The sequence below is a fragment of the Methylobacterium gossipiicola genome (assembly GCF_900113485.1).
Lineage (GTDB): Bacteria > Pseudomonadota > Alphaproteobacteria > Rhizobiales > Beijerinckiaceae > Methylobacterium > Methylobacterium gossipiicola.
Window position 1 is genome coordinate 54373 of the sequence record NZ_FOPM01000010.1, and the last position, 57119, is coordinate 111491.

A 57119-nucleotide genomic window follows, 5' to 3' on the forward strand; every position below is an offset into this window, starting at 1 on the left:
GAGCCTCGGGATGACCGGGGCGGAGGACCCGACGCGGCTGTCGGGCGGCGAGGGGCGGCGCGTGGCCCTCGCCCAGGCGCTCGCGCCCGAGCCCGACGTGCTGCTCCTCGACGAGCCCACCAACCACCTCGACCTGCCGGCCATCGAGTGGCTGGAATCCGAGCTGAAGAGCGTGCGCGGCGCCCTCGTGCTCATCTCCCACGACCGGCGCTTCCTCTCGGCCCTGTCGAAGACGACCGTGTGGCTCGACCGCGGCATCACCCGGCGGATCGAGCAGGGGTTCTCCACCTTCGAGGCGTGGCGCGACGCGTTCTTCGAGGAGGAGGAGCGCGACCGGCACAAGCTGGAGCGCAAGATCGCCGACGAGGAGCATTGGCTGCGCTACGGCGTGACGGCGCGGCGCAAGCGCAACGTCCGGCGCCTCGGCAATCTCCAGCAATTGCGCAAGGACCGGCGCGAGGACCGCCGGCCCGTGGGCACCGCCACCATGAGCTCGACGGAGGCCGACCCGTCCGGCGCCCTCGTGGTTGAGGCCAAGGGCGCCACGAAGGCCTACGGGACCCGCACCATCGTGGACGACCTGTCGATCCGGGTGATGCGCGGCGACCGCCTCGGCATCGTCGGGCCGAACGGCGCGGGCAAGACCACCCTCATCAACCTCCTGACCGGCCAGCAGCCACCGGATGCCGGCACCATCGCGCTCGGCACCAACCTCAAGATGATGCTCCTCGATCAGACCCGCGCGGTGCTGGAACCGTCGATGACCGTGCGGGACGTGCTCACGGGCGGCAGCGGCGATTCCGTGATCGTGGGCGGCGTGAGCCGCCACGTCATCGGCTACATGAAGGACTTCCTGTTCACGCCCGAGCAGGCCCGCACCCCCGTGAGCGTGCTCTCGGGCGGCGAGCGCAACCGCCTGCTCATCGCTCGGGCGCTCGCGCAGCCCGCCAACCTCCTCGTCCTCGACGAGCCGACCAACGACCTCGACCTCGAGACCCTCGACCTGCTGCAGGAGATGCTCACCGACTATTCCGGCACCCTGATCCTCGTGAGCCACGACCGCGACTTCCTCGACCGGGTGGTGGGCAGCGTGCTGGTGAGCGAGGGCGAGGGCGTCTGGGTCGAGTATGCGGGCGGCTACACCGACATGATCGCCCAGCGCGGCCAGGGCGTTCAGGCCCGCACCGTCGCGTCCGCCTCCCGCGCCGCGCCGCGCAAGGCCGAGGGGGCAAAGGAGGCGGCCAGGCCCGAGGCGAGCAAGCCCGAGCCCGCAAAGGGCAAGCTCGGGTTCAAGGACCAGCACGAGCTCAAAACCTTGCCGGATCGGATGAAGAAGCTCGAATCCGACATCGCCAAGCTGCGCGAGGTGCTCGCCGACCCGCAGCTCTACGCCCGTGACCCGGCCCGCTTCGCCAAGGCCTCGGCCCTCCTGGGCGAAGCCGAGACCCAGCTCGCCGCCGCCGAGGACCGCTGGCTCGAACTCGAGATGCTGCGCGACGCCTGACGCCTTCATGATGCCGTGATGGCCGTGTGCTGTCCTTCGGATCACACGATCGGGGACGCGGCGACCGCTGGGGCGCCGGGCTCCCTCTCCTGAAGCGGGAGGGGGCCCGCGCTCACCATGAGAACGGTCAGTCGGGGTGCCTGCGAGGCGCGGTGATCCACGTCGGGTGCCGCCCCCTCATCCACAACCTCCACCACCGGGAGCCGATCTGCCCTTGATCCACGCGCTCTCCTCCGCCCTCCGCCGCTTCGGCTGGATCGTCGGCCTGCCGGGCGTCGCCGTGCTGGTCGGCGTTGCCGTGCCCCTCGTCACGCCGCCCCTCGAAGCGCATCTCGACGCCGAGGCCGACCGGGTGGCGCGGGAGACGGCGCCGGCGGGGGCCGAGCCCTGGCTGCGGGCGACGGCGCGGGGCCGCGACCTTGCGGTCTCGGGCGAGGCGCCCGATGCCGCCGCGCGGGACGCCGCCCTCGCGCGCCTCGCCGCCCTGCCGGGCCTGCGCCGGATCGACGGCACCCTAAGCCTCGTCGAGACCGCCGCGCCCTTCGTCTGGACGGCGACGCGCACACGGGCCGACCGCATCGACCTCACGGGCCACCGTCCGGCCGAGATCGGCCCGCGCGCCCTGACGCAAGCCCTGACCGCGATCCTCCCCCCCGGCACCCGCATCGTCGATGGCACCCATGCCGCCTACGGCGCCCCGGCGGACTTCAAGGAGGCCGCGACGGACGCGGTCCTGGCGCTCCGTGCCCTTCAGCCGGGGGCGCGGGCCGAGCTCGCCGACACGAAGCTGTCCGTCCGGGGCGAGGCGGCCTCGACGGCGGAGGAAGCGGCCCTGCGCACGGCGCTCGCGACGCCGCCGACGGGGTTCACCCTCGGCACCATCGAGATCCTGCCGGCACGGGTCCCGGATTTCAGCTTCGCCATCCTGCGGGCGCCCGGCGGCGGCATCGGCCTCACCGGCTACGTCGCGTCGGAAAGCGCCCGCGCGGCGCTCAAGGCCGGTGCCACCGAGATCGCCGAGGGCGCCGGGTTCCTCGACGAGACCCGCACGGCGCGGGGCCTCGACCCGCGGATCGATCCGGCCGGGCTCGGCGCCTTCATGCTTCGTCTCGCCGCCCTGATCCAGGACGGGCGGGTCGCCTTCGCGCAGGGCGCCGTGACGGTGATGGGCGTCGCCCTCGACGGACAGGCGCCGGGGGAGATCGCCGCCCTTCTGCGGGACGCCCGTCCCGCCGGGGTCGAGGCCGGTCCGGTGCGGATCGAGACACGGCCGCTCTCGCCCTACCGCGTCCAGCTGCGGCGCGAGGCCGACAGCGTCACCCTCGGCGGACACCTGCCCGACGCCGCCACCCGCGACCGCATCCTCGCGACCCTGCGGCCCAGATTCTTCCACGAGCGGATCGTCGACCGCACGCGTCTCGCCGAGGGCGCGCCCGCCGGCCTGACGGAGGCCCTGGAGGCGGGCGCCGAGGCCCTGTCGGTGATGGCGCGCGGCGAGGTCAGGGTCGCCGACCGCAGCCTCACGCTGACCGGCGACAGCCTCTATCCGGAAGCCGCGCGGCGTCTGGAAGGAAGCCTGCCCCGCGCGCTGCCGGCCGGCTGGCAGGCCACGGCGGCCGTCGCCGTGCCGGGCGTCGCCGTGCCTCCGAGCGAGGCGGAATGCCGGGCGCGGTTCGCCGCCCTCGAACCGCCGAAAGCCCTGGCGTTTTCCCCCGGCAGCGCCACGGTGACGGCCCCGCTCTATCCGCTCCTCGACGGTGTGGCGGCCTGGGCCAAGGCGTGCCCTTTGGGCCGCGTCGCCGTGGCGGGGCACCTTGACCCGGCCGCGACCGCCCCCGCCCCGAAACCCACCGTCGACACCGCCGTGGACAGCACGGCCTCCGTCGAGAAGGCGCCCGAAGCCAAGGCGACCGCGACGAAGCCCTCGGAGGCCAAGGCCAAGCCAGGTCAAACGAAGCCCGGCCCGACAAAGCCAAGTCAAGGGAAGCCCGGCCCCGCCGCCAAGCCCGAGAAGCCGGCGGCCGAAGCACCACCCGAACCCGAGCCCGATCTGCCGCGCCAACGTGCCCTGGCCCTGGCCGAGTACCTGCTCGAGGCCGGCCTCCCGCCCGACCGGATCGCCACCGATCCGGCCGCCCGCGCCCCCGCCGAGGGCATCGGTCTGGCGCTCCGCCCATGAGGAACGCCGCGTGATCGCCTTGCTGACGCTGATCGGGTCGGCCCTGGTGCTCGGCCTCCTGCTGGGGGTGGCGGTGGGTCGCCTCGCCGGCCTTCCACGAACGCGTCTGGCGGCCGCGTCCGCCTTCGCCCTGGTCCTCGCGGTGGCCGTCGCCGGCGGGCTGAGTGTCGCCGGTCTCGTGCCGGGCCAGCCGGGCCTGTGGATCGAGATCACCGCCCTGGTGCTGGGCGCCTACCTCATCGGCGCCGGCTTTGGGGCCATGTCCGTCCGGTGACGGACGTCGGGGGAAAGGTCCGTCCGGTGACGGACAGGCGCCCGAAGGCGAGACGCCTGCTCCCGTCCGACACCGAGCCACACCCGTTGCGATTCCATGCGGATCGGTCCGATCCCCGCGACCGATCGTGTCACCGAAGAGAAATTATACATCATTCGAACGAAACGATGGGACGAAGGCCCTGCTCCCGGTCGTGATGGCTTCCGGGGATCGGCGACGAAAGATAATCCACACCCATGCCAATCCGGTCGTCCAGCCGCCGTCATCGAACAGAATCGACAGGACGTTCCGTTGGCTTTTTCCGCGCGCGGGGCGGCGCCACGGCCGTCGAATTCGCCCTCGTGGTCTTTCCGTTCCTGATTCTCGTAACGGGCATCCTCGACACGGCGATGCTGTTCTGGGCAAGCCAGACTCTGGACGACGCCCTCGCGGACGCCGCGCGGACGGTCCAGACCGGGCAATTCCAGGGGGCGAATGCGGGCGAGACCGATCCCGCGCGCGCCCTGACCAATCTGCGCAACGAACTGTGCCGGTCCAACGGCGCCGAGCGCTGGACGCTGTTCACCTGCTCGGACGTCAAGCTGGAGCTGCGGGTCTACGACAGCATCGCGGCCGGCAAGACGATGACGCCCCTCGATCCGCAGACAAGGAACTGGTCGCCAGATTTCGGCAAAAGCTACACCAATGCCCAGGCCAGCACCATCGTGGTCATTCAGGCAGCGGTGAAGTATCCGAGTTTCAGCTTCACCTTTCCGATGACGACGTCCTTCGCGGACGGATCGCGCCTGCTCCAATCCGTCCAAGTCTTTCGCACCGAGCCGTTCTGATAAGGGCTGGAGGTCACACGACCCATGCGTTCTGTTGCAGCCCCCCCGTCGCCGCGCCGTCTCGGGCGGTTCAGACGGGCGCAAGGCGGCGTCGCCGCCGTCGAGTTCGCCCTCATCGCCCCAGTGCTCGTGCTCATCTACGTGGGCGGTTCGGAACTGGCGCGGGCGGCGATGGCGCAGCGGCGCACCACCTTGTTGAGCCGAACCGTGGCCGACCTGACCTCCCGCGGCGACACCGTCTCGCCGATGGCGCAGGCGACCATGACGGATATCCTGGCGGCGGCGAAGCTCGTCTACCAGCCGTTCGACGCGACAAACGCCGTGATCCGCGTCGCCGCCATCGGCATCTACATGCGGGGCAATTCCCGCACCGTGCGCGTCTGCTCCAGCGACGGCACGGCCGGCGCCGCGAAATGGGCCGTCGGCCCGGCTCCGGCGGATCTTCCCATTCCGGCTGTCTACAACCGGCATGGCATGCGCCTCATCGTCGCCGACGTGACGATGCCCTACGCCCCGATTTTCGGCACCACCTACGCGACCCTCCTGGGCGTGGGGACGGGAGCGTTCCCGCTCTCCAGGACCACGATCTGGCCGACCCGCCAGGGAAAGGGGTTCACCGCCGACGCCGACGACGAGGTCGTGCTGCCGGCCGGAAAAGCCTGCCCGGCGACGGCGGATTAGGCTTCGGGAGAGGTCGGACCTGCGTCCGGCCGCGACGGCGTTCCGTCGGGTCCCCGGATCACGAATGCCGCGTCATTGCCTCGTGCTGTGACGCAATCACTTCGTTCATGCGCCAGAGCACGAGGCTTTTGTCTTTGCATCAAGTTTCCCAGACACGGCTGAAGCCTCCGTCTGGATCGATGCACTAGAGCATCGGCCCGAAAGCTGGGAACCGGCTTTCGGACAAAAGCCGATGCGGTCCAATAGGTTTAGAGCGTCGTCCTGGATCTGATATCCAGGACGACGCTCTAGGTAAAGCGCCCCTTCTTCCACCGAACCGGCCCCCCCCTTCGGCGGCATGGGTCGAAGCGTCAGTGAATGATCCGCAGCTTGCCGATGCTCTGGGCGATGTCGTCGAAGGCCGCGATGAGCGCCGTCGATGAGTTCGCCACATAGGCTTGGCTCGGCGTCGACGCGCAGTCCCGCAGGAGGGCGATCCCGTCCTGATCGATGGGATCGTTCGGAACGTTGAAGCCGATGGTGAAGACGGTGATGTTGCGGGCCTTGGCATTGATGCAAGCCTCGCGGGTCAGGGCATCGAGGGCGGCACGGGCCTTGGCGTCGGACGTGGGCTGGGCCGTGCCGCTCACGAGTCGGCCGGCGAGCGCCGGCGTGCCCGCAACCTTGGTGCCGTCGCCATTGGTGAGGTAGCCCATGGCCCCGAACAGCGAGTCGTTGATGTTCATGCCGGCGTTGGTGTTCCACGAATTGAAGCCATCCGTCATCAGAACGATGACTTTGCGCACGGAGGTGTCGCGATAGGGCACGCCCTGCGCGAAGACGCTCAGGGGCGAGATCGTCCTCCACGCCCACATGAAGCCGTCGAAGATGTTGGTGCTGCCCGAGGGCGAGAGACTATCGATCAGGGATTTGAGTCGCGCGGTGTCTTTCGTCAGGGTCTGCAGCGGCTTGCTCGTGCAGCCGAAATTCGGCCCGTTGGGAACTCCGAGATCCATCGACGACTGATACTCCACTGGCTTGAAGTACTTGCACGCGCGCGTCTCCGCCTCCGGCGCCGTCATGTACTTCGTACCACAATCCGGAAGGGGCGTATGATCCGTCAAGTAGCTGTTGTAGTACGCCTGCCTCGAGGGACTGAGATTCTTATAAGCGTCACCTGTTTGGACATCATTTGGCCTGCTCTCATAAATGTACCCACCACTTCTTCTTGCGATTCCAGGCTCATCCGGCGCGAACATGGGAACGAAGTAGCTGTTGGGGTTCTCCTGGGTCGGGGCGGCGTCCTGCACATTCAGAGGATAGGGCAGGGTCTCGAGGCAGCCGGCCCAACTCCAGGCTGGATCGAGCCACTTGAGCTGATCGAAGATATCGAACCGGCTCTTGATCGTTTTCTTGACGAGCTCGCTGGCCGCGGAAAAATCGACGTTGTTCCAGTGGTAGGCAGATCTCGCACTTCCATCGATCCAGCTCGTGGACGGGCCATAGGCTTTCGGGTCGACGGCGACGCCGCTGGCGAAGGGCACGACGGAGATCCGTGTCTGCGGGCTGAAGATCGGCTTCGAAGCGACGTAATCGATGAACTTCTTCGCGGCGTCCTGAGCGGCGGCCATCTTCGTGCCCGAGCCGCCGGCATTCTTCATGGAGCCCGTGGTATCGAGGGCGAGGGCGATCTCGAAGGTCTGGGCCATGGGCGTCGCGCATTGCGAGGACGCGCCGACTTCGACGGTGTTGATCCGCATGATGCTGACGAACGCGGTCTGGTAGACCGCGCTTCCCTTCACGGTGATCGTGCGCGGATCGGTGCCGATGTTCAAAGGTCTCTCGAGGGTCGCCCCCTCGGGCATGTACGATGTCAGAAGCTTCGCGGCCTGGGCTTCGAGATCGGCGTTGGAGGTTTGCGGGCTCATCTGACAGAGGCTCAGGGCGATTCCATCGACGCTGTTTTGCAGTTGAGCCCGCAAGGTCGACGCCCGCCCATAATCGACGGTGGCGCCAAGCAAGAAGATCAGCGGCATCAACACAAGGGCAAACAGTATCGCGATGTTTCCCCGCCGATCGTCCCGAAAACGGCGCAGCATCTTCATCACCTACTCCCGGCACCAAGGAGCGAGCCTAGCCCAGCTTCGTTAACGCCCCCTCTTGCAAGAGGCGGAACAACTCAGGCATGCCGGGTTCGACGATCAAGTTTTCGTGTTGGGACAACGACAGGCCCGGAAGCTGGCAGTGCCCCGATGGTCGCGATCCAGCGCGTGTTCGACGCCGAGAGCGGCTGTAAACACTGGCGGAACCTTGGGCGGGATCGCGCGGCCCGCCCCCTGGACGGCCGAACGCTTCGGTGGCGGGAAGACCCGCGCGATCCGGTGGCCTGGATGCTTCGGGCGCGCGGCGCTCTCGTGTCCAATGTCCGCCGATGGGGATGGCCTCTCGAACCCCGGGCACCGGGGCCGACGCGCATCTGGCCGTCCTGTCCCGAGCAGGGATCGGCGTCCGCCCCCACACCGGCCGCGACGCCCGTTCAGCGCGCCCCGCGTTGAAGATCGCCCTCGATGAGCAGCGCGCTCTTGGTGTCGAGGCGGGTGCGGTAGATCTGGAGGTTCTCCATCACCCGCTGGACGTAGTTGCGCGTCTCCGTGAACGGGATGCGCTCGACCCAATCGATGGGGTCGACACCGGGCTTGCGCGGATCGCCGTAGGCGTCGATCCATTTCTTCACGTTGCCGCCGCCGGCATTGTAGGACGCGAAGGCGAGGATGTAGGAGCCGCGCCAATCGTCCATGAGCTCGCCGAGATGGGCTTGGCCGAGGCGGGCATTGTAGGCGGGGTCGCTGGTGAGGCGGTCCTGGTCGAAGGCGGCGCTCACCCGGCGGGCCGTGCGCTGGGCGGTGGCCGGCATCATCTGCATGAGGCCCCGCGCGCCGACGCTCGATTGGGCGAGGGGATCGAACTGGCTCTCCTGCCGGGCGATGGCGAACACCATGGCCTTCTCGACGAGGGGCACGGCGGCCGAGGCTTCGTAGGCCGGGATGCCGATGGTCGGGTAGGCGTGGAGGTCGAGCGGCAGGCCGCGCTGCACGGCGATCTTGCCGATGGCCACCAAGGCGCGCGCGTTGCGGACCTCCGTGGCGATGGTGCCCAGCGCATCGAGTTCGGCCGGGTCGGTGAGCTTCGTCGCCGCGTCGATATAGAGCGGCAGGGCGAGGTCGCGGAGCGAAGCGGCTTCCAGGAGGCGCAGGGCCCGCATGGGCAGGCGCTCCATGAAGGCGGCGCGGGCGGGGGCGTCGAGTTCGGGCAGGGCCCGAAGCGCCAGGCTGGCGCGGCCGAGCTTCGCCCGGGCGAGTTGGCCGTAATACGCGATGGGCTGGAGGGCGGCGCGCTCGTAGGCCGCCTTTGCGTCCTCGGTCTTGCCCAAAGCCTCGGCGGCCCGGCCCTGCCAATAGGCGGCCCGCGCCAGGGAAATCGGCGTCTCGGCGATGGCGGCGGCGGCCTCGAAATGGCGCGCCGCGGTGCCGGCATCGTCGAGGAAGCGCAGGGCGATCCAGCCGGCGTGGAACTCCGCCTCGATGCGTTTCTCCACCGTGCGGGCGCTGTGCCGGCCGGCGACCACGTAGGCGGTGCGGGCATCGCCGAGATCCACGAGCTTGCGCGCGACGATGCGGCGCTCGACCCACCATTCGTCGCCGTCGACGAGGACGTCCGGATTGGTCGGGGCCACGGACAGGAGGGCGGCGGCCTCCGCGTACCGGTCCGTGCGGCGCAGGTACTGCGCCCGCGACAGGATGTAGGAAGAATCACCCCGGAGCGACGGCGGCACGGCGTTGAGGGCGGCGGGCGCCGACGCACTCTTGTCCTCCACGGCGCGGCGCGCCCGGACCAGGGTGGCGTAGCTCGCCCCCGCATAGGAAGCCGCGCGGCCGGCGGTGTCGTAGTCTTCCTTCAGGAGGGCCCGCTCCATGCGGAAGCGGTGGTCGATCCGGGTCAGCACGCCCGGAAACGCATCCATCACCCGGGTTTCGAGGCCGCGCCCGAAGCTGTCGGAGCGCCACAGGTCCCGCACCAGGGCGGCGGCGTCGCCGTCGAGGCCCTCTGAGCGGAAGGCCAGGGCCAGGGCGAACTTGCCGGGCGGGCTCGCGGGTTTCGTGGTGGCGAAATAGGCCCGCACGATCGCGGGAGATTTCCGCTCGATGAGCAGAGCCTCTTCCGCGCGGCGACGCAGCAGCGGTCCCGCGGGCCAATCGGGATAATTGCGCGTGAACGCGACGGTGCGCTCGAAGCCGATGCCGGCCCCGGCCCGGATGGCGACCCATTCGAGGAGCGCCCGGGCGGCGGGGTCCGAGAACGCCTCGCGCAGGCGGTCACCCTCCGCCACCTTGCCCTTGCGATAGGTGTCGATGGCCGCGCGCAGGGCGGGCAAGTCGATGTCCGGCGCCACCAGCACGGCGCGGCGCGGATCGGGCACATCCGGCACCGGGGCCACGGGCGACACCGCCGCGTCGGGCAGAGGAAAGGCGATGCCGGCTTCGGGGTCGGCCGAGGCATAGGCTTTCGCGGTGGCGGGGAGGGCGGAAGCCGGAGGCGCGACGGCCGGCGTCTCGGCGGTGCGACCCTCGATCTTCAGGGCATCGGCCGCCACGGGATCGGGGGTCCTGGTGTCCGTGAGGGCGCTCGAAGGCGCGGCGGCGTCGCTCGCCGGAACGGCCTCGCCCGTGGATGCGGACAGCGGCGCCGGCAGCGTATCGGGCGAAGGCCCCGTCTCGGCTCCCGCCGCGAACACGCGGGACCCCGGCCCCGTGACGGCGATGAGCGATCCGGCCAGCAAGGTCCCGGACACGGCCAGCGCCAGCGTGGCGCGATGCGAACACCTCCGGAACACCATGATTTCGCGAATCCCTGTGTGTACGGGCGACGTTCAAGCTCACTCAGAGGGCATTAAGAAGGCATTAACCGCGCGAACACGGCGTTTGCGCCCGTGCGGCCAAGGCTTTATGTCTCGCCGCCTGACGCGGGGCCGGTCCTGGCTCCGCCGCGAGACGAGCCCCGAAGGGCCGGGAACGCCAGGATGACCGACACCTCCACCCGGCGCCTCAAGGGCGCGATGACCGCCCTGGTGACGCCGTTCCGCGACGGCGCCCTCGACGAGGACGCCTTCCGCAAGCTCGTGACCTGGCAGATCGAAGAGGGCATTCACGGTCTCGTTCCCGTCGGCACCACGGGCGAGACCCCGACGGTGACGCCGGCCGAGCACGACCGCGTGGTGGCGATCTGCGTCGAAATGGCCGGGGGCCGCGTGCCGGTGATCGCCGGCGCCGGCTCGAACTCCACGGCCGAGGCGGTGGAGCGGGCGCGCCACGCGGAAAAGGCCGGCGCCGACGCCGTGCTGGTGGTGACGCCGTACTACAACAAGCCGTCGCAGGATGGGCTCTACGCCCACTTCAAGGCGATCAACGACGCCATCGGCATCCCGATCATCCTCTACAACATTCCCGGCCGCTCCATCGTCGACATGAGCGTCGAGACCATGGCGCGCCTGTACGCGCTCAAGAACATCGTCGGGGTGAAGGACGCCACGGCGAAGCTCGACCGTGTCAGCCTCCAGCGCCAGGCCATGGGGCCGGACTTCATCCAGCTCTCCGGCGAGGACGCGACGGCGCTCGGCTTCAACGCCCATGGCGGTCGCGGCTGCATCTCCGTGGTGTCGAACGTCGCCCCGCGCCTCTGCGCCGAGCTGCAGGAGGCGACGCTCGCCGGCGACTACGCCAAGGCGCTCGCCCTGCAGGACCGTCTGCTGCCGCTGCACACGGCGATGTTCGTGGAGCCGAACCCGGCACCGGCGAAGTACGCCCTCGCGCGCCTCGGCCACATCCGCGAGGAGCTGCGCCTGCCGCTGCTCCCCGTCACCGAGGCCGGGCGGGCGACCATCGACGCCGCCCTGCGCCATGCCGGCCTGCTCGACTGATTTCGACTGGCGGACCCGCCTCGAACCGACCATATCTCCAGAAAACCCGGCCGCATTCCGGCGGCCGGCCTGAACCGACGATGTGATGGCACCCAAACCCGCTTCCGACCGCCGCGTCGTCGCCGACAACCGCGCCGCCCGCTACCATTACGAGATCACCGACACCATCGAGGCCGGGCTCGCGCTCACGGGCACCGAGGTCAAATCCCTGCGCAAGGGCAAGGCCACCATCGGCGAGGCCTATGCCGGGCCGTCGGGCACCGACCTGATGCTGTTCAACGCCTACATCCCCGAATACGTCGAGGCGAACCGCTTCAACCACGAGACCAAGCGGCCGCGGCAGCTGCTGCTGCACCGCAAGCAGATCAACAAGCTCATCGGCGCCACCCAGCGCGAGGGCTTCACCGTGGTGCCCTTGAAGATCTACTTCAACGAGCGCGGCCGGGCGAAGATCGAACTGGGGCTCGGCCGGGGCAAGAAGCTCCACGACAAGCGCGAGGCTTCGAAGGAGCGCGACTGGCAGCGCGACCGCGCCCGGATCATGCGCGACAAGGGCTGATTTTTTGAGGGCGGGTCTTCGTGCGCGGGCTTAGGCTGGCGGTCCGTGCCCCCCGGAGCGCCGCGCATGACCCCCGATTTCAACGCACTCCCCACCGACCTGCCCGTGCCGGAGGACGACGGCGCCGCGCGCCACCTCGCCGGAACCCGCGTGCCCGACATCTCCCTGGAGGCGACCGACGGGTCGCGGGTGTCCCTGGCCCGCCTCGCGGGCCGCAGCGTGGTCTATGCCTATCCCCGCACGGGCGAGCCGGGCCAGCCCAACCTCGTGGACGACTGGGACGCGATTCCGGGCGCGCGTGGCTGTACCCCGCAGGCCTGCGAATTTCGCGATCACCACGCGGAACTCGTCCGGCGCGGCGTCGCCCATGTCCACGGGCTCTCGACGCAGACGAGCGCGTATCAGCGCGGGGTGGCGACGCGCCTGCACCTGCCGTTCAGCCTCATCGCCGATCCGCACGGGGCGCTGACGCAGGCGATGCGGCTGCCCACCTTCGCGGCCGGGGGCCTCACGCTGCTGCGCCGCCTCACCCTCGTGCTCGACGACCGGCGGGTGACCCAGGTGTTCTATCCGGTCTTCCCGCCCGACCAGAGCGCCCGGCAGGTTCTGGATTGGCTCGACGGGACGGGGTGAGGGGACCCGCGTCAACCGTCAATCGCGTGGATGAGTCGCACGCTTACCCCTCGGGGGTCTCGTCACCCTGGCGGATGCCGTAGCGGGTCTCGAGGGCCGGGCTCGGGCGCGCGGAACGCTCGGGGGTCTCGCCGCGCGAGCGGGTGCCGGTGTCGCCCGCCATCGAGCGGTCGGGCAGGGAGCGGACGTTGCGCTCGCCGGGGTCGCGCCCGATGCGGGGGATGAGGTGCACGAGATCGAGGAACTCGTCGGCCTGCCGGCGCAGGTCGTCGGCCACCATGGCGGGCTGGGTCTGGATCGTCGAGACCACGGTCACGCGCACGCCCTTGCGCTGCATCGCTTCCACGAGGGAGCGCAAATCTCCGTCGCCGGAGAACAGTACCATGTGGTCGATGCGGGGGGCGAGTTCGAGGGCATCGATGGCGAGTTCGATGTCCATGTTGCCTTTGATCTTCCGGCGGCCCGCCGAATCGACGAATTCCTTGGCTGGCTTGGTCACGACCCGGTAGCCGTTATAGTCGAGCCAATCGATCAACGGGCGGATCGAGGAGTATTCCTGATCCTCGACCATGGCGGTGTAGTAGAACGCCCGGAGGAGATTGTCCCGCCCCTGAAACTCCTTCAGCAGCCGACGATAGTCGATGTCGAAGCCGAGGGCCTTGGTGGCGGCATAGAGGTTGGCGCCATCGATGAAGATGGCACTGCGCTGTTGTGCGCTCATGAAACGATCCGTTGTTCGATACAATGAGAAAAAGCCTACGCCAATTCCCTCGTCATCCACCCAATCCTTGGGAGATACTGGATTCAGAGGCAATTTCCATCGAGATCGAGGTCGATGACGTCCACGAAAAGCCGGCGGCGTGACGATGTGCGAAGGAATATACAAAAAAATACGTCGTCGTGGCAACCGATGTCAAGCGGAACAAGTATTGCGTGCAGATTCCCCAGGCATTCTAGGTCCAGTTTCGCGGTCAAATCGGAAACAAAGTTCAGACTTTCCGGACACGATGTGCCATTTCGGGACGCGGGCGGCGATTACACGTCCCGCGCCCATGGGTGCTTCACGCCTTCATCACCCGGCTGCCGGGCTTGACCGCCGGCAGGGCCGCGAGTTCGGGCGGCAGGGCATCGGCGGGGTAGGCCGGGATGTCGAGGGTCACGAGGGTCACGAGCGGCAGGCCGATCTCGCCGCGCCCGCCAGAGCGGTCGATGAGGCAGGCCGCGCCCACGATCTCGCCGGCCTCGCCCGACAGGGACGCGAGGCATTCGCGGGCCGAAAGCCCGGTTGTGACGATGTCCTCGACGATGACGGCGCGGGTGCCGGCCGGAATGCTGAAGCCGCGCCGCAGGGTGAACGGCCCGCCGGGCTCGCGCTCCACGAAGATCGCCCGGGCGCCGAGGTGGCGGGCCGTCTCGTAGCCCGGCACGATGCCGCCGATGGCGGGGGAGACCACGATGTCGATGGGGCCGAACCGCTCGGTGATCGTCGCCGCCAGCGCCTTGCACAGGCGCTCCGTGCGCACGGGATCGGAGAAGATCGCCATCTTCTGGAGGAACACTCCGGAATGCAGGCCGGAACTGAGGACGAAATGGCCTTCGAGGAGGGCCTGCGCGTCGCGGAATTCGGCGAGCACCTGCTCAGGGGTCATGATCGGCTCCGGTTCGTAGGGGTCCGATCGTGTGTAGGCAGGGGCGGGGCACGGGTGCAAGCATTCCCGACGCCCCCCGTCGTTCTCGGCGCGATGCCCCTCAGAACTGGAAGTAGATGAAGGCGTAGTTCGCATCCTCGCCGAGGCGCAGGAGGAGCACGACGAACAGGAGGCCGAGCCCCACGGCGACGGATGGGCGTGGGCCGACCCGGCCCGCGATGACGAGGGCGGTTGGGCCGAGGCAGGCGATGGCGGCGGCCGGCGCCAGGGTCCGCCAGGAAAAGCCGGTCCCGAGGGGTGCCCCGCCCGCCAGGGCCTCGCCGAGGCGCAGGGCCGTGGACAGGTCGGGGGCCCGGAACAGCACCCAGGTCGCGACCACGAAGGCGAAGGTGAGGAGCCAGCCGACGGCGGCGGGCAGGACGAAGCCGGCCCGGCGCCACACCAGGCCGAGACCGAGGCCAAGGCCGTGGGCGAGCCCCCAGGCGACGAAGGTGAAACCGGCTCCGTGCCAGAGGCCGCCGAGGGTCATGGTGGCGAGGAGCGCCAAGACCTGGCGGCGCGGCCCGTGGCGGTTGCCCCCCAAGGGAACGTAGAGATAATCGCGCAGGAAGCGCGACAGGGTCATGTGCCAACGCCGCCAGAAGTCCTGGAGCGATGTCGCCCGGTAGGGCACGTCGAAGTTCGGGGGCAGGACGACGCCGAGCATCAGGCCGAGGCCGAGCGCCATGTCGGTGTAGCCGGAAAAGTCGAAGTAGATCTGAAACGTGAAGCCGAGGGCCGCCTGCCATGCCTGCGCCACGGTCACGGTCCCGCCCGCGGCCGCGAGGTCGAACACCGGATTGACGAGGACCGCCAGGGGATCGCCGAGGAAGACTTTCTTCGACAGGCCGAGGCCGAGGAGGATCAATCCCCGGCCGAAGGCGGCAGGGGCCACCGGCGCGGTCTCGGCGAACTGGTGCATCACCTCGCGCCAGCGCACGAGGGGGCCGGCGAGCACCTGTGGGAAGAAGGCGATGTAGAGGGCGTAGTCCCGCAGGCCGAAGGCCGGCGCCCGCCCGGCCCGGAGGTCGGCGAGGTACATGCAGTGGTGGAAGGTGAAGAACGAGATACCGAGCGGCAGGGCGAGGCCGACGGGGCCGATCTCGAGGCCGGGAATCCAGGCGACGAGGCCGGCGAGGAAATCGAGGTACTTGAACAGCCCCAGGGTCGCGAGGTTGCCCGCGATGGCAAGCGGGATCAGCCAGCGCGCCCCGGTGGCGCGGTGGGCCCGGGCGACGCACCAGTTCGCCCCGATGGAGAGGCCGAGCAGCGGCACGAAGCGCGGGTCCCACCAGCCGTAGAACACGAAGGAGAGGAGGAGGAGGGCTTCGCGGCGCCGGGCCGGATACAGGCGCAGCACCAGGCCGTGGAGCCCGAGGGCGACGGGCAGGAAGCCCAGCAGGAAGGCAAGCGAATTAAAGAGCATGACGCCCACGGATGCGGCGGAGCGCGGCCCGTCCGAAGTCCGGGGGCGTGAACGCCCCGGTTTGTCGGGGATCGCCGCGGGGGCGTCAATGCCGGTTTCCTCGGCCGGACCGATCCCCAGGCGGTGACCTCATCGAGGTCCGGCATGGCCGGGCGAGGCCCCTCAGGCGGCGGCGCGCACCTCGATCTCGCGGGCCTGGAGCTTGGCCAGCTCCACGGCCGCGCGCAGTTCGATCTCGGCCATCAGGGCGTCGAGGCGAGGATCGCCGCTCTCGCAACGCTGGGCGAGGCGCGAAGCGATGGCCTTGAGGTCAGAGGCCGAGACCCGGCCCATCAGGAGGGAGACCTTGAGCCGATCGAGGCTGTCGAGGAGGTCGTAGCCTCGGCGCGTCGTGCGCCGGCGGCGCTCCTCCGGCGAGTCCGGTCGGGCCTGGAGTGCCAGGATCGCGTCGAGGCCGGCCAGCGACGCGGCCGGGGTGGCGGCGGCACTCGCATTCAGGGTTGGAGCCCGGTCGAGGGTGAACAACGCGCCACCGTCGAGGCGGCGGGAGGTCACGCTCCCCGGGGCGGAGGCGGCGTAATGGGTATCGATACGCATGTGCGACGCTGTTCCGGCTCCGCGCGGTCCTCGTCCACCACCCCGAACCCGCGCGGTTCCGGGATGTGGCCGATTCGGTTCCCCGACGGGGCACCAAATCGGCTGCGAGGCGGCAGAATCCGTCCTGTATGGTTAAGTGCCGGTAAACACCCCGGCAGAACCTGCCGGGTCGCGCCGGCGGGAGGGGGCGAAAACCATGCGCCGGACGGGGACACCCAGAAAAAGTACCTCTGTATCAACCACTTGAGAAAACGCGGCCGCTTGGCACGCTCCTGGCAGATCGAAGGGCGAAGAGTGCCTCACGTGGGCCCCCAAACGCCGATCCTCCTCATCGGAGCCATCCGGCGCCCCGGGTCTCACCGAAGGACGCTCCGCCCTCCATCGAAGCGCGCCATGCGAATGCAGACGTCCCGTCAGACCCTCGGGTCCACCCGCCGCTCCTCCTGGAGCCTCGCCCGGCGCCTCACGGCCCTGGCCTTCCTCGTCCTCGCAGCCGCGCCGGGCGGCGCCTTCGCCATGTCGCGGGTGAAGGACATGGCGAGCATCGAGGGCGTTCGCTCGAACCAGCTCGTCGGCTACGGCATCGTGGTGGGCCTCAACGGCACCGGCGACACCCTCAACAACATCCCGTTCACGAAGCAGTCGCTCCAGGCCATGCTGGAACGCCTCGGCGTCAACACCCGCGGCGCCACCATGCGCACCCAGAACCTCGCCGCCGTGATGGTGACGGCGAACCTGCCGGCCTTCGCCACGCAGGGCAACCGCATGGACATCACCGTGTCGTCGCTCGGTGACGCCAAGTCGCTCCAGGGCGGCACCCTGCTGGTGACACCGCTGCTCGGCGCCGACGGCGAGGTCTACGCCCTGGCCCAAGGGTCGGTGGCCATCGCGGGCTTCTCGGCCGAGGGCGACGCCGCCAAGATCACCCGGGGCGTGCCCACCAACGGACGGGTGCCGAACGGCGCGATGATCGAGCGCGAGATGGCGTTCAAGATGAACGACATGCGGTCCCTGCGCCTCTCCCTGCGCAACCCCGACTTCACCACCTCGAAGCGCATCGCCGCCGCCATCAACGACTTCATGGGGGCCGACACCGCCGAGCCCACGGACCCCGCCACCGTCACCCTCCAGATCCCGCCGAAATACAACGGCAACATGATCCGCCTCGTCACGGAGATCGAACAGCTCAAGGTCGAGCCCGATCAGACGGCACGGGTGATCGTCGACGAGCGCTCCGGCATCATCGTCATGGGCCGCGACGTCCGGGTGTCCACCGTCGCCATCGCGCAGGGCAACCTCACGGTCAGCATCACCGAGACCCCGCAGGTGAGCCAGCCCGCGCCCTTCTCCAACGGCGAGACCGTGGTGGTGCCGCGCACCGGGGTGAAGGTCGATACCGGCGAAGGCAACAAGCTCGCCCTCGTCAAGGAAGGCGTGACCCTGCGCGAACTCGTCGACGGCCTCAACGCCCTCGGTGTCGGCCCCCGCGACCTCATCTCGATCCTGCAGGCCATCAAGGCCGCCGGCGCCCTCCAGGCCGACATCGACGTGATGTGACGGCGCCCCCTCAAGCCCCTCCAGCCCGAAAGGTCGACCCATGTTGCTCGCTCCCCTCGCCATGAACGCCGCCATGGGCGTCGGCAAAGCCATCCTCGGCGATATCGCCCAGTCGGTGTCGGGGGTCTCCCGGACCGCCGAGGAGGCCGCCAAGGCCGCCTCGAAGACCGCGGCCGGTGCCGTCAGGGGCGCGACGGCGGGGACGCCCAGGACCGACGCGGAGATCAGGGCCCGCAAGGCTTCGACGGAGTTCGAAACGATGTTCCTCGAACAGACCCTCGACCGGCTGACCCAGTCGGAGGGCACCGACGGGCCGCTCGGCGACAACGGCACGGGCGGCGGCATCTACCGCTCGATGCTCGCCAAGGAATATGCCGGCCAGATCGTGAAGAGCGGCGGCGTCGGCATCAGCGATCAGGTCTACCGCGAGATGATGAAGATGCAGGAGGGCTCCCATGTCGGCGTCAACTGAGTCGCCGCTTCGAATCGTCGACGAGGCCGGCGCCGTCGCCCTCGTCGGCCGGGTGATGGAGACCCTGCGGGCCCTGGAGGACGTGCTCGCCCGGGAGAGCGACCATATCCGGGTCGGGCGCCTCCATCAGGGATTGGCGGAAACGCCGGGGAAGACCGGCCTGTCGGCGGCCTACCTCCAGGGGCTGGAGACGATCAAGGCCAACGCCACCGCCCTCATGCGGTTCGCGCCCGAGGGCCTCGCCGCCCTGAGGGACGCGCACCAGCGCTTCACCGAGGCCGCCGCCTCCAATCAGGCGGTGCTCGCCACGGCCCACACCGTCGCCGAAGGGTTGGTGAAGTCCCTGTCGCAGGAGTTGAACCGCACCCGCACGGCGACGGTCTACGGCCAGTCGGCGCGCGGCCCGTCGCCCTATCTCCGGCCCGGCATGGAGGGCAGCCAGCCCCTGGTGCTCTCGGTCAATCTCTGATCCGGCGCGCCATCCGGGCAAAGCCGAACGCCGCCCCACCGCCGGAATCGAACGGCGTTCGTCCGAGCCGGATTCCGGGCACAGCCCTCAGTCGAACGGCCCGCTCCGGCGCTGCCCCGCGCCCAGGCGCACGAAGGCGCGGACCGGGCCGGCCTCGGTGGCGGTCCGCGCATCGATGGACAGGCGGCCCTCGGCGCCGGTTCCGGCGCCGGATCCGGCCGGCTGGTGCCGGCCCACCGTCGCGCCGGCGGCGACCCGCCCCGACAGTCGCAGGCAGGTATCGCTGCCCGGCACCGCGACGAAGCCTGGCCCGGAGGGACACGCCGCCTTCGCGCTCCCCATGGCGGTCAGAACGCCGAGGCACACGAAGCCGGCGATCACGCTGCCCCGTCTTAGAAAACTCTGCATCGACCGTTCCCCACAGGCATGTGCGTCCGCTCCAGCGTGTCTTTACACTCCGTTATCGCTCGGGTGGCTAGCGTGTCATGCTAGTTGAACGAGTCAAAACGATGCGCCCGAACAAGCGGACGAGCCTCCTCCATCTCATCTACTTTTCGCGGCTGAACCTCCCGGCCGAGATTCCCGCGCGCAACCGCGCCATCGAGGATATCGCCCGTCACGCCCAGAAGAAGAACGAATTCTCGGTCATCACCAGCTTCCTCATGGTGGATCAGAATTTCGCCGTTCAGATCCTCGAGGGCGAGCGGACGTCGGTGACCGATACGTTCAACCGCATCGTGCGCGATTCCCGCCATCGCGACGTTCACATCGTCGAGTGGCGGGAGATCGCCAAGCGGGACTTCGTTCATTCCTTCACCACGAGCGTGCGCGGACCGGCCAGCGAAGCGGTGTTCGCGAAGGCGAACCTCCTGCCGAGCTTCCAGCGCGGCACGCCGAAGGGCAGCGCCATCCTCGCCCTCGCCCAACAGTTGCAAGCCGAATCGATGACGAAGCAGGGCATCGAACACTTGTTCGTCTGAGAGCCCCCGGATCCACCCCACCGAGTCCAAGGTTTCGAGTTGCAAAAACCATGAACGAGACCCCGCCTATCCTCATTGTCGACGATCAGGACAAACTCCTGCGGTTGATCATCTTGCTGATGAACCGGCTCGGTTTCCCCGAGGTCGAAGGCGTGAACGATGCCGCCACGGCCCTGCAGCGTCTCCGGTCGCGCAAATACGCTCTGGTGATCTCCGATCTCGATATGACACCCATGGACGGCATCGCGCTCCTGCGCGAGATCCGCTCGGACGAAGATCTGATGAACATCCCGTTCATCCTCACGGAATCGTCGTTCGATTTCGACGACATCAACATCGCTCACCATGCCGGGGCGGATGCGTTCATCCTCAAGCCGTTCGACATGTCGGTGCTGAACACGAAGCTGAAGCAGGTCATCAACCGCAAGCCGCGCAGGCGCGAGGCACCGATGCCCCTCGATTCGGCGTTCAACATCAACTTCCCCATGCTGGGGAAATACTGACCCGAGACAGGGTCGCCCTCGGGCTTGAACGCCTGTCGGTTCCAAGCCCGTCGCCCGTCAAGGCGGCGGGCCTTTCGTCGTTGGGCTGGCCGCGACGGTTCGACACCGCCTCGCCCGCGCTCCGGAACCGACGCCCCTCCGCGATCGGGAGGTCCGCGCGGCGCCCATCCTTTTCGCGTCGGATCGGACGAACTCCGTGCGGTTGTCCTCGGGCGCCGCGCGGGCGCGCCGATCCGGCGACCGCTCTCATCGAGCGGACGCCGGATCAGCCGTTCACGCGATTCACGCGGGCCACGGTGCGCTTGCCGCGCAGCTCCGCCACGATGGCGTTGAGGTGCTTCAGGTCCCACACGGCGAGGTCGATGACGATCTCGGTGAAGTCCTGGGTCTTCCGCTTCATCGACAGGTTGTCGATGTTGCCGTCGTGGTCGGCGATCACCTGGGCGATGGAGGCGAGGACGCCCGGCTCGTTGATGGATTGCAGGGCCAGCCGCGCCGGGAAACGCTCGCTCGCCCCCGCTTCCACGTCCCAGCGCACGTCGAGCCAGCGGTCGGGCTCGTTGTCGAAGGCGGCGAGCGCCGCCGACTGGATCGGATAGATGGTGACGCCGATGCCGGGGGTGAGGATGCCGACGATGCGGTCGCCCGGCACGGCGCCGCCGTTGGGCGCGAAGCTCACGGGCAGGTCGGTGTCGAGGCCCCGGATGGGAATGGCGTCGGGCCGCCCGGCCTCGGCCGATCCTTCGGGGAAGGTCAGCCGCATGGTCTGATCCTTGGAGAGGCTCAGGCGCCCGGCGCCGCCGGCGGCCGGCTGCTGCAGGGGCGCGGCGCCCGTGCGGCGCTCGTCCTTGTGGTCGGGATAGACCGCCCGCACCACGTCGCCCGAAAACATCTCGCCCCGGCCCACGGCCGCGAACACGTCCTCCGTCGAGGTGCGGGCGAGGCGGGGCAGGGCGCCGCGCAGCTTGTCCTCCGAGAAGCTGCGCGCCGCGCGCTCGAAGGCCCGGTCGAGGATCTGGCGCCCGAGGCCGGCATATTGCCGGCGCACGGCCGAGCGCGTCGCCCGGCGGATCGCCGAGCGGGCCTTGCCGGTGACCACGAGGGATTCCCACGCCGCCGGGGGCGATTGCCCGTCGGCACGGGCGATCTCGACCTCGTCGCCGTTGACGAGTTCGTGCAGGAGCGGCGCCATGCGGCCGTTGATCTTGGCGCCGACGGCGGAATTGCCGACATCGGTGTGCACCGCGTAGGCGAAATCGATGGGGGTGGCGCCCCGGGGCAGGGCGATGAGCCGCCCCTTGGGGGTGAAGCAGAACACCTGATCCTGGAACAGTTCGAGCTTCGTGTGCTCCAGGAACTCTTCCGGGCTGTCGCCCTCGGCCAGGAGTTCGATGGTGCGGCGCAGCCATTGGTAGGCGCCGCTCTCGGTGGCGAGGTGGGGCGGAACGCCGGTCTCCTCACGCCCACGCGCGTCCCTGCCGGCCTTGTCCTTGTAGAGCGCGTGGGCCGCGATGCCGTATTCGGCGATCTCGTCCATGGCGGCGGTGCGGATCTGCAGCTCGACGCGCTGGCTCTTCGGACCGATCACCGTGGTGTGGATCGAACGGTAATCGTTCTGCTTCGGGGTCGAGATGTAGTCCTTGTAGCGCCCCGGCACCATCGGCCAGGTGGTGTGGACGACCCCGAGGGTGGCGTAGCAATCGGCCAGGGTCTGGACGATGACGCGAAAGCCGAAGATGTCCGACAATTGCTCGAAGGCGACGGACTTGCGCTCCATCTTGGCCGAGATCGAGTAGGGCCGCTTCTGCCGCCCCGTCACCTCGGCGACGATGCCCTGGGCGGCGAGGCGGGTGGTGAGATCCCGTTCGATGCTCTCGACGAGGCGCTCGGACTTCGCCGTGAGGTCGGCGAGGCGCTGCTCGATGGTGGCGTAGATCTCGGGCTTGAGGTTGCGCAGGGCCAGGTCTTCGAGCTCCTCGCGCAACTCCTGCATCCCCATGCGGCCGGCGAGCGGCGCGTAGATGTCCAGGGTCTCCTGGGCGATGCGCTCGCGCTTGTCGACGCGCATGTGGTGGAGGGTGCGCATGTTGTGCAGGCGGTCGGCGAGCTTGACCAGCAGCACCCGCACGTCGGCGGCCACCGCCAGGAGCAACTTGCGGAAGTTCTCGCCCTGCGCCGCGCGCTTGGAGACGAGGTCGAGGCGCTTCAGCTTGGTCAGGCCGTCGACCAGGGCCCCGATCTCAGGACCGAACAGCTCGGAGATCTCGTCGAGGGTCGCGGTGGTGTCCTCCACCGTGTCGTGCAGCACGGCGGCCACGATGGTGGCGTCGTCGAGGCGCAGATCCGTGAGGATGCCCGCCACCTCCAGGGGGTGGGCGAAGAACGGGTCGCCCGACGCCCGTTTCTGGGTGCCGTGGGCGCGCATGGCATAGACGTAGGCGCGGTTGAGCAGGTTCTCGTCCGTCGCGGGATTGTAGCGTCGCACCCGCTCGACAAGCTCGTATTGACGCATCATCCGCGCGACAGACCCTTTTCGGACCGGACATCCCGCACCGCGCGGGTTTGAGAAGAGATGTGTCCCGCATCGCACGCGGCCACGCTAGTCCCCAAGCGCCGCAGGTCGAGTGAAAGGCGCCTCGGGCGCGCAAAGAAAAACCCGGCCGTGGGGCCGGGTTCTCGAAACGTCCGCCGCGGCGGGGCCGATCACTCGGCCTCTTCGTCCGTCTCGGTCGGGGGGGCCAGATTCTCGAGGCCGCGCAGGAGGTCTTCCTCGCTCATGCGGTCGAACTGCACGTCGTCGCTGGTGGATTGCGGCGCGACGGCGGCGGCGGCCGGCGAGCTCGACAGCAGCGGCACGGTCTCGGCCTCGGGCTCGTCGACCTCGACATACTTCTGCATCGAGTGGATGAGCTGTTCCTTGAGGTCGTCGGCCGTGATGGTCTCGTCACCGATCTCGCGCAGGGCGCAGACGGGGTTCTTGTCGCGGTCGCGGTCGATGGTCAGGGGCGCGCCGGCGGCCAGAAGCCGCGCGCGGTGGCTGGCCAGCAGCACGAGCTCGAACCGGTTCTCGACCTTGTCGATGCAGTCTTCAACGGTGACGCGAGCCATGGGGGCGGCTCCTTCCTCGGACGAAGTGTTTCGGAATTGAACCGGCCTCTTACACCCCTTGACGTTTTGCAACAAGGCGGGGTGGGCGCATCCGACGGGGACGGCCACGGAACGCGGCGTCCGGGTGATGCGGCGACAGTGCGCCACGGCGCCGTGATCGGGCCGCGACTGAGGCCCGTTCCATGCCCAGATCAAATACTTGATTAATAAGACCATTATTATACCAAATAGTAAGCTTCTTTAATAAACTCAGAGCAATCGAGAGGAGAAAGTCCAGACCAAGAGGCGATACCGTTATGTTTAAATTCAGCCGTCTGACGGTGCGTCTGCCCGCCATGACGATCGGCCTCGCGCTGTTCAGTGCCGTGGCGATGGGCGGGTTCAGCTGGAATGCGGCGCGCGACAGCCTGATGGAGGCGGCGAGGGCGAGGCTGCAGCTCACCGCCGCCGCCGAACGCAACGGCATCGGGCTCATCGCCGAGCGCCTGCAAGCGGATTTCATGTCGATCGCCGCCCATCCGGTCCTGTCGGCGAACGGGCCCGAGATGATGGACATGCTCGATCTCAGCCGGCCCGACATCCGGGCCATGGTGGCGGCCTTCCAGGCGCCCAAGACCGTCGGGGAGCGCGTCGCCTTCGACGGCCTCTCGACCGGCACCCTGTACGGGCGCCGCAACGCCAAGGTGCAGGAGCTCGCCCGCAAGCTCGTGGCCGAGCCGGGCTATGCCGACCTCCTGATCCTCGATCAGGAGGGGCGCGTGATCTATACGGCGACGAAGGGCAGCGACTTCGCCACGTCCGTCACCGACGACGCCCTGCGCAAGACCGGCCTCGCGCGGATCTACGAGCGCCTGCGCTACGGCGACGACGAAACCACCCACTTCGAGGATTACGCGCCCTATCCCGTGGGGGAAGGTCCCTCGGCCTTCATCGGCCGCGTCCTGACGAAATCCACCAGCATCGCCATGGGCACGGACGACGTGCAGGAGCGGGCGGGCTTCGTCGTCATGCGGGTCGATTCGAAATTGTTCGACCGCACGCTCACGCAGCGCACGGGCCTGGGAGAGACCGGCCAGGCCTTCGCCATCGGCGGCGACGGCGCCCTGCGCAGCAATCCGGCCCTGTCGACCCAGGCCAGGGCGGGCGCCCCGGCGACGCAGCTCGACATCGACCCGAAGAGCCTGACCGACGGCGAGACCATCACGGTCGCGGGCCGGGACGGTCCGCGCCTCGCCGCCGCCGTCGCCGCCACGGTCCTGGGGGCGCCCTGGATGATCGTCGCCGAGCAGAGCGAGGCGGAGGCCGTGGGGCCGGTGCAATCCCTGTCGCGGACCCTCGGCCTGATCGCCCTCGCGGTGCTGGCCGCGACCACCCTGCTGGGCCTCGGCCTCGCCCGCTCCATCGTGCGCCCCCTCGAAGCCCTGACCCGCGCCCTGAAGGCCCTGGCCGGGCGCGAGCCCCTCACGGAGGTTCCGGGCAGCGCCCGCCGCGACGAGATCGGCGATATCGCCCGCGCCGTGGGCACGATCCGCGACATTTCCCTGGAGGAAGCAGCCCAGCAGCTCAAGACCACGGAGGCCGCACGCCTCGTCGAGGAACGGAACCGGCGCGCCCTCCTGCGCGACCTCGCCGGACAGTTCGAGGCCTCCGTCGGCGGCATCGTCGATCAGGTGTCGCGGTCGGTGGACGCCCTCAACGCCGCCTCGGTCGGCATGCAGCGCGCCGTGGCGGACACGTCGCAGCGTTCCGGCAGCGCCGCCGCCGCCGCGCACCAGACCGCCGGCAGCGTCAACGCCGTCGCGGCGGCGGCGGAGGAACTCGGTGCCACCGTGGCGGAGATCGGCCGGCAGATCGAGCAGGCGAGCGACCTGTCCGCCGCGACGGTGGAGGAGGCGACCCGCGCCGAGGCGACGATGGAGAGCCTGACCACCGCCGCCGCCCGCATCGACGATGTGGTCAACCTCGTCTCGACCATCGCGGGCCAGACCAACCTTCTGGCCCTCAACGCCACCATCGAGGCCGCCAGGGCGGGCGAGGCCGGCCGGGGCTTCGCCGTCGTGGCCATGGAGGTGAAGGAGTTGGCGAAGCAGACGACGCAGGCCACGGGCGAGATCGGTCAGCAGGTCGCCTCGATCCAGGCGGCGACGAACGCGGCCCTGCACGTGATCCAGGGCATCCTCAGCCGCATCCGCTCCATGAACGCCGTGACGACGAACATCGCCTCGGCCGTGGAGGAACAGGGCGTCACCACGCAGGAAATCGTGCGCAACATGAACCAGGCCTCGGCCGGCACCGGCGCCGTCACCAGCGACATCACGGAGGTCGCCCGCGCCGCCGACGGGGCGGGCCTCGTCGCCGGATCGGTCCTCACGGCCTCGGAGGATCTCGCCGCCCAGTCCGAACACCTGCGCGCCGAGATCGGCAAGTTCCTCGACAACGTCCGCGCCGCCTGAGCCCGTCCCGCACCAAGCCCCTCATGCGACGCGCGGGACCGTCGCGGACCTCCGCGAAGGGACGACGGGCGGCTCCGGCCCGTCGTCCCTCGAACATATGACCCGACCCCGCGGATAGGCGCGGTCACGCCACGGCGGGCGGGTCGGCGAGGCGCCGGACGAGTTCGTGTTTCGGCATTGGCCGACCGAGGTGGTAGCCCTGGAACAGATCGACGCCGAAGGAGGCGACGAGCTCGACCTGAGCGGCCTCCTCGACGCCTTCCACGATGGTCCGCTGGGCGCAGCTGCCCACCAGATCGATGATGTTCTTCAAGAGCTTCGCGCCCCGCGGCGTATCGCAGCTCTGCACGAAGAACCGATCGATCTTCACCATGTCGAAGCGCAGTTCGCTGAGGCAGGTCAGGCCGGCGAACCCCGTTCCGAAATCGTCGAGCCAGACCCGGATCCCGAGGGCCGACAGCCGCTCAATCAGTCGGGCGACCCGGGGGTTGCCGCTGATCTGGCCGCCCTCGGTGATCTCGAGGGCGAGGCGGGCGGGCGCGATCCCGGCGGCCCGCACGATGGCCTCAATGGTGCCCATGAAGTTCGGGTCGTCGATCTGGCGCGAGGAAATGTTGACGCTCACGATCGGAAGGGCCGGTTCGGCGGCCAGCAGGCCGCAGGCCTCGCGCAGCATCCATTCGCCGAGTTCGACGATGACGCCCGTCCGCTCGGCCACGGGGATGAAGGTTTCCGGCGACACGGGCCGTCCCTCCGCATCCTTGAGGCGCATCAGGGCCTCGGCGCCCCAGATGAGCCCCGTGGTCACGTCGACGATGGGCTGGAACACCGCCGAGATGCGCCGGTCCGCGACGGCCGAACGCAGCATCTTGGCCGTGAGGGTGTCGCCCACGTCGGATTCGAGCATCCGCCGGTCGAACGCCCGGACGCAATTGCGCCCCTCTTCCTTGGCGGCATAGAGGGCGATATCGGCGGCCGTGACCGTCCGCTCGGGCTTGTCCCCGGCGACATCCCCGGAAAACGCCGCGCCGATGCTGACGGTGATGCCGGAGAGGTGATCGCGGCGCGCCGTATGGGCGATCTGCAGCCCCTCGACGGTTTGGCGGATCTCCTCGGCGAACGCGACGACCTGCGCCCGCGAGGCGGCCGGGAAGAGGGCGGCGAACTCCTCGCCCCCGAAGCGACCGAGGGCGTAGCCCCGGATTCCGGCCGCGCCCGCCATGGCGCGGCTGATCGCGGCGAGGCAGTGGTCCCCCTGCTGGTGCCCGTAACGATCGTTGTAGAACTTGAAGTAATCGACATCGATCAGGACGACACCGAACGGCCGGTCCGATCCAGTGGCGTCGAGCCAGAGCTTGCGCAAAACCTCGTCGATGGCCCGGCGGTTCGCCAGCCCGGTCAGGGCATCGGTGGTCGAGAGCCGGATCAGCTCCTCGCCGCGCTTGACGATCTCCCGCTGGCGCAGATCCGCCCGGCTGGCATTGAGATGAACGCGATAGCGTTCACGGTTGTACTTGAAGTTCAGGAACGCCGTCAGCATGAAGCTGAACAGATACAGCGAGCCGAAGCAGATCAGGTAGGTCGTCTCGCCGACGACGACGGCCGCCCAGACCAGGAACGTCGCGGCGATCAACCCCGAGGCCATCAGGGCGAAGGCAAAGCTCAGGTTGAAGAACAGGTTCGCGACCAGCATGAAGATCAGCCCGTACCCGGCATAATACAGCGTCGCCGTCGCCTCTGTGCTCTGCGCCGAGAGGAGGAGCCACGCCACGAAACCGAACACGACCCCGATCGCGCATTGGAATTCGAGACTGCGCGTCCCCACACCCCGGCGAACCTGTATCCCGATCGCCACGGCGTAGCTCACGCCGACGGCCAGCCGGAGCGGCAGGAGGTAGGGCAGCATGTCGGGAATCAGCAGCGCGTCCATGGCTCCGAACGCGACGTAGAGCAGGCCGACGAACTGGCACGCCCGGGCGAGTTCGCTGCGCAGGGCCTTGGCGTGCTGAACCGCGAACGCCGCATCGAGCTGGGGCGAGCGGCGCTCGAACCACCGCTTGCCGAGTTCCCGGTCGAGCAGACTGAGCGTTGCGGTGGTCATCGTTCCGGCGCCTCCCACCTCATGGTAGGCAACGTAGTTCCCGAAAACATGAATGGAATGATTAAAGCGCGCTCGCCGTACCGGATAAGATCGGACATCGGGTAAACCGCAGGACTTCCCTCCGCGCCAACGCGTCCCGCAGCGCGAGAACTGGACGAACCCGGATCTGATCTCCGGCCTGGAGCGAAAAGTCGAAACCGCCCCGCGAAACAACATAGATTTCTTTTGGCCGACTGCTCCACGGCCCCCGCTCGTTCGGACGGCCCCCATCGGAATCGTCCGGGACACCGGAACCTTGGGAAACCTTGCCCATGCCCCTGGACAGGAATTAACGCCTCGTTAACTATAATTTCCGCACCCAGGACTTTTCAGAGCATCGGTGCGTGAGGCGTAAAAGACATGGCCAGCGGCGGACTCTCGCTGTTTCGCGAACACGATCGCCTGAGCAGATTCAAATCACTCGAAGACAGACCGCCACTCCCGATCGGCACCCAAGCCCCGGTTTCGATACCTGACACACTCTATCCCGTCGTCGCCGAAGACGTTCGACGGGCTTTGACCGACATCGCGAACCTCGCGTCGCCCGGAAATTACACCGCCCTGGCAGATACGCTCATCGACCTGCTGGCCCTCCTCAAGGAGACGTTCAGCGACCGGACCTGGCACGGGGCCGTCCTTCCCGCCGCTCGCGCCCATACGGTCGCGCAGCTTGTGCACGAATGCCCGTTTACCTCGCATTCCTTCACCAAACCGCGCGGATACCCTGGAGATGCCGGGCTGATCGACTTTGTCTATCGCCATCCGGCCGCGCGGCCGGCCCAGGAAGCGGCCACGGCGGCCGGGCGCACGGTCATGGCCTTCACCGTCGACGTCACGGCCTGTGAAGCGGTCCGTCGGCGCCGCTCCGTTCTCGCGGCGGCCATCGACGCGGCGGCCGCGCGCCGCGAGCAGCCCGCGATCCTGTCGGTGGCCTGCGGGCACCTGCGCGAGGCCGAATTGAGCCTCGCCCTCACGGCGGGACGGGTCGGACGGCTGCTCGCCGTCGATCAGGATGCGACGAGTCTGGCCGCCGTCGAGGGCTATCGCGGGTCGGTCTCGCCCGCCATCGAGACGCGGCAGGCGACGGTCCGCCAGATCCTGGCGCATCGGACCGACCTCGGGCGGTTCGACCTCGTCTATGCCGCCGGGCTGTACGATTACCTCGATGCCCGGGTGGCGGCGCGCCTGACGCGGGTGCTGTTCGACCACCTTCACCCGGGCGGCCGACTCCTGATCCCGAATTTCCTCTGGGGCGTCCGCGAGGAAGCCTACATGGAAGTCTTCATGGATTGGTACCTGCTCTACCGCACCCGCTCCGAGATCGAGGATTTCGCGCGGGAGATCGACCCGGCCGCGATCCGAAGCACGCTCTATACGGAGGATGCCGCGGGCACGATCGGCTACCTGGAGATCGAGCGGATCTGAGGCGTCGCCCGGGATTCCCGGACCAAAGGGGACCGCCATCCGCTTTCGGGGCGGGCGGGGCCGTTCGCCGAACCGGACGCCCCGAAGGCGGAGGCGGCGCGCCTCGTCGGACCGTCCGGATCGGGCTTCGGGGCGCGGCGGGAGCGCCGCGCGCGGACCGAAATCGGGCCCGCCACGGGCACGGACGGGTAAACATCCGATTGACTTCACCCGCCCGCGATGCGAGTGGCCCGCCCTTTCCGACCTTGCGACGAACGGTAGGGCCATGGCGCGCGCACTCATCTTCCCCGGCCAAGGAAGTCAGGCCGTCGGCATGGGGCGGGCCCTGGCCGAAACCTTTCCGCAGGCCCGCGCCGTGTTCGACGAGGTCGACGCGGCCCTGGGTCAGAACCTCTCGCGCCTGATGTTCGAGGGGCCGGTGGAGGAGCTCACCCTCACGGCCAACGCCCAGCCGGCCCTCATGGCCGCGTCGCTCGCCGCCCTGCGGGTGCTCGAAGCCGAGCGCGGCCTCGACCTCAAGCGCGACATCGCCTGCGTCGCCGGGCATTCGCTGGGCGAATACACGGCGCTCGCCGCCGCCGGCACCTTCTCCATCGCGGATGCGGCGCGCCTCCTGCGGATTCGCGGCGAGGCGATGCAGGCGGCCGTGGCCCCGGGGGCGGGCGCCATGGCGGCCCTCATCGGGGCCGAGATCGAGGTGGCGCACGCCATCGCGGAAGAGGCGGCCGAGGGGGACGTCTGCGACGTCGCCAACGACAATGGCGGCGCCCAGGTGGTGCTGTCCGGCGACAAGGCCGCCGTGGAGCGGGCCGTGGCCCTGGCTCAGGCGAAGGGGATCAAGCGCGCCGTGATGCTCAACGTCTCGGCGCCGTTCCATTGCCGCCTCATGGCGCCGGCGGCCGAGGCCATGCGGACGGCCCTGGCGCAAGTGGCCATGCACACCCCCGTGGTGCCGGTCTTCGCCAACGTGCTCGCCGCTCCCATCACCGACCGCGACGCCATCCGGGACGCCCTGGTGGCGCAGGTCACCGGCACCGTGCGCTGGCGCGAGAGCGTCGCGGCCATGGCGCGTTCCGGCATCGATTTCTTCACCGAGGTCGGCACCGGCAAGGTTCTCACCGGCCTCGTCAAGCGCATCGCGGCGGGGGCTTCGGCCGGCGCCGTCGGCACCCCCGACGACGTCGCCGCGTTCCCCGCGTTTCCAGGATAGGGTCTCCCATGTTCGATCTCACCGGCCGCAAGGCCCTCGTCACCGGCGCCACGGGCGGCCTCGGGGGCGCCATCGCCAGGACGCTGCACGCGCGGGGCGCCACCGTCACGGTCTCGGGCACCCGGCGCCCGGCCCTCGAAGCCCTGGTCGCCGAACTCGGGGGCGAGCGCCTCCACGTCGCCGAATGCGACCTCTCCGACAAGGCCGCCGTCGAGGCCCTGGTGCCGGCGGCGGAAGCCGCGATGGGCGGCCTCGACATCCTCGTGAACAATGCCGGCATCACCCGCGACAACCTTCTCCTGCGGATGAAGGACGACGAGTGGGACGCAGTGATCGCGGTCAACCTCACGGCGGCCTTCCGCCTGTCGCGGGCCGCCGTGAAGGGCATGATGAAGCGCCGCCACGGCCGCATCGTCAACATCGGCTCGGTGGTGGGCACCACGGGCAATCCGGGGCAGGTGAACTACGCCGCCGCCAAGGCCGGGTTGGTGGGCATGACCAAGGCCATGGCGGCCGAGGTGGCCACCCGCAACCTCACGGTCAACTGCATCGCGCCGGGCTTCATCACCTCGCCGATGACGGATGCGCTCAACGACAAGCAGCGCGAGGGCATCCTCACCCGCGTGCCCATGAATCGCCTGGGCACCGGCGAGGAGATCGCGGCCGCCGCCCTCTACCTCGCCTCCGACGAGGCCGGCTACGTCACCGGGCAAACGCTCCACGTCAACGGCGGCATGGCGATGGTCTGACGGGGGCCGGTGCCCGGCGGCCTTGCTGCACCGCACACCCGAAATCATCCCCGGCGGCGCGAAAAAGCCACGGCGATGAATGGGTTGTGAACCGGCCCTCGCCAGCACCGGAACCCTGTGTTAACACCCCGCCTGCCGTGCGAGGGGGGTTGACGGTTCGGCGTGTTGCGGAGATTCCCAAGAACGACGCGGACCCGATGTCACGGACCGCCCGAAACGCGCGCGAGCGATCACACCGGCCGCATCCGGGACCAGGGGTCCCGGACCGGCGGCCACGGCGACACCATCACGACTCTTGAAGAGCTAAGGACCAAGACCGATGAGCGATATCGCTGAGCGCGTGAAGAAGATCGTTGTCGAACACCTCGGCGTCGAGCCGGAGAAGGTGGTCGAGGGCGCGAACTTCATCGATGATCTCGGCGCCGACAGCCTCGACACCGTCGAGCTCGTGATGGCGTTCGAGGAGGAATTCAACGTCGAGATTCCCGACGACGCCGCCGAGACCATCCAGACGGTCGGCGACGCGGTGAAGTTCCTCGAGAAGAACTCCGCTTAATTTCGACGAAACGGGGCGCCGGAAGCGGGGTCGTACGCGACTCCGCCGCGCCCTTCGTTTCAGGACGGGACCGGTTCGGGATAGCGCGATGCGGCGGGTAGTGGTGACGGGTCTGGGTATGGTGACGCCGCTTGCGAGCGGGGTCGAGGCCACCTGGAGCCGGTTGATCGCGGGAGAGTCGGCGGCCAAAGCCGTGACGGCGTTCCCCGTCGACGACCTCGCCTGCCGCATCGCCTGTTCCGTTCCGTTCGGCGACGGCAGCAACGGCACCTTCGATCCCGACGCCTGGATGGAATCGAAGGAGCAGCGCAAGGTCGATCCGTTCATCGTCTACGCCATGGCGGCCGCCGGGCAGGCCCTGGACGACGCCGACTGGCACCCGACCTCCCACGCGGATCAATGCGCCACGGGCGTGATGATCGGATCGGGCATCGGCGGCATCGGCGGCATCTACGACGCGTCCGTGACCCTGCACGACAAGGGTCCGCGCCGGATCTCGCCGTTCTTCATCCCCGGGCGGATCATCAACCTCGCCTCCGGCCAGGTCTCCATCGCGCACGGCCTGAAAGGCCCGAACCATTCCGTGGTCACCGCCTGCTCCACGGGGGCGCATGCCATCGGCGACGCCGCCCGGCTCATCCAGTTCGGCGATGCCGACGTGATGGTGGCGGGCGGGGCCGAATCCCCCGTGAACCGCCTGGCGCTGGCGGGCTTCGCCGCCTGCCGGGCGCTCTCCACCGCCTTCAACGACGACCCGACTCGGGCGTCGCGCCCCTATGACAAGGACCGCGACGGCTTCGTCATGGGCGAGGGCGCCGGCGTGGTGGTGCTCGAAGAGTACGAGCACGCCAAAGCCCGCGGCGCCAAGATCTACGCCGAGGTGGTGGGCTACGGCCTCACGGGCGACGCCTACCACATCACCTCGCCGGCCCCCGACGGCGACGGCGCCTTCCGCTGCATGAGCGCCGCCGTGAAGCGCGCCGGCATCGCCGCGTCCGAGATCGACTACATCAACGCCCATGGCACCTCGACGCCCATGGGCGACGAGCTGGAACTGAAGGCCGTGGAGCGCCTGCTCGGCGACGCGGCGCCGCGCGCCGCCATGTCCTCCACCAAATCCGCCATCGGCCACCTGCTGGGTGCCGCCGGCGCCGTGGAAGCCATCTTTTCCGTGCTCGCCATCCGCGACGGGGTTCTGCCCCCGACTCTCAACCTCGACACCCCCTCGGTGGAGACCGCCATCGACCTCGTGCCGCACGAGGCCAAGCGCAAGCGCGTGGATGTCGTGCTGTCGAATTCGTTCGGGTTCGGCGGGACGAATGCGAGCTTGGTGATGCGGCGGGTGGATTAGTTACAATTAGCTAATACTCCCTCCCTTTTTCCTATAACCAATCACCGCTGAATATTTACTACTCAGAGATTTGAAAAATACAACTCTTTTACACAGAAATGACAGGCTGATTCTATGAGTCAACAACCACAGCCTAAAGCGCCCATAATTCGATCTGTTTCCAGCATAACCTTTTCGATTGGAGGCGAAAATCCTTTCGAGAAAGCTATCCGACTTACTGTCGGATGGATGCAGAAATTAAATCCTGCAATTCCGACAGATGCTACAGATGCTGCAGCATTCGATGTGGGCGGAGGAGGCGATCATCCTGCGAAAGCAGTAAAAATCGAGCATCCAGAGCGCCGAATTTGGTCAGCAACAATTGATAACCCCGATTCAAACTTACTCGGGCGCACCTGGGTAACTGAGATCACAATTGCAGAGCAACAAGGCCAAGTTCATTTTGGAACTCGTCTACTTAATGTCACAAGAAATGCAGATGATCCGTACATACCAAGCATCCCTGGATTTATTCGAGAAATAATAAAACGCTTGCCCTGCACGGCGGATGGAGTCGCTCTATCCGATCTGCCGACATATATTAATTCTTCAGAAGATTTTGATTGGTTCATTAAGCTTCTTGAGCATCCACATAGACGTCTACCCATAGTGGTAATGGCAGAGGCGGTAACCCGTCCACCCTTGATTAATCTTGAGTCATTCTCTCGCCGAGTTTGCGGCGCAGCACATGTGATCGGCATCTCCAATAACCAGACTTGGAGATTAACACGTCTGGCCGGGCGTGATTTGACTGTTTTTGATGGGGCACTACGGCTCTATCGTCCAGGATTTAAGTTGGACGACGCAGATCAGTACGCTCATCCGCTATGGCTTTCCGATCAAGGCCGTCATGGTTTCTGGAGCGCCGTCCCTGTTATCAACCGGGTTCTCTCATCCGGTGTGAGCAAGGGCACAACAGACTACCCTCGCTTCGAAGCTGTCAGGCAAGCTGCCGCGGATTTTGCTCTTAAGGCAAGACGCGTCAATAGCAGTGATGCCGAGATGGTTCGGCTATACGAGGAAGAAAATATAGCATTAAGACAAGAGATTGAAAGCATCCGCAGCGAGCACAATCAATGGCTTGCAGATGCGGAAGCTGAGCGCTCGGCCTCAGAAGCTGAAACATCCGAGTTGAAAGCCGAAAACCACCGATATCGTATTCAAAATGAAATGCTAAGAAGGACACTCGTTAGAGAGGGAAGCACATTAGAACGAGAAGACTTGACTGACTTAAGCAATTTTGGAGAGTGGGCAAGCCGGAATATTAGCCCAAACATTTGGTTTGCGCCAAAGGCGCTGAAGAGCATTGAAAGAAACAATCAGTACTCTCGCCCCGAAGAAATTGGTGAAGCAATTCGACTGCTGGATGAAGTTTATGCGCCGATGCGCCGAGAACCAGACCAGCAATCATATGAAGAATTTACCGAACGATCTTTGAATATTGGAATCACAATATCAGATTGTTTTTCCAGGTCCGGCGACATCCAGCGCTTTCCAGAGTATTCAGTGACTTATCATAGGGAACGCCTATGGTGCGATCAACACCTTAAAAAGGGCGGTGGAACAGACCCTAGGACAATGTTTCGTATATACTTTTGCTGGAATCGAGAGAAAGGCGTCATAGTCATTGGACACCTTCCCACCCATTTGGATAATAATATGACAAACTAATGTCAGAACAACCAAGCGGATTCATAATTACAAACCACGCCTTACAGCAACAAAAACACATATTAGGAGCAGCTTAGTTGGAGGCGATTTTCCAACCAAGCGCTCCGTTGCGATATCCATAATCCCCCATTTCGCCACAAAACCGACTAAGCTCGCGCCCCAAACGGCCCGCCCCGCGCGCCTGCCCGAAGCATCGCGCGAAACAGCCCCGTGCCCTATAAGGGCCGGGGAGGGGGCCTGAAGGCCCGCACAGGATCAGCATGTTCTTCCGCAAGCGCCCGAACCCCGAGCCCGTGCCGGCCGCGTCCGAGGAGCGGGCGCAGCCGCCGCGTCCGTCGCCGCGCAGCCCGAGCGAGGCCCTGAAGCCCACCGCCGCGCCGCCGCCGCCGGACCTGCCGCCGCGCCGCCGGGGCGGGTTCCTGGCCACCGTCTCCGGGCTCCTCACCCTGTCGGTGGTTCTGGCCATCGGGGTGATGATCGGCCTGACGCTGTTCGAGCGGCAGGTGAAGGAGCCGGGGCCGCTGCCCGGCGACAAGGTGGTGGTGATCCCGCCCCGCTCCGGCACCACGGAGATCGCCCAGGCGCTGACCCGCGAGGGCGTCATCGCCCATACGGCCCTGTTCGAATGGGCGGCGCGCTTCAGCGGCAAGGCGCTCAAGGCCGGTGAATACACCTTCAAGGCCCATGCCAGCATTGGTGACGCCATCGACACCCTGGCCTCGGGCCGTCAGGTCCAGCACGCCATCACCTTCCCGGAGGGGCTGACGAGCGAGCAGATCGTCACCCGCCTCAACGAGAACGACATCCTCACGGGCGACATCAACGAGATCCCGGCGGAGGGCTCGCTCCTGCCCGACACCTACAAGTTCGAGCGCGGCGCCACCCGGCAGCAGATCGTCAACCTCATGCGCGCCAAGCAGCGCGAGGTGCTCGCCGACATCTGGAAGCGCCGCTCCGCCGACATTCCGGTGAAGACTCCGGCCGAGATGGTGACCCTCGCCTCCATCGTCGAGAAGGAGACGGGCCGGGCCGACGAGCGCCCCCGCGTCGCCGGCGTGTTCGTCAACCGCCTCAACAAGCGCATGAAGCTGCAATCGGACCCCACCATCGTGTACGGGCTGGTGGGTGGGCGCGGCACCCTCGGGCGCGGCATCCAGCGCGGCGAGATCGAGCGCGCGACGCCCTACAACACCTACGTCATCGAAGGTCTGCCGCCCGGCCCCATCGCCAATCCGGGTCGCGCCGCCCTGGAGGCGGTGGCCAACCCGTCGCGCACGAAGGACCTGTTCTTCGTCGCCGACGGCACCGGCGGCCACGCCTTCGCCGAGACGCTTGAGGGCCATTCCCGCAACGTCGCCCGCTGGCGCCAGGTCGAGCGCGCCCGGCAGGCTCCGACCCCGGACGCCGCCGTGGACAAGGCCGAGCCGGCGCCCGCGCCCACCGCCGCGCCCCCCGCCGATCCGGGCCGGGCCTCCGCCTACGCCCCGGCGGACGGCACCAACTTCGCCCCCGGCACCCCGGCGCCGCGCCCGAAGGCGTTCGACGCCTCCGAGGGCACCCGCCTCGATCCCCTGCGCAACAAGACCTACGATCTCAACTCGGCCAAGACCGTCCCGGTGCTGAAGCAGCCGTGAGGGGGCGGGGGGCCACATCATAGGATGAGAAGAGTCGCCGCCCGCTCGCGACGACAGGATCGCGCAGGGCAGATTGGGACAGACCGCGCTCGCCAAGCGAACCCGGAACCAGAGCGGTCGACAGCATCTGATTGACCCCCTCGGTTTGGGCCAAACGCGGGTCCCCTCTCCTGAAAGGAGAGGGACAGGGTGAGGTGTGTGACTTTTCCGGAGAGCTCGCACACCTCACCCCAGCCCTCTCCTTACAGGAGAGGGAGCCCGTCGCGTCCACTCGATCCGAAGGGCTCAACCGGAAGCCAGATAAGACCCCGCATCACCGATGTTTTTGGCTCCCGAGCGGGGATCGAAATGTTCGATCGCCCCCTACGCCAACTCCGATCGCGTTGCCCGGAAGGAGAGGGGACCCGCGCCGTCTACGCGGTGTGACGGCGGTCACCACCGGCCGGGAAACGGTCTCCCCGTGCGCCTCCCGGTAGCCACCCGGCCAGATGCGGGGCATTGTCCGCGAAATTCGGTCACAAGCGGTCGCAGACGAGCATGATCCTCTCCAGCATGACGGGCTTCGCCCGGGCCACGGGCACCACCGGGCCGGTCCAGTGGGCGTGGGAGGTCCGGTCCGTGAACGGGCGCGGCCTCGAGGTGCGGCTGCGGGTGCCGGGGGGCTTCGACGCCGCCGGGGAGGTCGCCCGCACCGCCCTGCAGAAGACCCTGGCGCGCGGCCAGTGCCAGCTCTCTCTGACCCTGTCCCGCCCCGACACCACGCCGCGCATAAAAATCAACGAGGCGCTGCTCGCCGACCTCGCGGCGGCCGTCGCCCGGGTGCCCCGGCCCGAGGGCGTGGCGCCCGCCACCCTGGACGGGCTCTTGGCCCTGCGCGGCGTCATCGAGGCCGAGGAGGAGGCGGGGGCCGATGCCGAGGCGCTCAACCGCGACCTCGCCGAGGGGGTGGTGCGCCTCGTCACCGACCTCGTGGAGGCGCGCCGCGCCGAGGGGCGCGCGCTGCGCGCCATCATCGAGGGCCAGCTCGCCGAGATGGCCCGCCTGACCAGGGCCGCCGAGGCGTGTCCCGCCCGCCAGCCCGAGGCCGTGCGGGCGCGCCTTTCCGCCACGGTCTCGACCCTCATCGCGGTGGGCACCCTCGATCCCGACCGCCTGCACCAGGAGGCGGTGCTGCTCGCCGCCAAGGCCGATGTCCGCGAGGAGCTCGACCGGCTCACCGCGCATCTTTCCAGCGCGGCCGACCTCCTCGCGGCTGGCGGCCCCATCGGCCGCAAGCTCGATTTCCTCGCCCAGGAGCTCGGCCGCGAGGCCAACACCCTGTGCGCCAAGGCGGGCGACATCACCCTGTCGCGGATCGGACTCGACTTGAAGGCCGTGGTGGAGCAATTCCGCGAGCAGGTTCAGAACGTCGAATAGGTTTCGCAGATGCAGGCCACGGAAATCGGGCGGCGCGGGTTCATCCTCATCCTGTCCTCGCCCTCGGGGGCCGGCAAGACCACGCTCACCCGCGCCGTGGCGGGCGATCCGCGCTGGGGCCTCGACCTGTCGATCTCGGTGACGACGCGCCAGCGCCGGCCCTCCGAGATCGACGGCAAGCACTACAACTTCATCGACCGCGAGGCCTTCGACGCGCTGCGCGCCGCCGACAACCTCCTCGAATGGGCGGAGGTGCACGGCAATTTCTACGGCACCCCGCGCCGGCCGGTCGAGAAGGTGCTGGGCGCCGGCCGGGACATGATCTTCGACATCGACTACCAGGGCACCCGGCAGGTGCGGGCGAAGCTGACCCAGGACGTGGTGACGGTGTTCATCCTGCCGCCGAGCCTCGCCGAGCTGCGCCAGCGCCTGGAGCGCCGGGCCGAGGATTCGTCCGAGACCATCGAGAAGCGCCTCGCCAATGCCCGCGTCGAGATCCAGCGCTGGAGCGAGTACGACTACGTCATCGTTAACGACGACCTCGACGACGCCTTCCGCTCGCTGGAAGGCATCCTCGTCGCCGAGCGCCTGAAGCGCGAGCGCCGCACCGGCCTGACCTCCTTCGTCGAGGGCCTGCTCGCCGAGCCGAATTGAGGCATCGCCCCGAAAGGTGGTCGCCGGATTTCGGAAAAAGGCGATGCCTCGTGCATCGATCCAGACGGAGGCTTCAGCCGTGTCTGGGAAAATTGATGCAAAAACAAAAGCCGAGTGCTCTGGCGCAGGAACGAAGTGATTGCGTCACAGCACTAGACAGGCGGGATCACCGTCGCGCGGCGTGCCTCCAGCATCTGCCACGCGACGAGGGCCGGCACGCCCAGCACCACGTCGGGCACGCGTTTGGCCAGCGACAGGGCGAGCGCCGTTCCGGGATCGAGGCCGAACAGTCCCCCCAGCAGCACGAAGCCGCCCTCCTGCACCCCGAGCCCGCTCGGCACCGGGAACGCCGCCGACTTGATCGCCTGACTCAGCGCCTCGATCACCAGGATCTCGGTCCAGGTCACGCCCGCGATGCCGATGCAGGCCAGCGCGATCCAGATTTCGACGGCCCCCATTCCCCAGGCCAGGAGATGGAGGAAGAACCCGGCCGCGAGATCGCGGCGCCGGCTTGTGGCCCAGATGGCGTCGAGCGCCGCGTAGACGCCGCCCGGCGCGCCGTCCCGCGGCGTCACGGCCGCGCCGGCCCAGCGGCGCATCCGATCCACGGACCGGCGCACGAGGGCACGGGCCGCGCCGCTGCGCTGGACCGCGAAGAACGCCGCCACGATCACGGCCGTTACCGCCAGAGCCCCCGCCGTCCAGGCCGTCAGGGCCTCGGCCGTGCCGCCGCCGACCCGCGTCAGCAGCCCGACACCGAGGAGGGCGAACAAACCTTGAGTTGCAACCTGCATGAGCATGTCGACGAGGATCGAGGCCGCCGCCAGCGCTCCCGCAACACCCCAAAACGTGAGCAGGCGCCCGCCCACCACGTCGCCGCCCACGGAGGCCACGGGCAGCAGCACGTTGATGCCCTCGCGCACAAAGCGCAGGATGAGGAACGCCCCCGCCTCGACCCCAGCGAGTCCCCGCAGGAGCCGGGCCCAGGCGATCCCGCACAGGGCGACGACGATCCCCCGGACGAGGACGATGCCGACGAGCCCGAGGGGGCCGATCCGCCCGAACGCGTCGGCCACCGCCTGGAGATCGTGCGTCACCACGAGCCAGACGCCGAGGGCGAGGCCCAGGACGGTGCCCAGAAGTGGCAGCCGCCGCAGGATCGCCCGGCCGACGGTGTCGCGCGCGCGGGCCTGCCTCATGGGGGCGTTCTCCAACCTCAGGATGCCGTCAGGCCGGGGACGTATCCACCGATCCACCGGGGGGCGTTAGCGTGGCTTTGGGGCCGAAATCGGGGAGGAGGGCATCGAGGATCGCCTGACGGTCGCCGGCCGGATCGACGAGGGCGATGCGGCCCCGGGCGAGGCTCGCCGTCGTCGCCACCGCCACCGCGCGTTTCGGACAGGGGCCGAGGCATCCGACCTCGACGAGGCGCGGCTTGGCGTGCCGGTCCTTTGACGGTCCCGCCCGGACCTTCATGGCCCGCTTGAGGACGCTGCGCAGGGTGCCCTTCGGCAAGCCCTGACGCTTGAGGCATTTGGTGCAGACGAGGACGACGGCGTCGAACTTCGCCCGGGCATAGCGAATCTTTTCCGGTTGCGGCGACAACGCCTGGCGGCGTTTGCCCTTCGAGGACTTGGAAACCTCCGCCGGTGGGCTCGGTGACATGTCGGGTGACTCGGAAGCTGCGTGCGTCAGGTCCATACGGTCTCGTTCCATCGCCCGCGGGCGGGGGTGGGGCCTCCTCGCCGACAGCCGGCCACGCCTTAAAAAGGGCCGAAAAACGGGAGACTCCGGGGGTCAACGGCACGGGGTCGAAAGGGCTCCCCGCCGCGCCACGCGCGGTATGGGGTCGCGTTCGCGCGCCGAGCCTCCGGGAACCCGATGTGATGAATGTCGACGAGGTCAAGCAGTCGGAACGCCTGCGTGGGGTCCTGGACCTCGCCCTGCGGGCGGTCCCCGATCTGCGGCGCAACGCCGAAACCGTGGAACCGATCCCGACCGGTCGGGCCCCGGCTTTCCTGCTTAAGGCGGGCGAACGTCTCGATTGGCGACGCCTGCCGGGGCTGCGGCCGGCCTCGTCCAAGCCCCCGAACCTGATCGCCGACCTCATCCGCAATTTCAGCGTGTTCGTGCTGCTGCCGACCCTGCTGCTGGCGGTCTACTTCTACGGCTTTGCGTCCGACCAGTATATCGCCGAGTCGCAATTCACCGTGCGCGGCAATGTCGAGCCCATGGAAGATGGATCCGTGGGCCAGTTCGCCGATCTGATTCAGAAGCACAACAGCCAGGACAGCTTCATCGTCAAGAACTACATCCAGAGTCAGACCCTCGTCGCCAAGCTCGAGGAGTCGCTGAAAGTCTCGGCGATGTTCTCCCGCAAGGAGGCCGATTTCTGGAGCCGCTACCGGCCGCCGCAGCCCATCGAGGAACTGACGAAGTACTGGCGCCAGCACGTGGCCGCGCGCATCGACGTCATCTCCGGCATCATCACCCTCTCGGTTCGGGCCTTCACGCCGGAGGATGCCCTCGCCATCTCCAAGGAAGTCATCGCCCGGACGGAAGTGCTGATCAACGAGATTTCGCGGGCGGCGCAGGCCGATCTCGTGGCGCATGCGGAGGCCGATGCGGTTCGGGCGCAGACCCGCCTGCGCGAGGCCCACCTCGCCCTTCAGACCTTCCGCAACCGCTGGGGCATCATCGATCCGATCAAGACGGCGGAAGCGACGCTGACCACCCTCGGCAGTCTGCGCAAGGACCAGCTCAAGGCCGAGACGGACCTGCAGGTTCTGCGCGGCTCGAACCTCGACGAGAAGTCCCGCAGCATCCAGACCCTGGTGGCCAACCTCGCGGCGATCCAGCAGCAGATCAAGCGGCTTCAAGAGCAGCTGACCACCGACGGGCTCACGGGCACCGATCCATCGAACAACATGACCCGCGCGCTCCTCGAATACGAGGGACTTCAGGTTGAAAAGACCATCGCGAGCAAGTTGAACGAATCGGCCAACCTCATGGTCGATCGCGCCCGCGTCGCGGCCACCAAGCAGCAGATCTTCCTCGCCACCTTCGTGCCGCCAGATCTGCCCAGCGACTCGCTCTACCCCCACCGGGGCTACGCGGTGTCCGTGGGCTTCTTCTGCTTCCTCGTGGTCTGGAGTTCCATGGCGCTCATCATGGCGGGCCTGAAGGACCAGCGCCTGTAACGGCCCCCGACGGGCCGGATCACCCTCGCATCAGCGGGGGTTCTTCGGGATGGATGGATCACGAAAAATCATCACCGTCTCGATGTCCCGCATTGTCTTTCGTCGGCCCGGCCTCCATGTCGGCGAAAAATGCTCCCCCTCGGAAACCCGTCCCTCGGAAACCCATGTCCGAATTCGCCGACCTCGTCGCCCGCGCCGTCAACCCGTCCATGAGCCGGGACGCGCGGCAAGCCGTCTACGGCGTGGTCAAGGAGGCCGTGCAGCGCCTGCAGGCCCGCGACGGGATGGCGGCGGACGATCCGCGCATCGCCCTGCAGCAACACCTCGTCGAGGAGACGATCCGCGACGTCGAGGCCGATATCGCCCGGTTCATTTCCCTCGAGAAGCTGGAGCGCGCCCACGCGGCACAGGTGGCCGAGGAAGCGGCCCGGAACCGCTGACGGCAGGCGGCGAGGGGCGTTCCCCGAGGCACCGCCCGCCAAGTCCGAAGGCCACCGCGAAGGCCTCGGGTGGTGGCCTCAGCCGTAGGTCGCCGCCGTGCGCACGCTGCCCGGCTCGACCACGTTCATGCCGGCATCGACATACTCGTTGAGCTTGTTGCGCAACGTCCGGATCGAGATGCCGAGGATCTTGGCGGCATGCGTCCGGTTGCCGAGACAATGGTCGAGGGTGTCGAGGATGAGTTCGCACTCCACCTGTGCCACCGTCTGCCCGACGAGACCACGGGTGGTCGCCTCCGCGACCCGCACGGCGCGCTCGGCCGGACCCGCCGCGATCTCGCCGATGCTCTCGCCCTCGGGCGTCAGGATCGCCTCCGGGCCGATTTCCGGCCCCGACGCGAGCAGCACGGCCCGGTGAAGGGTGTTCTCGAGTTCGCGCACGTTGCCGCGCCACGGATTGGCGGAGACGAGGGCCTGCGCCTCTCGACTCAGGGGACGGGCGGGCAGACCGTTCACCTCGGCGTATTTCCGGGCGAAGTGGCCGGCGAGTTCGAGGATGTCGGACGGGCGCTCGCGCAGCGGCGGCAATTTCAGGTGGACGACGTTGAGGCGGTAGTACAGATCCTCGCGGAACGTACCCTTGCGGACCTCGTCCAGGAGGTTGCGGTTCGAGGTCGCGAGGACGCGGATATCCACCTTGACGGGGGCGGAGCCGCCGACCCGGTCGATCACCCGCTCCTGAAGGGCGCGCAGCAGCTTCGATTGCAGCCGCACGTCCATCTCGGAGATTTCGTCGAGGAGGAGCGTGCCGCCGCTGGCTTCCTCGAAGCGACCGATCCGCCGCGCGACGGCGCCGGTGAAGGCCCCTTTCTCGTGGCCGAACAGCTCGGATTCGAGGAGGGCTTCAGGGATCGCCGCGCAGTTGACGCTCACGAACGGCTTAGCCGTCCGGTTCGACTTGCTGTGGACGTGGCGCGCCAGCACTTCCTTACCGGTGCCGCTCTCGCCGGTGATGAGCACGGAGGCTTCGGAGCGCGCGATCTGCTCGGCCATCCGGACCACCCGCTCCATGGAGGCATCGCGCCAGACGAAGGCGCGGCCATCCTCGGAAACCGCCTGCAATACGGCCGCGATGAGCTCGGGGTCCGGCGGCAGGGGAATGTACTCACGGGCACCCGCTTGAATCGCCGCCACCGCGGCCCGCGCGTCCGTGGTGATGCCGCAGGCGATAACGGGGGTGCGGATGCGTTCATCGGTGAGCGCCGTCACAAGGTCACGGATCGGCAGGCCAACATCGATCATAATGAGGTCGGCGCCCTTGGCGCGCAGCACCGCCAGGCCCTGCGCCAGGTTCTCGGCGTTCGTGACCGCCGCGCCCCGGTTCATGGCGATCCGGGAGGCGGTCACGAGTTCGCCGTTGAGACGACCGATGATGAGAAGCCGCATGACTCAAGGTCTCCGTATCGGGGGCCTCGCGCGGGCGCGCGGTGGGCCGGGGAACGTCAGTGGTCGTTCTTGATGATCTCGGTCATCGTCACGCCGAGACGCTCCTCGACGAGCACGACCTCGCCACGGGCGACGAGGCGATTGTTCACGAAGATGTCGATGGCCTCGCCGACCTTGCGGTCGAGTTCGAGGACGGCGCCGGGCTGAAGCCGCAGCAGATCGCCGATGGGCATGCGCGACGAGCCGAGGACGGCCGAGACCACCACCGGCACGTCGAAGACCTGTTCGAGATCGCCGGCGCTCTTCGGGGTGGTCGGCGTCTCACGGATGGATTCGGTGCCGAGGCCGTCGAAGGAGGCATCGGTTCCGTTGAGCTGGGGCAGGGTGAAATCGTCGGACATGGTCAGGCTTTCTGCGGGTCGGTTTCTCTGAAGATCAGGCGGACAGGCCGAGGGCTTCGAGCACGGCGGCTTCGATGCGGGCGCGATCGCGCACCACGCCGCCATCGGCCCATTCGATACGGGCATCGCCGAGGGCGAGGTCGGGTTCGCCCAGCACCACGAGGCGGCCCTCGAAGCCGCGCTCCCGCGCCATGCGCTTCATCAGGGCCTCGGCCTCGTCGATGAGGCTCTCGTGGACACGCACCACGAGGTGGGGCACGCCGCGCAAGTGCTGGAGAGCGGAGCGGGCGGCCTCGCCGATGGCGGTCAGCGGCAGGGCATCGAGGGCTTCTCCCGCGATGCGGCGGCCGAGGGCCACGGAAAAAACCATCGCCTGCTCCTCCCGCTCGAGGTCGCGGGCATCTAGCTGACCGAGCAGTCCGGCGGCGGCGAGGCCGAGGCGCGTGAGGGCATCGGCCATGCGCGCCTGCGTCTGCAGTTCCGCCTGGGCGCGGCCTTCCTGGACACCGCGGGCATGGGCGTCGGCCAGGGCCTCGGCCTGAGCCTGCGCCGCCGCCTGCTCCTCGGCCAGGGCCGCCTCGTCCTTGACCGGGGCGGCGGAGGGACGGGGCCGGAATTCCGTATCGAACAGGAAAGGACGGGCGCTCAATAGACCAGCTCCTCTTCGCCGCTCGCCTTGGCGATCATGATCTCGCCCTTCTCGGCCAGTTCCTTGGCGAGTTCGGTCATCTTGGACTGGGACTCGTCGACATCCTTGAGCCGGATCGGCCCGAGGCCACTCATCTCATCGGTGATGTTCTTAGCGGCGCGCGTGGACATGTTCGCCAGGAAGAAGGCCCGGACCCGGTCGTTGGCGCCCTTCAGGGCCTTGCACAGGGTCTCGGTGTCGGTCTTGCGCAGGAGGGTCTGGACGCTGCCCGGATCGAGCTTGAGCAGATCCTCGAAGGTGAACATGAGTTGGCGGATCTTCTTCGCAGACCCGCGATTGGCTTGGTCGAGGGCGGCGAGGAAGCGGCCTTCGGTCTGCCGGTCGAAGGCGTTGAACACGTCGGCCATGAGTTCGTGGGCGTCGCGGCGCGTGGTCTGCGCGATGGTCGAGACGAACTCGACGCGCAAGGTCTCTTCGATGTGCCGTAGGGCCTCCTTCTGCACCGTCTCCATGCAGAGCATCCGGTTGAGGACGTCGATGGAGAAGTCTTCGGGCAGAATCGTCAGGACTTTGGCGGCATAGTCGGAGCGCACCCGCGAGAGCACCACCGCCACGGTCTGGGGGTACTCGTTGCGCAGGAACGAGGCGAGGATTTCGGGATCGATCTGGGTCAGGCTGGCCCAGACCCGCTTGCCCGAAGCGCCCTTGATCTCCGCCATGATCGAGGAAACCTGGTTCTGCGGGAAGATCTTCAGCAGCAGCGCCTCGGTCCGCTCGAAGTTCGACGACAGGCCGCCCCCGGCCGAGAGACGGGCCACGAAGTCGATCATCAGCTTTTCCACGGTGTCGGCCTCGAGGGAGCCGAGTTGCACCATGGCCTGAGAGACCTTCTTGACCTCCTCCTCCTCGAGCATCTGCCAGATCGGGGCCCCCTCGGTCTCACCGAGAAGCAGGAGGAGGGCGGCGGCGCGCTGGAGGCCGCCCATGGAACTGTAGTTCTGCTCGACGCCCGTGGGGGCGACTTCCGTCGTGAGATTCATACCTGAGGACATGGCCTCGACTCCCTAGGACAAGAACGGTTGAGAACGGGGGTATCGACCGGTCTCAGGGCTCATTGATCCAGTTGCGCAGAACCTCGACGGTCTCGTTGGGGCTGGCGCGGACCATCTCGACCACCCGCTGCACCGCTTCGCTCTGAACCTGACCGTTCATCTTGGCGAAATCGACGAGACGGGCGGCGCTCTCGCGGGGAACCAGTGCCATCGTCGGGTCTACCGCGGCGGGACCAGTGACCAGGGAGACGGCGACGGGCTCGGTGTCGAGCATCTTGCGCAGCAGCGGGCGCACCACGGCCAGCAACACGATGAGGGTGAGCATGGCCAGCACCGTCAGCTCGACGATGCGCATGACGTCTTCCTTGGTCTGCGGCATCAGGGACTGGAGCAGGGTCGGCTCGGCGACCTCCGGCAGGGCCGGGGACTCGGCGAACCTCAGATTGACCACCTCGACCTGATCGCCGCGCGCCTTGTCGAAGCCGATGGCCGTCCGCACCAGGGTGGTGATGCGCTCGACCTCAGCGGCCGGACGCGGCTGGTAGGTCGGCCGTCCGTCGGCGCCCGGCACGTAGGTGCCGTCCACGAGCACCGCCACGGAGAGGCGCTTGACCCGGCCGCCTTCGGCCACCTCGGTGCGGGTCACCCGCGAGATCTCGTAGTTCGTGGTTTCTTCGTTCTTGGCCGTGGTGTCCTTCGGGGCCGGGGCGGCACCGGGCTGGTTGGCGCCCGGCAACTCGTTGCCGACGCTCACCCCACCCTCGGCGGCCGACGTGAGGGAGTTCTCGTTGCGGGTCTGGGTGGAGCGGACGACGCGGCTCTCCGGGTCGAAGCTCTCCGAGCGGCTCTCGATGCGGTTGATGTCGAGTTCGGCACTGACCTGAACGCGGGCCCGTCCGGCCCCGACGATGCCGGCGACGATCTCCTCGATCTGCGAGCGCAGGCGCCGTTCGATGCCGATCTGCTTCTCCTCCATGCCGGCGCCCTTGTCGGCTTCGGCGTCACGGGCACCATCGGCGAGCAGGCGGCCGCGTTCATCGACGATGGAGACGCGATCCGGCTTGAGGCCCTCCACCGCCGACGCGGTGAGGTGGCGGATGGCCCGGACCTGGGACGGATCGAGGTCACCCATGAGTTTGAGGACGATGGCGGCGCTCGGCGCCTCGCGATCGCGTTCGAACAGGCGCCGCTCGGGAATGACGAGGTGGACGCGTGCCGCCTGAACCCGGCCGATGGCCCGGATGGAGCGAGACAGCTCGCCCTCGAGGGCCCGCAGATGATTCACGTTCTGCACGAAATTCGTGGACGAGAAGGCATCGCCCTTGTCGAAGATCTCGTAACCGACACCCGCCTGACTCGGCAGCCCCTTGCCGGCGAGATCCATGCGGAGGCGGGGCAGATCGGCGCGGGGCGCCATGATGGTCTGCCCGGCATCACCCTTGACCTCGTACTTGATGCCACGGGCATCGAGATCGCGGATCACCGCCGCCGAATCCTGCATCGACAGGTCGGCGAACAGCACCCCCATGTCGGGTGTGGAAACCCGCAGAATCACGAAAGCGAAAAAACCAATGAGCGTCATGGTGACCGCCGCCATGGCGGTCAGCCGTGCAGGCCCAAATTTCGTCACCAGTTCCAGAACCGACTTCACGGCGCGACGCCTCCACCCGAGCGAACGTGACGGATAGACCGTCCCCACCCGGCAAGTTTTGCCCAGAGCATGGTTAGCGCCCGGTTAACGGGCGTTAGGACCTCGTCTGAAACCGCAGGGGAAGGGCGCCGAAACGCGAAAAGGCCGCGCCCCGGGGTGGGGCGCGGCCTTTTGGTGTGAGGTGCCGGGTGTCCGTGACGAACCCGCCGGTGCGGGCTCGTCAATGCCGGTAATGCTGAATCCGCGTCGTGCGCAGCCCGGCGAGGCCATGCTGGTCGATGGAGAACTGCCAGCTCAGAAACTCCTCGGTGGTGAGGGTGTAACGCTGGCAGGCTTCCTCCAAACTCAGCAATCCCCCCCGGACGGCCGCGACGACCTCGGCCTTTCGGCGGATGACCCACCGCCGGGTCGTCGTTGGCGGAAGATCTGCTATGGTTAACGGACTACCATCAGGCCCGATGACGTATTTCACTCTCGGGCGGCTCGGTTCGGTCATGATACGCTCTACAACTCGACTGACCTGTCGAATTTGGAAGCTACCCGTGCTCACTTAAAATATCTTGAAGCCAAAGAATCGCATCCGAATCATCCGGTGGCTTATGTGGACAACCCTGATCCGATGCTCTGGACGCTGCTGATCGGCACCCGCGCGGAATCGATGAGAAGCACGGGCGACGTGCCGCTGAGATCCACCCCGGTGACCTTGCCGGTGACCTGGGTGGCGACCGTGACAGGGGTGCCGGTGGCGTCACGGGCATCCACCTGGATGGAATAGGTCCCGTCCGGAGCGGTCATGCCTGAGGTGGAGCGCCCGTCCCACACGAAGGTCTGGGCTCCGGACGACAGGGTCTTGCTCTGGCTCACAACGACGTTGCCCTTGGCGTCCTTGATCGTGATCGTCGCCTGCGTGGCGGCCCTTGAGGGGGTCAGGGTCCAGGTCGCATCCCCACCGGCCAGATCGGCCGTCTTGCCGTCGGACGTGACGGTCTGGCCGATGAACCCCGTGGCCGAGGCCGAGCTCGAAGCCTTGGCGTTGCTCAGGATCGCGTCGAGGCGGTCGTTCGACTTCAACTGCTGCTCGACACCGGCATACTGGACCAGCTGCTGGGTGAACTGGTTGGTGTCCATGGGATCGAGGGGGTTCTGGTTCTTGAGCTGCGTGGTCAGCAGGGTCAGGAACTGCGTGAAGTTGCCGGCGATCTCCTGGGAGGAGGTCTTGGTGGCGGAACTCGCCGAGGTCGTCGCGCCCGCAACGCTGCTGATACCGGATGACATGGTGGGGCTCCTCAGATTCGGATGTCGAGGCCGGTGAGGCCGGTCAGGGTACGCAGGGGAATGGCTTCGAGGGCAGCGCGGCCTTCGGCCTGATGAGAGCCGTTGGCATTGCCGGGCCGACCGTCGGGGCTGCGCCCGTCGGATCCTCGGTTCTCGGCACCCTGCCCATTGGATTGCGCGTCGCTGCGCAGGGACAGGTTGATGTTGGCCTCATTCGCGTCGAGCCCGGCCTGCGACAGGGCCTGCTGTAGGCTCGGGGCGTCCCGCTGGAGCAGGGCGAGGGTTTCGATGCGATCGACGACGAGATGCGCCATGACGGTGCCGCGCTCCTTGTCGATGTCGAGCTTCACGTCGATGCGTCCGAGTTCGCCCGGATCGAGGCGGATTTCGAACTGGTTCGAGCCTTGGAGCGAGCGCAGGCCGATGGTCATCGGCACGGCCCCCAGGGGAACCGGCGGTGAAGCCGGCGGCGGCGTATGGGCCGCCGGGGCGGTGGGTGCCGAGGCTCCGGCCGTGGTCGTGGCGGTGGCCCCGATGTATGCGCCCGCGAGATGCGCGCTGAAGCTGTCCTGGCCCTGATGGGGCGTGACATCGGGCATAGGCAAGGCCGCGACGCTGACCGCCGGCTCCTTGCCCCCGGCCACGTCCTGCACGGCGACGGCGGGATCGGATTTTCCGGCGGATGAGGCTTCGGGGGTGGTTTCGAGGGAGGCTTGGGGGCCGGCCTGGAGCTTACCAACCGTTGCCGAGCCCGACGAAGCGGGGGCGGCCTCCTGCACGGCCGAGCCCGACCCCACACCCTTGGCAGCCTGGCCCACCCCCGCCGTCAATTGGACCGTGCCCTTCGCGGCCACGGACTGGCCCGCCGGCTTCGGTCCGGATTTGGCAGCGTCCGAAAGGACCGGCGCGGCGAGCATGGCTTGGACACCAGCGGCCGGCGGCTCGTCCTTGGGCGACTGGGCCTGGCCCGTCGCCGACACAGTCTGTCCAAGCTGCGACGCATCGGATCCGGCTGCGTTGGACGCGCCGGCTTGCGCGAGAACGGTCGGGGCGCCGGCCAACGTCGCCGCTTCCTTGGAGAGCGAGGCGGTCGATGCGACGGTCGTCATCGAATCCTGAGAGGTCAAGGAGGTCCCGACAGCCGGCTGAGCCGAACTCGTCGCCTGGAGGGCTGAGGCCGCATCGGCTTCGTCAACGGTCGACGCGAAGAACGCGATCTGACCGGCTGCAGCCGACACCGCGCCCGACGACGAGGCGCCCTGATCCTTCGCGGCGGCCTGAGCCGCACCGCCCTGGATCTGACCGGCCGCCTCCTGCTTCGCGGAAGCCGATGCCTGACCGGGCGTCGAAGGCCCGTTGGGGACCATGGGAGGTGGGGGCGTGAGAAGACCGAGGGCGATCAACGAGACATCCGGGTCCCGCACGGACGCCTTGGACACATCGGTCTCGTCCGCCGGCTCATCGGTCCCGGACAGGCTCGCCCCCGCCTGCGCCACTTCGGCAGGCGTCGCCTCGGAGGAGGCCTGAGGTGCGGTCGGAGCGGGCGCGTCCGACCGGTCGCCCCGCGCCGCCCCCGCTGGCATACCGGTGTCGGCCGCATCGGCGCGCGCCGTAACCTTGGCGCCCGCGGCAGGGGCCTCGCCGCGGGATTGCACCGACGTCGCGGGGCGGTCACCCTTGGTTTGGTCGGTCGTGGCTTGGTTGGTCCTATCGGGCTGCGCCGCGTTATCGGGACGGTCGCGCTCGGCGCGTTGCGTCTGGCCGCGGGTGTCCCGCGCCTGCTTCGCCGCATCGGCGGGATCCGGCTTGGGATCGTCGAGGGTAAAAGCGGGACGCGAGGCGGCCTGCGCCGTGTTGCGCACGGGGGCCGGCGCTGCACGCCGCACGAAGAAATCCGTTTCGAGGAACGCTTGTGCCATGGGGTCCGAAGTCTCCTTGCCGAACCATGGAGCAAAGGCCAAGCCAAGCGTGTGAACTTTCCAAACCATTGATGGAGATTGGCTTTTTTCGATCCTTTCAAAAACATTGAGGCTGAATATTCCCTCTACCCGGCAGGATCTGCCGGGCAGGGACGGCTTTGCCGGGCTCAGGTGGGACCGATCCCTGGAACTTGAGGACAAGGAACGCTATAGACTGTGGCCCAGCACCGGACCGGTCCGGTCGGCGAACCCTGGCGCGATGAATTCCCTCGATCTCCCCAAGGCCCCGCACGAGACGCGCGTCGTCGTCGCCATGTCGGGCGGCGTCGATTCCTCCGTCGTGGCCGGCCTGCTGAAGCGCCAGGGCTACGACGTCGTCGGCATCACGCTCCAGCTTTACGATCACGGCGCGGCGACTCATCGCAAAGGCGCCTGCTGCGCCGGCCAGGATATCCACGACGCCCGCCGCGTCGCCGAAACCCTGGGGATCCCCCATTATGTCCTCGACTACGAGGACCGCTTCCGGGAATCGGTGATCGACCGCTTCGCCGAAAGCTATCTCGCGGGCGAGACGCCGATCCCCTGCGTCGAGTGCAATCGCTCCATCAAATTCCGCGACCTCCTCGCGACGGCGCGCGATCTCGATGCGGATACCCTGGCCACGGGCCATTACGTCGCGAGCCGTCCCCTGCCGCAGGGCGGACGCGGCCTCTACCGCGCCCTCGATCCGGCCCGCGATCAGAGCTACTTCCTCTACGCGACGACGGCCGAGCAACTCGCCTTCCTGCGGTTTCCCTTGGGGGAACTGCCCAAGGACGAGACCCGACGCCTCGCCCACGAACTCGGCCTGTCCGTCGCCCAAAAGGCCGACAGCCAGGACATCTGCTTCGTGCCCCAGGGGCGCTACGCCGACGTTATCGCCCGCCTGCGGCCCGACGCGGCTAGGGCCGGCGACATCGTCGACCTGTCGGGACGGGTGCTTGGCCGGCACGACGGCATCGTGCACTACACCGTCGGCCAGCGGCGGGGCCTTCGCCTCGCCATCGGCGAACCCCTCTATGTCGTTCGCCTGGAGGCCGACACGGCCCGCGTCGTGGTCGGCCCGCGCGAGGCCCTGGCGACCAGTCGCATCCGCCTGACGGACGTGAACTGGCTCGCCGGCCCGGTGCAGGCCGATCTTCCCGTGGCCGTGCGGGTGCGCTCGACCCGCGAGCCCCGCGCCGCCCATCTCACCCTCGACGCCGAAGCCGGCACCGCCGAAATCGTGCTGGCGACGCCCGAGGACGGGGTTTCGCCGGGACAGGCCTGCGTGATCTACGCCGATGATGGTCCGCGCGCGCAGGTGCTCGGCGGCGGCACCATTCGGCGCATCGACGCGTTGCAGGCCGGGGCCGCGGAAGCGGCCTGACTGTCCGCCGCCATCAACCTCTCCATAGGACGACGAGATCGACATGCTGAGCGAGCCGCGGGAGGCCGGTCCGAGCACCGCCCTGATGCGCAAGGCCTATGCCCGTTGGGCACCGGTCTACGACGTGGTCTACGACAAGCTGACGGAACCGGCGGCCCGCGACGCCGTCGCGGCGGCCGTGGCCTGCGGCCCGCGCATCCTCGAGGCCGGCGTCGGGACCGGCCTGTCACTCGGCTACTACCCGCGCACGAGCTTCGTCTGCGGCGTCGATCTCTCCGAGGACATGCTGAAGCGCGCCCGCGCCAAGGTGCGCCGGCGCGGCCTCGGCCATGTCCGGGGCCTCCAGGTGATGGACGTGTGTCGCCTCGGCTACGCCGATGCGAGCTTCGACGCCGTGGTGGCACAGTTCCTCATCACCCTGGTGCCCGATCCGGAGGGGGCCCTGTCGGAGTTCCTGCGCGTGGTGCGGCCGGGCGGCGAGATCGTGCTGGCCAATCACTTCGGCCAATCGGACGGCCCCTTGGCCAAGGTCGAGGAGATCGTGGCCCCCCTCTGCACCAAGATCGGCTGGTCGTCGGATTTCAAATCCACCCGGATCGAGGCCTGGGCGCGGGCCAACGCCGTGGAATTCATCGGCGTCGCCCCGACGTTTCCGGGCGGCTTCTTCAAGATCCTGCGGATGCGCAAGCGCGTCTGACCGCGTCCTCAACCCGACCCGAATCCAACGAAGCCCGGGGCGCGTCACGCCCCGGGCTTCGTCGTTTCGAAGGCCAGAATTCCAGACCGACCAGGGCGCAAGCGCGGCTGTGGCGGGGTCGCAACACCGCAAAACCATCCAGACTTTGCCTTGGGAGGCGCCTGCCCCCGCCGCGATCCCGCCATAAACCGGGACCACCTCAGGCTGTGCGGTAAACGATAGTCCCCCCAACGCTTTACCGCAGAGTACCGGGTCATTCCGAGACAGAACCGAAGGGGTTCGCGCACCGCTCGAAAGGGCTGCGCGCCAACGGTTCGGCGGGTGATTTGGCTTCGTGATCGAGCGGACCGGGCCGGGGTGGCGAGAATGACCATGGACGCGCGCAGCACCGACAAGTCCAAGCTCCCGAGCCGTCACGTGACGGAGGGACCCGAGCGCGCGCCGCACCGCTCGTACCTCTACGCCATGGGCCTCACCAAGGAGCAGATCCACCAGCCCCTCGTGGGCGTGGCGTCGTGCTGGAACGAGGCGGCTCCGTGCAACATCTCGCTCATGCGTCAGGCGCAGGCGGTGAAGAAGGGCGTCTCGGCGGCCAACGGCACGCCGCGCGAGTTCTGCACCATCACGGTCACGGACGGCATCGCCATGGGGCACGCGGGCATGCGCGCCTCGCTGCCATCCCGCGAGGTCATCGCCGATTCCGTCGAGCTGACCATGCGCGGCCACGCCTACGACGCCCTCGTGGGGCTGGCGGGCTGCGACAAGTCCCTGCCCGGCATGATGATGGCCATGGTGCGCCTCAACGTGCCGTCGATCTTCATCTACGGCGGCTCGATCCTGCCCGGCTCGTTCCGGGGCCGGCCCGTGACGGTGCAGGACCTGTTCGAGGCCGTGGGCAAGGTCGCGGTGGGCGACATGAGCCTCGACGACCTCGACGAACTCGAGCAGGTCGCCTGTCCCTCGGCGGGCGCCTGTGGCGCGCAGTTCACCGCCAACACCATGGCGACGGTCTCGGAAGCCATCGGCCTTGCGCTGCCCTATTCGGCCGGCGCCCCGGCGCCCTACGAGATCCGCGACAAGTTCTGCATGACGGCGGGCGAGAAGGTGATGGAGCTCATCGCCAAGGGCATCCGTCCGCGTGACATCGTCACCCGCAAGAGCCTGGAGAATGCGGCGGCCGCCGTCGCGGCGTCGGGCGGCTCCACCAACGCGGCGCTCCACCTGCCGGCCATCGCGCATGAATGCGGCATCAAGTTCGACCTGTTCGACGTGGCCGAGGTGTTCAAGCGGACGCCCTACATCGCCGATCTGAAGCCCGGCGGGCGCTACGTCGCCAAGGACATGTTCGAGGTCGGCGGCATCCCGCTCCTGATGAAGACGCTCCTCGACCACGGGTTCATGCACGGTGATTGCATGACCGTGACCGGCCGTACCATCGCGGAGAACATGGAGCGGGTGCACTGGAATCCCGATCAGGACGTGGTTCGCGCCGCCAACACGCCGCTGACCCCCACGGGCGGCGTCGTCGGCCTGCGGGGCAACCTCGCCCCCGAGGGCGCCATCGTGAAGGTGGCGGGCATGCCGGAATCGGCCCAGGTCTTCACCGGCCCGGCCCGGGTGTTCGACGGCGAGGAAGCCTGCTTCGAGGCCGTCCAGACCCGGAACTACCGGGAGGGCGAGGTTCTCGTCATTCGTTACGAGGGTCCGAAGGGTGGCCCCGGCATGCGCGAGATGCTGTCCACCACCGCCGCCCTCTACGGCCAGGGCATGGGCGACAAGGTCGCGCTCATCACCGACGGACGGTTCTCGGGCGCGACGCGCGGGTTCTGCGTCGGCCATGTCGGGCCGGAGGCCGCCGTCGGCGGTCCCATCGGGCTGATCCGGGACGGGGACGTCATCACCCTCGACGCCATCCGCGGCACCCTCGACGTCGCCGTGAGCGACGAGGAGTTCGCCGTGCGCCGCGCCACCTGGACGCCGCGCGCCAACTCGGCGACCTCCGGGTACCTCTGGAAATACATGCAGACCGTCGGCCCCGCCGTGGACGGCGCCGTGACCCATCCGGGCGGCGCCGAGGAGACGCACACCTATGCCGACATCTAGGACCGTCCTCGGCCGCCCCGCGCGGCCGGCTCGGGCCGTTTCGGATCGGCCCGGGCGTGGACGCGCGGCCCTCGCCCTGGCGGCGGGGCTCCTGCTCTTGTGCGGAAATCCCGTCGAAGCCCTCGACGCCGCCGCCCGCACGCCCGTGCCCCCGGCCGGGTACCGCACGGCGCGCGAGGCCCTGCGCTCGGGCGTGCGCGACTACAACGCCGGCGACAAGGAAGGGGCCGCCCGCGCCCTCGAATACGCGGCCGGGCAGGGCCATGCCCTGGCCCTGTGGAAGCTCGGCCGCATGTATGCCGAGGGCGACGGCGTGCCTCACGACGACCTCAAGGCGTTCGAGTTCTTCTCGCGAATCGTCGACGATCCCACCGACGAGGGGCCGGACGCCCAGAATTCGGGTGTGACGGCGAGCGCCTTCACGGCGCTCGGCGCCTATTTCCTCGACGGGATCAAGGGCACCTACGTGCGCCCGAACCCGGAGCGCGCCTACGACATGTTCAACTACGCGGCGTCGTATTTCGGCGACCCGAACGCCCAGTACAACCTCGCCCGGCTCTACCTCGACGGCACAGGTGTCGAGGCCGATCCGCGCCAGGCTGCGCGCTGGTTCAACCTCGCGGCCGAGAAGGGCCACGCTCCGGCCCAGGCGCTGCTGGGGGAACTCCTCATCAACGGCCAGGGCGTGCCGAAGCAGCGCGCCCGTGGCCTGATGTGGCTGTCGCTGGCCCGCGAGGCGGCGCAGGGCCGCAAGGACGACTGGATCGTCGCCCTCTACGACAAGGCCTGGTCGGCTGCGAGCGAGGAGGACCGCATGGCCGCCCTGGCCCAGGCTTCGCAGGCCCAGGCCCAGGTGACGGGATCGGCCAAGCGCCGCCGGTGAACGCGGCGGCGCCCGGCGGTCTTACGGGTTCGTCCGCGCGGCGAGGGCGGTGACGAAGGACGGGCGCGCCAGGGTCTCGGTGACGTAGCGGGCGAGCTTGGGCCAGCGCCCGGCATCGACCTTTTCACCCGCGAGATGCAGGTTGTGGAAGCACGTCGCCACGGAGATGTCGGCGATGCTGAAGGCGTCGCCGACGAGATACGGGCCGTCGATCTGCGACTCGAGGTAATCGTAGATCTTCGGGAAGCCCTCATTCATCGCCTTGGCGACGGCGGCCTCGTCGCCCGGCTGTTTCATCAGCGTCGGCTTCACCATCCGCTCGAAGAACGGCACGATGATCACGGGAAACATCTCGGTGTCGCCGAACTTATCGAACCAGATCGCCCGGCCGCGCGCCTTGGCCTCCGTCGGCACAAGCGCCGGGGTCGGATACTTCGCCTCGATGTAGTGCAGGATCGCGGATGAATCGGCGAGGAGGAAGCCGTCATCGTCGAGGGCGGGAATCTTGCCGAATGGGCTCGCGGCCTGGAAGGCCGGATCGGGATCGTGGAAGAACAGCGGGATGTGCTCGGCGCTCTGCCCCTTCTCGGCCAAGGCCACCAGGACCTTGCGGACGTAAGGGGAATAGCCGGTGCCGTAGAGTTTCACGTGGGATAGCTCCTGTTGTGGGGGGAACGACGTGCCAACCCGCCACGGCCGGCTTGGTTCAGCGACCTTCGCCGTGACGGAGCTCGGGCGTCAGGCGAGCTCCACCGTGACGGGCACGTGGTCGGACGGCTTTTCCAATCCCCGCAGGCGCTTCTGCACGGAGGCCGAGACGAGGCGGTCTGCGGCCTGGGGCGAGAGCAGGAGATGGTCGATGCGGATGCCGGCGTTACGGTTCCAGGCTCCCGCCTGATAGTCCCAGAAGGTGTAGAGGCCGGGCTTCGGGTCGCAGGCGCGCAGGGCCTCGGTGAAGCCCTCGGCGAGGAGTGCCCGGAAGGCCGCGCGGGTCCGGGGCAGGAACAGGGCGTCGGTCTCCCAGGCCGCCGGGTCGGCCGCGTCCTCGGGCTCGGGGATCACGTTGTAGTCACCGGCCAGCACGACGGCTTCCTCGCGAGTCAGCAGATCGCGGGCATGGCGGCGCAGCCGCTCCAGGAAGGCGAGCTTGTAGGGATATTTCGGCCCGTCGACGGGATTGCCGTTGGGCAGGTAGATGGAGGCGACGCGCACGGGCGCCGTGTCCTCGCCCGTGATCAGCCCCTCGATGTAGCGGGCCTGCGCGTCGGTGTCGTCGCCCGGCAGGCC

51 protein-coding genes and 1 pseudogene (2 of these 52 only partly in view) are annotated in these 57119 nt (G+C 68.2%); 29 read left to right on the plus strand and 23 right to left on the minus strand.

The features are described from left to right. From BM249_RS10715 to BM249_RS10735, 5 genes are all read left to right on the plus strand, one after another. Positions 1-1504: the 3' portion of an ABC-F family ATP-binding cassette domain-containing protein gene (locus BM249_RS10715; protein WP_091971748.1), read on the plus strand. The gene continues 323 nt to the left of window position 1, outside the view; the window shows 1504 of its 1827 coding nt (coding positions 324-1827); the start codon falls outside the window, past its left edge; the stop codon is at positions 1502-1504. 214 nt (positions 1505-1718) lie between these two features. Continuing rightward, positions 1719-3683, plus strand: coding sequence for a hypothetical protein (locus BM249_RS10720; protein WP_244528690.1), 1965 nt, complete (start codon positions 1719-1721; stop codon positions 3681-3683). Between the two features lie 10 nt (positions 3684-3693). Then, on the plus strand, positions 3694-3957 hold the full coding sequence (locus tag BM249_RS10725; RefSeq protein ID WP_091971750.1) for a hypothetical protein: 264 nt from the start codon (positions 3694-3696) through the stop codon (positions 3955-3957). 242 nt (positions 3958-4199) lie between these two features. After that, entirely contained in the window at positions 4200-4784 is a 585-nt protein-coding gene (locus BM249_RS10730; RefSeq protein WP_425284822.1) for a TadE family protein, read from the plus strand. A 24-nt stretch (positions 4785-4808) separates the two neighbouring features. After that, complete coding sequence (locus BM249_RS10735; protein ID WP_091971754.1) at positions 4809-5465, plus strand: TadE/TadG family type IV pilus assembly protein; 657 nt, start codon at positions 4809-4811, stop codon at positions 5463-5465. A 350-nt stretch (positions 5466-5815) separates the two neighbouring features. Here the strand turns inward: BM249_RS10735 and BM249_RS10740 are convergent, their stop codons facing one another. The 3 genes and pseudogenes from BM249_RS10740 to BM249_RS10745 all read right to left on the minus strand — a co-directional run bounded on the left by BM249_RS10740 (position 5816) and on the right by BM249_RS10745 (position 10338). After that, entirely contained in the window at positions 5816-7372 is a 1557-nt protein-coding gene (locus BM249_RS10740) for a vWA domain-containing protein (RefSeq protein ID WP_244528692.1), read from the minus strand. Between the two features lie 33 nt (positions 7373-7405). Further along, positions 7406-7549, minus strand: a pseudogene (locus tag BM249_RS22225) (TadE/TadG family type IV pilus assembly protein); the annotation flags it as partial. A gap of 431 nt (positions 7550-7980) precedes the next feature. Next, positions 7981-10338, minus strand: a complete 2358-nt coding sequence (locus BM249_RS10745; RefSeq protein WP_091971758.1) for a lytic transglycosylase domain-containing protein — start codon at positions 10336-10338, stop codon at positions 7981-7983. 183 nt (positions 10339-10521) lie between these two features. On the opposite strand from BM249_RS10745, the gene dapA reads away from it, so the two are divergent. From dapA to BM249_RS10760, 3 genes are all read left to right on the plus strand, one after another. Further along, positions 10522-11418 (plus strand): 4-hydroxy-tetrahydrodipicolinate synthase, encoded by an 897-nt coding sequence (dapA, locus tag BM249_RS10750; protein WP_091971760.1) that lies wholly within the window; start codon positions 10522-10524, stop codon positions 11416-11418. Between the two features lie 85 nt (positions 11419-11503). Further along, positions 11504-11977 carry an SsrA-binding protein SmpB gene (gene smpB / locus BM249_RS10755; protein WP_091971762.1) on the plus strand — a complete coding sequence of 158 codons (474 nt, stop codon included), beginning with the start codon at positions 11504-11506 and terminating at the stop codon, positions 11975-11977. 66 nt (positions 11978-12043) lie between these two features. Continuing rightward, positions 12044-12610 (plus strand): peroxiredoxin, encoded by a 567-nt coding sequence (locus BM249_RS10760; protein ID WP_091971764.1) that lies wholly within the window; start codon positions 12044-12046, stop codon positions 12608-12610. A gap of 43 nt (positions 12611-12653) precedes the next feature. On the opposite strand, the gene BM249_RS10765 is transcribed toward BM249_RS10760, so the two are convergent. The 4 genes from BM249_RS10765 to BM249_RS10780 all read right to left on the minus strand — a co-directional run bounded on the left by BM249_RS10765 (position 12654) and on the right by BM249_RS10780 (position 16321). After that, positions 12654-13331, minus strand: a complete 678-nt coding sequence (locus tag BM249_RS10765; RefSeq protein WP_091971766.1) for a LabA-like NYN domain-containing protein — start codon at positions 13329-13331, stop codon at positions 12654-12656. A gap of 340 nt (positions 13332-13671) precedes the next feature. Beyond that, positions 13672-14259: an orotate phosphoribosyltransferase gene (gene pyrE, locus BM249_RS10770; protein WP_091971768.1), complete on the minus strand. Its 588-nt coding sequence runs from the start codon at positions 14257-14259 to the stop codon at positions 13672-13674. A gap of 100 nt (positions 14260-14359) precedes the next feature. Beyond that, positions 14360-15724, minus strand: coding sequence for an MBOAT family O-acyltransferase (locus BM249_RS10775; protein ID WP_091971770.1), 1365 nt, complete (start codon positions 15722-15724; stop codon positions 14360-14362). Positions 15725-15886: 162 nt separating this feature from the next. Next, complete coding sequence (locus tag BM249_RS10780; protein WP_091971772.1) at positions 15887-16321, minus strand: flagellar assembly protein FliX; 435 nt, start codon at positions 16319-16321, stop codon at positions 15887-15889. 399 nt (positions 16322-16720) lie between these two features. On the opposite strand from BM249_RS10780, the gene BM249_RS10785 reads away from it, so the two are divergent. From BM249_RS10785 to BM249_RS10795, 3 genes are read left to right on the plus strand one after another with little or no spacing between them, the layout of a single operon-like run. Further along, positions 16721-17878 carry a flagellar basal body P-ring protein FlgI gene (locus BM249_RS10785; RefSeq protein WP_091971774.1) on the plus strand — a complete coding sequence of 386 codons (1158 nt, stop codon included), beginning with the start codon at positions 16721-16723 and terminating at the stop codon, positions 17876-17878. A gap of 40 nt (positions 17879-17918) precedes the next feature. Then, complete coding sequence (locus BM249_RS10790; protein ID WP_091971776.1) at positions 17919-18350, plus strand: rod-binding protein; 432 nt, start codon at positions 17919-17921, stop codon at positions 18348-18350. Beyond that, the gene (locus BM249_RS10795; protein WP_091971777.1) at positions 18334-18819 is read left to right on the plus strand and encodes a hypothetical protein; all 486 of its coding nucleotides are present in this window, start codon (positions 18334-18336) and stop codon (positions 18817-18819) included. The genes BM249_RS10790 and BM249_RS10795 overlap by 17 nt, the downstream gene beginning before the upstream one ends. A gap of 87 nt (positions 18820-18906) precedes the next feature. Here BM249_RS10795 and BM249_RS10800 read toward each other — a convergent pair whose 3' ends face one another. Next, the gene (locus BM249_RS10800; protein ID WP_143103733.1) at positions 18907-19227 is read right to left on the minus strand and encodes a porin; all 321 of its coding nucleotides are present in this window, start codon (positions 19225-19227) and stop codon (positions 18907-18909) included. Between the two features lie 101 nt (positions 19228-19328). Between BM249_RS10800 and BM249_RS10805 the strand changes: the two genes are divergently transcribed. Together BM249_RS10805 and BM249_RS10810 are read left to right on the plus strand one after the other, a co-directional pair. Further along, entirely contained in the window at positions 19329-19799 is a 471-nt protein-coding gene (locus BM249_RS10805; protein ID WP_091971781.1) for a BLUF domain-containing protein, read from the plus strand. 50 nt (positions 19800-19849) lie between these two features. Then, positions 19850-20302 carry a response regulator gene (locus BM249_RS10810; protein WP_091971783.1) on the plus strand — a complete coding sequence of 151 codons (453 nt, stop codon included), beginning with the start codon at positions 19850-19852 and terminating at the stop codon, positions 20300-20302. Between the two features lie 265 nt (positions 20303-20567). On the opposite strand, the gene BM249_RS10815 is transcribed toward BM249_RS10810, so the two are convergent. Then, complete coding sequence (locus BM249_RS10815) at positions 20568-22817, minus strand: RelA/SpoT family protein (RefSeq protein ID WP_091971785.1); 2250 nt, start codon at positions 22815-22817, stop codon at positions 20568-20570. A gap of 188 nt (positions 22818-23005) precedes the next feature. Then, positions 23006-23410, minus strand: coding sequence for a DNA-directed RNA polymerase subunit omega (gene rpoZ, locus BM249_RS10820; protein WP_091971787.1), 405 nt, complete (start codon positions 23408-23410; stop codon positions 23006-23008). A 296-nt stretch (positions 23411-23706) separates the two neighbouring features. On the opposite strand from rpoZ, the gene BM249_RS10825 reads away from it, so the two are divergent. Then, entirely contained in the window at positions 23707-25863 is a 2157-nt protein-coding gene (locus BM249_RS10825) for a methyl-accepting chemotaxis protein (protein ID WP_091971789.1), read from the plus strand. A gap of 124 nt (positions 25864-25987) precedes the next feature. On the opposite strand, the gene BM249_RS10830 is transcribed toward BM249_RS10825, so the two are convergent. Continuing rightward, positions 25988-27964, minus strand: coding sequence for a putative bifunctional diguanylate cyclase/phosphodiesterase (locus tag BM249_RS10830; RefSeq protein ID WP_091971791.1), 1977 nt, complete (start codon positions 27962-27964; stop codon positions 25988-25990). A gap of 555 nt (positions 27965-28519) precedes the next feature. Here BM249_RS10830 and BM249_RS10835 point away from each other — a divergent pair. The 9 genes from BM249_RS10835 to gmk all read left to right on the plus strand — a co-directional run bounded on the left by BM249_RS10835 (position 28520) and on the right by gmk (position 38708). Next, positions 28520-29428, plus strand: a complete 909-nt coding sequence (locus BM249_RS10835; RefSeq protein WP_244528693.1) for a class I SAM-dependent methyltransferase — start codon at positions 28520-28522, stop codon at positions 29426-29428. A 265-nt stretch (positions 29429-29693) separates the two neighbouring features. Beyond that, positions 29694-30638, plus strand: a complete 945-nt coding sequence (fabD, locus tag BM249_RS10840) for an ACP S-malonyltransferase (RefSeq protein WP_091971795.1) — start codon at positions 29694-29696, stop codon at positions 30636-30638. An 8-nt stretch (positions 30639-30646) separates the two neighbouring features. Further along, positions 30647-31387 carry a 3-oxoacyl-[acyl-carrier-protein] reductase gene (gene fabG / locus BM249_RS10845; RefSeq protein ID WP_091971797.1) on the plus strand — a complete coding sequence of 247 codons (741 nt, stop codon included), beginning with the start codon at positions 30647-30649 and terminating at the stop codon, positions 31385-31387. A gap of 319 nt (positions 31388-31706) precedes the next feature. Next, entirely contained in the window at positions 31707-31943 is a 237-nt protein-coding gene (locus BM249_RS10850; RefSeq protein WP_018044468.1) for an acyl carrier protein, read from the plus strand. Between the two features lie 88 nt (positions 31944-32031). Next, positions 32032-33294, plus strand: coding sequence for a beta-ketoacyl-ACP synthase II (gene fabF / locus BM249_RS10855; protein WP_091971799.1), 1263 nt, complete (start codon positions 32032-32034; stop codon positions 33292-33294). Positions 33295-33408: 114 nt separating this feature from the next. Continuing rightward, entirely contained in the window at positions 33409-35004 is a 1596-nt protein-coding gene (locus BM249_RS21245) for a hypothetical protein (RefSeq protein ID WP_143103734.1), read from the plus strand. Between the two features lie 260 nt (positions 35005-35264). Beyond that, positions 35265-36638 carry an endolytic transglycosylase MltG gene (gene mltG / locus BM249_RS10860; protein WP_091971801.1) on the plus strand — a complete coding sequence of 458 codons (1374 nt, stop codon included), beginning with the start codon at positions 35265-35267 and terminating at the stop codon, positions 36636-36638. 537 nt (positions 36639-37175) lie between these two features. After that, positions 37176-38054 carry a YicC/YloC family endoribonuclease gene (locus BM249_RS10865; RefSeq protein ID WP_091971803.1) on the plus strand — a complete coding sequence of 293 codons (879 nt, stop codon included), beginning with the start codon at positions 37176-37178 and terminating at the stop codon, positions 38052-38054. Between the two features lie 9 nt (positions 38055-38063). Then, complete coding sequence (gene gmk / locus BM249_RS10870) at positions 38064-38708, plus strand: guanylate kinase (RefSeq protein WP_091971805.1); 645 nt, start codon at positions 38064-38066, stop codon at positions 38706-38708. A 152-nt stretch (positions 38709-38860) separates the two neighbouring features. Here the strand turns inward: gmk and BM249_RS10875 are convergent, their stop codons facing one another. Further along, on the minus strand, positions 38861-39907 hold the full coding sequence (locus BM249_RS10875) for a lysylphosphatidylglycerol synthase domain-containing protein (protein ID WP_091971807.1): 1047 nt from the start codon (positions 39905-39907) through the stop codon (positions 38861-38863). Between the two features lie 28 nt (positions 39908-39935). Next, entirely contained in the window at positions 39936-40373 is a 438-nt protein-coding gene (locus tag BM249_RS10880) for a (2Fe-2S) ferredoxin domain-containing protein (protein WP_244528694.1), read from the minus strand. 221 nt (positions 40374-40594) lie between these two features. On the opposite strand from BM249_RS10880, the gene BM249_RS10885 reads away from it, so the two are divergent. Together BM249_RS10885 and BM249_RS10890 are read left to right on the plus strand one after the other, a co-directional pair. Next, positions 40595-41908 (plus strand): KpsE/RkpR family capsule polysaccharide export protein, encoded by a 1314-nt coding sequence (locus BM249_RS10885; protein ID WP_091971809.1) that lies wholly within the window; start codon positions 40595-40597, stop codon positions 41906-41908. A 164-nt stretch (positions 41909-42072) separates the two neighbouring features. Then, a complete protein-coding gene (locus BM249_RS10890; RefSeq protein ID WP_091971811.1) occupies positions 42073-42348 on the plus strand; it encodes a hypothetical protein in 276 nt (91 codons plus the stop codon). Positions 42349-42426: 78 nt separating this feature from the next. Here BM249_RS10890 and flbD read toward each other — a convergent pair whose 3' ends face one another. From flbD to BM249_RS22130, 8 genes are all read right to left on the minus strand, one after another. Then, positions 42427-43794, minus strand: coding sequence for a sigma-54-dependent transcriptional regulator FlbD (flbD, locus tag BM249_RS10895; protein WP_091971813.1), 1368 nt, complete (start codon positions 43792-43794; stop codon positions 42427-42429). 56 nt (positions 43795-43850) lie between these two features. After that, positions 43851-44195, minus strand: a complete 345-nt coding sequence (fliN, locus tag BM249_RS10900; protein WP_091971815.1) for a flagellar motor switch protein FliN — start codon at positions 44193-44195, stop codon at positions 43851-43853. 34 nt (positions 44196-44229) lie between these two features. Then, entirely contained in the window at positions 44230-44844 is a 615-nt protein-coding gene (locus BM249_RS10905) for a FliH/SctL family protein (RefSeq protein WP_091971816.1), read from the minus strand. Next, positions 44841-45884 (minus strand): flagellar motor switch protein FliG, encoded by a 1044-nt coding sequence (fliG, locus tag BM249_RS10910; RefSeq protein ID WP_425284823.1) that lies wholly within the window; start codon positions 45882-45884, stop codon positions 44841-44843. The genes BM249_RS10905 and fliG overlap by 4 nt, the downstream gene beginning before the upstream one ends. Positions 45885-45948: 64 nt before the next feature. Continuing rightward, positions 45949-47547: a flagellar basal-body MS-ring/collar protein FliF gene (gene fliF / locus BM249_RS10915; RefSeq protein WP_091971820.1), complete on the minus strand. Its 1599-nt coding sequence runs from the start codon at positions 47545-47547 to the stop codon at positions 45949-45951. A 220-nt stretch (positions 47548-47767) separates the two neighbouring features. After that, positions 47768-48043, minus strand: coding sequence for a CtrA inhibitor SciP (sciP, locus tag BM249_RS10920; RefSeq protein WP_018044452.1), 276 nt, complete (start codon positions 48041-48043; stop codon positions 47768-47770). 101 nt (positions 48044-48144) lie between these two features. Further along, on the minus strand, positions 48145-48822 hold the full coding sequence (locus tag BM249_RS10925) for a flagellar hook assembly protein FlgD (protein WP_091971822.1): 678 nt from the start codon (positions 48820-48822) through the stop codon (positions 48145-48147). An 11-nt stretch (positions 48823-48833) separates the two neighbouring features. Beyond that, entirely contained in the window at positions 48834-50741 is a 1908-nt protein-coding gene (locus BM249_RS22130; RefSeq protein ID WP_280142662.1) for a flagellar hook-length control protein FliK, read from the minus strand. Positions 50742-51000: 259 nt separating this feature from the next. Here BM249_RS22130 and mnmA point away from each other — a divergent pair, with 259 nt between their 5' ends. From mnmA to BM249_RS10950, 4 genes are all read left to right on the plus strand, one after another. Continuing rightward, positions 51001-52149 (plus strand): tRNA 2-thiouridine(34) synthase MnmA, encoded by a 1149-nt coding sequence (gene mnmA / locus BM249_RS10935; RefSeq protein ID WP_091971824.1) that lies wholly within the window; start codon positions 51001-51003, stop codon positions 52147-52149. 43 nt (positions 52150-52192) lie between these two features. Further along, entirely contained in the window at positions 52193-52846 is a 654-nt protein-coding gene (locus tag BM249_RS10940) for a methyltransferase domain-containing protein (RefSeq protein ID WP_091971826.1), read from the plus strand. 372 nt (positions 52847-53218) lie between these two features. Next, positions 53219-54949 carry a dihydroxy-acid dehydratase gene (gene ilvD / locus BM249_RS10945; protein ID WP_091971890.1) on the plus strand — a complete coding sequence of 577 codons (1731 nt, stop codon included), beginning with the start codon at positions 53219-53221 and terminating at the stop codon, positions 54947-54949. Further along, the gene (locus BM249_RS10950) at positions 54936-55832 is read left to right on the plus strand and encodes a tetratricopeptide repeat protein (RefSeq protein WP_091971828.1); all 897 of its coding nucleotides are present in this window, start codon (positions 54936-54938) and stop codon (positions 55830-55832) included. The genes ilvD and BM249_RS10950 overlap by 14 nt, the downstream gene beginning before the upstream one ends. Before the next feature lie 21 nt (positions 55833-55853). Here BM249_RS10950 and BM249_RS10955 read toward each other — a convergent pair whose 3' ends face one another. Further along, positions 55854-56480 (minus strand): glutathione S-transferase family protein, encoded by a 627-nt coding sequence (locus BM249_RS10955; protein WP_091971830.1) that lies wholly within the window; start codon positions 56478-56480, stop codon positions 55854-55856. Between the two features lie 90 nt (positions 56481-56570). Beyond that, positions 56571-57119: the 3' portion of an exodeoxyribonuclease III gene (xth, locus tag BM249_RS10960; protein ID WP_091971832.1), read on the minus strand. Its footprint extends 240 nt past the window's final position; the window shows 549 of its 789 coding nt (coding positions 241-789); its start codon lies off the right edge, out of view; it ends in the stop codon at positions 56571-56573.

Bases quoted from the DNA above. Each gene is read 5' to 3' on its own strand.
- BM249_RS10735 (WP_091971754.1), top strand. From the start codon at position 4,809: ATGCGTTCTGTTGCAGCCCCCCCGTCGCCGCGCCGTCTCGGGCGGTTC.
- BM249_RS10740 (WP_244528692.1), bottom strand. From the start codon at position 7,372: ATGAGCCCGCAAACCTCCAACGCCGATCTCGAAGCCCAGGCCGCGAAG.
- BM249_RS10745 (WP_091971758.1), bottom strand. From the start codon at position 10,338: ATGGTGTTCCGGAGGTGTTCGCATCGCGCCACGCTGGCGCTGGCCGTG.
- dapA (WP_091971760.1), top strand. From the start codon at position 10,522: ATGACCGACACCTCCACCCGGCGCCTCAAGGGCGCGATGACCGCCCTG.
- smpB (WP_091971762.1), top strand. From the start codon at position 11,504: ATGGCACCCAAACCCGCTTCCGACCGCCGCGTCGTCGCCGACAACCGC.
- BM249_RS10760 (WP_091971764.1), top strand. From the start codon at position 12,044: ATGACCCCCGATTTCAACGCACTCCCCACCGACCTGCCCGTGCCGGAG.
- BM249_RS10765 (WP_091971766.1), bottom strand. From the start codon at position 13,331: ATGAGCGCACAACAGCGCAGTGCCATCTTCATCGATGGCGCCAACCTC.
- pyrE (WP_091971768.1), bottom strand. From the start codon at position 14,259: ATGACCCCTGAGCAGGTGCTCGCCGAATTCCGCGACGCGCAGGCCCTC.
- BM249_RS10775 (WP_091971770.1), bottom strand. From the start codon at position 15,724: ATGCTCTTTAATTCGCTTGCCTTCCTGCTGGGCTTCCTGCCCGTCGCC.
- BM249_RS10780 (WP_091971772.1), bottom strand. From the start codon at position 16,321: ATGCGTATCGATACCCATTACGCCGCCTCCGCCCCGGGGAGCGTGACC.
- BM249_RS10785 (WP_091971774.1), top strand. From the start codon at position 16,721: ATGCAGACGTCCCGTCAGACCCTCGGGTCCACCCGCCGCTCCTCCTGG.
- BM249_RS10790 (WP_091971776.1), top strand. From the start codon at position 17,919: ATGTTGCTCGCTCCCCTCGCCATGAACGCCGCCATGGGCGTCGGCAAA.
- BM249_RS10795 (WP_091971777.1), top strand. From the start codon at position 18,334: ATGTCGGCGTCAACTGAGTCGCCGCTTCGAATCGTCGACGAGGCCGGC.
- BM249_RS10800 (WP_143103733.1), bottom strand. From the start codon at position 19,227: ATGCAGAGTTTTCTAAGACGGGGCAGCGTGATCGCCGGCTTCGTGTGC.
- BM249_RS10805 (WP_091971781.1), top strand. From the start codon at position 19,329: ATGCGCCCGAACAAGCGGACGAGCCTCCTCCATCTCATCTACTTTTCG.
- BM249_RS10810 (WP_091971783.1), top strand. From the start codon at position 19,850: ATGAACGAGACCCCGCCTATCCTCATTGTCGACGATCAGGACAAACTC.
- BM249_RS10815 (WP_091971785.1), bottom strand. From the start codon at position 22,817: ATGATGCGTCAATACGAGCTTGTCGAGCGGGTGCGACGCTACAATCCC.
- rpoZ (WP_091971787.1), bottom strand. From the start codon at position 23,410: ATGGCTCGCGTCACCGTTGAAGACTGCATCGACAAGGTCGAGAACCGG.
- BM249_RS10825 (WP_091971789.1), top strand. From the start codon at position 23,707: ATGTTTAAATTCAGCCGTCTGACGGTGCGTCTGCCCGCCATGACGATC.
- BM249_RS10830 (WP_091971791.1), bottom strand. From the start codon at position 27,964: ATGACCACCGCAACGCTCAGTCTGCTCGACCGGGAACTCGGCAAGCGG.
- fabD (WP_091971795.1), top strand. From the start codon at position 29,694: ATGGCGCGCGCACTCATCTTCCCCGGCCAAGGAAGTCAGGCCGTCGGC.
- fabG (WP_091971797.1), top strand. From the start codon at position 30,647: ATGTTCGATCTCACCGGCCGCAAGGCCCTCGTCACCGGCGCCACGGGC.
- BM249_RS10850 (WP_018044468.1), top strand. From the start codon at position 31,707: ATGAGCGATATCGCTGAGCGCGTGAAGAAGATCGTTGTCGAACACCTC.
- fabF (WP_091971799.1), top strand. From the start codon at position 32,032: ATGCGGCGGGTAGTGGTGACGGGTCTGGGTATGGTGACGCCGCTTGCG.
- BM249_RS21245 (WP_143103734.1), top strand. From the start codon at position 33,409: ATGAGTCAACAACCACAGCCTAAAGCGCCCATAATTCGATCTGTTTCC.
- mltG (WP_091971801.1), top strand. From the start codon at position 35,265: ATGTTCTTCCGCAAGCGCCCGAACCCCGAGCCCGTGCCGGCCGCGTCC.
- BM249_RS10865 (WP_091971803.1), top strand. From the start codon at position 37,176: ATGATCCTCTCCAGCATGACGGGCTTCGCCCGGGCCACGGGCACCACC.
- gmk (WP_091971805.1), top strand. From the start codon at position 38,064: ATGCAGGCCACGGAAATCGGGCGGCGCGGGTTCATCCTCATCCTGTCC.
- BM249_RS10875 (WP_091971807.1), bottom strand. From the start codon at position 39,907: ATGAGGCAGGCCCGCGCGCGCGACACCGTCGGCCGGGCGATCCTGCGG.
- BM249_RS10880 (WP_244528694.1), bottom strand. From the start codon at position 40,373: ATGTCACCGAGCCCACCGGCGGAGGTTTCCAAGTCCTCGAAGGGCAAA.
- BM249_RS10885 (WP_091971809.1), top strand. From the start codon at position 40,595: ATGAATGTCGACGAGGTCAAGCAGTCGGAACGCCTGCGTGGGGTCCTG.
- BM249_RS10890 (WP_091971811.1), top strand. From the start codon at position 42,073: ATGTCCGAATTCGCCGACCTCGTCGCCCGCGCCGTCAACCCGTCCATG.
- flbD (WP_091971813.1), bottom strand. From the start codon at position 43,794: ATGCGGCTTCTCATCATCGGTCGTCTCAACGGCGAACTCGTGACCGCC.
- fliN (WP_091971815.1), bottom strand. From the start codon at position 44,195: ATGTCCGACGATTTCACCCTGCCCCAGCTCAACGGAACCGATGCCTCC.
- fliG (WP_425284823.1), bottom strand. From the start codon at position 45,884: ATGAATCTCACGACGGAAGTCGCCCCCACGGGCGTCGAGCAGAACTAC.
- sciP (WP_018044452.1), bottom strand. From the start codon at position 48,043: ATGACCGAACCGAGCCGCCCGAGAGTGAAATACGTCATCGGGCCTGAT.
- BM249_RS10925 (WP_091971822.1), bottom strand. From the start codon at position 48,822: ATGTCATCCGGTATCAGCAGCGTTGCGGGCGCGACGACCTCGGCGAGT.
- BM249_RS22130 (WP_280142662.1), bottom strand. From the start codon at position 50,741: ATGGCACAAGCGTTCCTCGAAACGGATTTCTTCGTGCGGCGTGCAGCG.
- mnmA (WP_091971824.1), top strand. From the start codon at position 51,001: ATGAATTCCCTCGATCTCCCCAAGGCCCCGCACGAGACGCGCGTCGTC.
- BM249_RS10940 (WP_091971826.1), top strand. From the start codon at position 52,193: ATGCTGAGCGAGCCGCGGGAGGCCGGTCCGAGCACCGCCCTGATGCGC.
- ilvD (WP_091971890.1), top strand. From the start codon at position 53,219: ATGGACGCGCGCAGCACCGACAAGTCCAAGCTCCCGAGCCGTCACGTG.
- BM249_RS10950 (WP_091971828.1), top strand. From the start codon at position 54,936: ATGCCGACATCTAGGACCGTCCTCGGCCGCCCCGCGCGGCCGGCTCGG.